Source organism: Klebsiella sp. JN_Kp127, from assembly GCF_040062505.1.
Taxonomy (GTDB): domain Bacteria; phylum Pseudomonadota; class Gammaproteobacteria; order Enterobacterales; family Enterobacteriaceae; genus Klebsiella; species Klebsiella quasipneumoniae.
This window is the reverse complement of record NZ_JBEAHS010000046.1, coordinates 1-56608: the sequence shown is the minus strand read 5'-3', so window position 1 is coordinate 56608 and position 56608 is coordinate 1. Positions and strand designations below refer to the sequence as shown.

The window sequence follows — 56608 nt, the reverse complement described above, 5'->3', positions numbered from 1 at the left end:
ACTGGTATAAGGCACGACGGTTTTCAGCATATCGTCATCACGCAGATGGATATGCCAGTCGTCTGGGCGGCGGATTTTCAATACCTGGGATTGTGCTGTCATGGAAGGCTCCGGCTATTAGGTTCAGTCATCAGGGCTGTTTTTTGCCGGGCACTAAGGATAAGCGTAAACGTTTTCCTTTGCACTCATTTCCGTAAAAAATTGAGGGCGCCGAGGCGCCCTGGAGATTAATTGGTAAAGGGGATGACAATCTCGCCCGGCTTCACCTCTATGCCTTTGGCGTATTTCTTCGCCAGCGCTTCACCGGTGCTGGCGTCCTCACGCAGGACATAGGCAGGCTGCTGGCTGAAGTAACTGCGCAGCGACTGATTCAGATAGGGGAGCAGGGCCTGAATGACCGACTGCAGTTTCTCGGGCGCCACTTTGGCATCCACCACCTCCATTTCCTGCAGGAAGATGGCGCCTTTCTCTCTGTCAAAGGTTGGCAGCGCTTTGAGCTTCAGATCGATCGTCGCTTTCTGCGTGCCGAACAGGGAGTTCAGGTCGACGTTAGCGATCCCGGTCAGCGTGACTTTGCCCGGCTCCTCGCGCCCGATGGCGCTGGTGAGGTTCTGCAGTTCGATATGGGCGTCGGCAACGCCTTTCAGACCAATATCTTTGGCAAAATGGTTTCGCTTCTGCAGGGCCTGGTTAATCTCCTGCTCGCTTACTGTGTATTGGGTCAGCTGATTACAGCCGCTCAGCAGGCCGCTGACAATCAGCGCGGCGGCGATCAAAATCTTTTTCATGGGGGTCCTCTGGCTCATATCTTCATTCATCCTGACACAAAGCATCATGACCTGTCAGCATCCTCGATACCAGCAGAATAGGCTGAAAGCAGGAGAAACCGCCGCCGCGCGCATCAGGTCCGCGGCTCCAGCATGCCGGAGGCAGAGCGTTTCGGACTAAACTGCCACCACAGCGCCAGGAAGGTGATAACCCCGATGGCCCCGAGCATCAGCCACGGCAGCTCGGGCTGACCCGCGGCCTTACCGGCATCGAACAGCCAGCCGCCGCCCGCATATCCCAGCGCGCCGCCAAAGGCGAGCCCCAGGCGGCTGAAGCCCATATAGCTGCCGCGCGCCCGGGCGTCCGCCAGCGAGGCGCCCAGCGTCTCCCGGGCGGGTTCGGCAATGATGGAGCCGATGTAAAACAGGCAGATCAGGGTAAACAGCTGTTGCAAACTGCTGGTCATGCCGATGGGGAGCATGGCCAGAGTCATCACCAGCAGACCGGCCATCAGCCGGTGCTCAAGGCGAAAACGTTTTTCGCTCCAGCGGGCAATGGGATAGAGCAGGGTCAGCGAAATGGTGGCTTCGATGGCGTACATCCACTTCACGGCGGCCGGCGAGCCGGCGATGTCATTCACCATGATCGGCAGCATCAGCATCACCTGCACCGCCAGCATGTAATAGCCCGTCAGCGTCAGGACATAGGTGACGAAGCGCTTGTCCCGCAGCACCCGGCCCAGCCCCTCGCGGATCGGCGTTTTCACCGTCGAGAGCTTCCATGCCGGCAGATACCAGGCGTTAAATGCCGCGCAGGCGATAAACAGCGCGGCGCCGGCGCTGCACACCAGGCGGAAATCATACTGCAGCAGCCAGCTGCCCAGCAGCGCGCCAATCACCGCGCCGGCGCTATCCTGCATCATCAGGATGGAGAAAAAGCGGCCACGCTGATGCGGGCGCACCAGCTTAACCACCAGCGCCGCCCGCGGCGGATCGAACAGCGTGCCGCCGAGCCCGGAAAGTATGCACGAGAACCACAGCACCCACGGCTCATGGGCGACGGCCATCGCCGCGAAGCCGCCGGCGCGCATCAGCATACCGGTGACGATCATCGGTTTGGCGCCGAAGCGGTCGGCGATAGCGCCGCCAAAGATACCTAATCCCTGCTGCACCAACTGGCGCAGGCCGAGCGCGATGCCGACCATCAGCGCCGCCCAGCCCATCTGATCGACAAAGCGGATGGAAATCAGCGGGAAGACGACAAAAAAGCCCAACACGACCAGCATGTTATCGACTAACAGGAAATATTTACCCAGGCTCCTTGCCTGCGAGACGCGGGACATTTCCCCTCCAGGGAAAAATAGAGATAAGCGTGGATATTCTGCGGGCAATCTGCTGCTTTTCCCAGCGCCCTTGCGACAATATTTTTTTATCAAAATGCAAGTTCGATTGAGGCTATTCATCGAAAAGAGGAGATGGCGCAGAAAATGGTATGTTGTTGTTTTCACACCGTCGCGCAGGACAGGTATAGTGAAGGCAGCAAGAATGAAGTCAGGGGGACTGAAAAGGAAATGTTTGGCTATCGCAGTAACGTGCCGAAGGTGCGTTTGACGACGGACCGGCTGGTGGTGCGCCTGGTTCACGATCGTGACGCCTGGCGTCTGGCCGATTATTACGCCGAGAATAAGGCGTTCTTAAAACCCTGGGAGCCGGTTCGTGACGACAGCCACTGCTATCCTTCCGGATGGCAGGCGCGTCTGTCGATGATCGGCGAGTTTCATAAACAGGGGTCTGCTTTTTATTTCGCGCTGCTCGATCCGGAGGAAAAGGAGATCGTCGGCGTGGCGAACTTTTCCAACGTGGTGCGTGGATCATTCCATGCCTGCTATCTCGGCTACTCTATTGGCGAGAAGTGGCAGGGGAAGGGGCTGATGTTTGAAGCGCTGACGTCGGCGATTCGCTATATGCAGCGTACGCAGCATATTCATCGCATTATGGCCAACTATATGCCGCATAATCAGCGCAGCGGCGCGCTGCTGGCGCGGTTGGGGTTTGAAAAAGAGGGTTACGCCAAAGATTACCTGCTGATCGACGGGCAGTGGCGTGACCATGTATTGACGGCGCTAACGACGCCGGACTGGTCAGCGGGACGTTAAGGAGAGAGGATGAAATATCAGTTAACCGCGCATGAAGCGCGCGTCATTGGCTGTCTGCTGGAAAAGCAGGTCACCACGCCCGAGCAGTATCCGCTGTCGGTGAACGCCGTCGTGACCGCCTGCAATCAGAAAACCAACCGCGAGCCGGTGATGTCGCTGAGCGAAGGCGAGGTCCAGACGCTGCTGGATACCCTGGTGAAACGCCACTATCTGCGCACGGTCAGCGGATTCGGCAATCGGGTAACCAAGTATGAGCAGCGCTTTTGCAACTCCGAATTTGGCGATCTGAAGCTCAGCGCCGGCGAGGTGGCGGTGGTGACGACGCTGCTGCTGCGCGGCGCCCAGACGCCGGGTGAATTACGCAGTCGGGCGCAGCGGATGCATGAGTTCAGCGATATGGCGGAAGTGGAAAGCGTGCTGGAAGGGCTGGCGACCCGTGAAGATGGTCCCTTCGTCGCCCGTCTGCCCCGGGAGCCGGGAAAACGGGAAAGCCGCTATATGCATCTGTTTTGCGACGAGATGGATACGCTGATCACGACGGTGGAAGCACTCGCGCCGCTGGAAGAGGATGACGATCTGCGAGCCAGGGTTGAAGCGCTGGAAGGCGAGGTGGCGGAGCTTAAAGCGCGCCTCGATTCGCTGTTACACCATCTGGGGGACTAAAACGTGGGGACAAGATTGCGCATCGGAGTGGTTGGCTTAGGCGGCATTGCGCAGAAAGCGTGGCTGCCGGTGCTGGGGGCGGCGGAAAGCTGGACGCTGCAGGCGGCCTGGTCGCCGGGAAAAGAGAAGGCGCTGCGGGTCTGCGAAACCTGGCGGATCCCCTACGCTGAATCACTGGATGCTCTGGCGGCGCAGTGCGATGCGGTTTTTGTCCATACGTCGACGGCTTCACATTATGAAGTGGTGAATCATTTGCTGAATGCCGGGGTTCATGTTTGCGTGGACAAACCGCTGGCGGACAAGCTGAGTGAGGCGGAGATGCTGGTCGAGCTGGCGGCGCGGCGGCGTCTGACGCTGATGGTCGGTTTCAATCGACGCTTCGCGCCGCTCTATCGGGAGCTGAAGGGACGGCTGGGCGAGGCGGCCTCGCTGCGGATGGATAAGCACCGCAGCGATAGCGTGGGCAACGATCTGCGCTTTACCCTGCTTGATGACTATCTGCACGTGGTGGATACCGCGCTATGGCTGGCCGACGGTCAGGCGCGTCTGCGCGGTGGCGCGCTACAGATCACTCCGCAGGGCGAGATGCTCTATGCCGAACACCAGTTCAGTTCGCCCCGACTGCAGGTCACCACCAGCATGCACCGCCGCGCAGGCAGCCAGCGCGAGTGGGTGCAGGCGGTGACGGATGGCGGGCTATATGCCGTCAGCGAGATGCGCGAATGGCAGGAGGAGTGCGGTCACGGCGTGGTCCAGCGCCCGGTCGCCGGCTGGCAATCCACCCTGGAGCAGCGCGGCTTTGTCGGCTGCGCGCGCCATTTTATCGAATGCGTGCAAAATCAGACCGTTCCTGAAACTGCAGGCGAACAGGCGCTGCTGGCTCAGCGGGTGGTCGACAAACTCTGGCGCGACGCCATCAGCGAATAATCCGTTGTAACAACTGACAGTAGTAATTCATGTTGAACCCGGTAGACTATCGCCACTTTCCAGCGCCCGCATTTGCGGGCGTTTTACTCCAGGGTTTGGAATAACAGCGTAATGAACCTTTTAAAATCACTGGCGGCCGTCAGTTCGATGACCATGTTTTCGCGCGTGCTGGGCTTTGCCCGCGATGCGATTGTGGCGCGCATTTTTGGCGCCGGGATGGCGACCGACGCCTTTTTCGTCGCCTTCAAACTGCCTAATCTGCTGCGGCGTATTTTTGCCGAAGGCGCCTTCTCGCAGGCGTTTGTGCCGATCCTTGCCGAATATAAAAGCAAGCAGGGCGAAGATGCCACCCGGGTGTTTGTCTCGTATGTCTCCGGATTGCTGACCCTGGCCCTGGCGATCGTCACCGTTATCGGGATGCTGGCGGCGCCGTGGGTGATCACCATCACCGCCCCCGGGTTTGCTGATACCGCCGATAAATTTGCGCTGACCACCCAATTGCTGCGCATTACCTTCCCCTATATTTTGCTGATCTCCCTGGCCTCGCTGGTGGGGGCGATCCTCAATACCTGGAACCGCTTCTCGGTGCCGGCCTTTGCGCCGACGTTCCTTAATGTCAGCATGATTGGCTTTGCGCTGTTTGCCGCGCCGTACTTCCATCCGCCGGTGCTGGCGCTGGCCTGGGCTGTCACGGTCGGCGGCGTGCTGCAGCTGGCCTACCAGCTGCCGCACCTGAAGAAGATTGGCATGCTGGTCCTGCCGCGCATCAATCTGAAAGATGCCGGCGCGATGCGGGTGGTGAAGCAGATGGGCCCGGCGATCCTCGGCGTGTCGGTAAGCCAGATCTCCCTTATCATCAATACCATCTTCGCTTCGTTTCTCGTGTCGGGATCGGTATCGTGGATGTACTATGCCGACCGCCTGATGGAGTTTCCGTCCGGTGTCCTGGGGGTGGCGCTCGGCACTATCCTGCTGCCCTCGCTGTCAAAAAGCTTCGCCAGCGGTAATCATGACGAGTATTGCCGGCTGATGGACTGGGGGCTGCGTCTCTGCTTCCTGCTGGCGCTGCCGAGCGCGGTGGCGCTGGGGATCCTCGCTAAACCGCTGACCGTGGCCCTGTTCCAGTACGGCAAATTTAGCGCCTTTGATGCGGCGATGACCCAGCGCGCGCTGGTGGCTTATTCCGTGGGGCTCATGGGGCTTATCGTGGTGAAGGTGCTGGCGCCGGGTTTCTATTCCCGTCAGGACATCAAGACCCCGGTCAAGATTGCCATTGTCACCCTGATTATGACCCAGGTGATGAACCTGGCGTTTATCGGCCCGCTGAAGCATGCGGGTCTGTCGCTGTCCATCGGTCTGGCGGCCTGCCTGAACGCTGCGCTGCTTTACTGGCAGTTACGTAAACAGAAAATTTTCACCCCCCAACCGGGCTGGCTGGCGTTCCTGCTGCGTCTGATTGCTGCGGTGCTGGTCATGGCCGCGGCGCTGCTGGGCGTCATGCATCTCATGCCGGAGTGGTCGCTGGGGACGATGCCGTTCCGTCTGATGCGTCTGCTGGTGGTGGTGATCGCCGGAGTGGTGGCCTATTTCGCCACACTGCTGCTGCTGGGCTTCCGCGTGAAAGAGTTTGCCCGTCGTACAGCGTAAGCGCTTGAATGGGAATAGATGAACCCGCTTCGCCTCAGGCGAAGCGGGTTTTTTTTATGATGCGCGGCGTTCGGCTGCAACGATACGGGCATTCTCCAGCAAGCGGATCGCCAGGGCGATCGCCCCGCTGACCACCGCCAGGGTAACCACCCCGTTCCAGCCGGCCAGTACGTAAAGCTTGCTGCCCAGCACCGACCCCAGCGACATCCCAATGAAGACCACGGTAAACAGCAGAGCGTTCAGGCGGCCGCGGGCCTGTGGCTCAAGGCCATACACCAGGTTCTGATGCGCCACCAGGCTTGACTGCAGGCCAAGGTCGAAGCCAATCGCCGACAGGGCAATCAGCGCCAGCTGGCCGTGCAGTGGCAGCAGCGGCAGTATAAACATCAGGGCGAAGGAGACGGTGACCAGCGCCGCCCCCATTTGCGTCACTTTACCGGCGCCAAATTTATCGGCCAGTCCGCCGGCCAGCGGCGCGGCCAGCGCCCCGGCGGCCCCGGCGATACCAAAGCCGCCCGCTACCGCGCTGCCCATGTGATAGTGTTCGGAGAGCATCACCGCCAGCGTCGACCAGAAGGCGCTGAAGGCGACAGAGAGCGCCCCCTGAGCCAGCGCAGCGCGGCGTAGCGCCGGGTAACGCTGCCACAGATGCGCCATCGAGGCCATCAACTGCGGATAGCTCAGCGTCGAGTGAATGGCGAAGCGCGGCAGCACCCGCCACATCACCAGGCCAATCAGCGCCACGCTGACCGCCGCCGCCTGATACATCACCCGCCAGCCGAACACTGCGCCCACCACGCCGCTGACCGTCCGGGAAAGCAGGATCCCCAGCAGCAGCCCGGTCATCACCGTGCCCACCATTTTTCCCTGCTTGCCCGCCGGGGCGAGGATCGCCGCCGCCGGGACGATATCCTGCGCCATGGTCGCCGCCATACCGATCAGCAGACTAACCACCAGCAGTGAGCTGAGCTGGCCGGTGAGGCTGCACAGCAGCAGCAGGAGCGCCAGCAGCGCGCTTTTCACCAGGATCAGCCGGCGGCGATCGTGGCGGTCGCCGAGCGGAAGCAGGAACAGAATGCCGAGCGCATAACCCGCCTGCGTCAGGGTAGGGACCAGACCCATACCTTCTACCGTCAGGTGGAGATTGGCGCCCATCAACGGCAGCAGCGGCTGCGCGTAGTAGATAGAGGCGACGCTAAAGCCAGCGCCGAGCGCGAGAATGAAGATAATCCAGCCTGCGTCGCGGGCGGAAAGAGAAGTCGGTGTCATGATCAGTGCCTCGTGTATGCGATGGGGCTATTTTTCCCTGAACGCGGCTGGCGCGGTAGCCGGGCTGGTGGTAAAACGGTTATACGTAGCACGTATAGGCAAAAGAAGAATGAAAAGACAGGAGCGTATAGACCGCATTGAGCTGATGCGCACTTATATCCGCATTGTGGAGACCGGGTCGCTCTCCGCCGCGGCGGGACAGATGGATACCACTCAGGCGACCGTCAGCCGCCGCCTGCAGTCCCTTGAAGGGCTGCTGGGGGTCAAGCTGATCCTGCGTACCACCCATGCGATGAAGCTCACTGACGATGGCGAACGCTGCTACCGTCACGCTCGCCAGCTGGTGGATGCCTGGCTGGCGCTGGAAGATGACCTGCGTATTGCCGACGATCGGCCGGTAGGGGTGCTGCGGGTGAGGGCACCGCACGCTTTTGGCCAGCAGCAGCTGCTGGGGCCGCTGGTCGCCTTTCTCCAGCGTCATCCGCAGCTGTCGGTGGAGTGGATGCTGAATGATAATACTGTCGACTTTCTCAGCGATAATATCGACTGCGCCATCCGCGTGGGGGCGGAGGTGGATCCGGCCACGGTCTCCGTGCTGCTGGCGGAAGTGCCGCGCTGCGTGGTGGCCTCTCCTGAACTGCTGGCGAAGTACCCGCCGTTAACCTCGCTGGAGGCGTTATCCGGCCTGCCGTGGATCGCCATTAACACCTTTTATCAGCATGAGGTACGGCTCCGACATCAGGTAAGCGGGCAGATCGTCTCCACGGCGATTACCCCCTGTCTGAGCACCGACAGCCTGTACGTCGCGCGCAATACCGCGCTGGCGGGTCTGGGGGTGGCGATGGTGTCCAGCTGGACGGTGGCGGAGGATCTTGCCGCCGGAAGGTTGACAGAGCTGTTCCCGCAGTGGCGTCCCGCCTCGCTGCCAGTCCATCTGGTCTATCCCTGGGCGCGCTATTATCCGACGCGGCTGCGTAAGTTCCTCGACCTGATGCGGGAGATCATGCCGGACCTCGCCGGCATGCAGCCTCCGCAAAGCGCATAAAAAAAACCGGCCAGGAGGCCGGTTTTTTTATTTAGCACGCTTACTCGACGGGCTGTGGGCGGGTCGGTTCAGCGGTGGCTTTATGGGTCGCGCTATGACCGCCGGCGGCGCCTTTACCTTCAAAGGCAAATGGCGGCCGCACCCAGGTGCTGTGGCGCGGTGCTTCCGGGACATAGTCCGGCGCTGGCGCACGGGTCATTGGCGCGGTGGCATGGCGATGACTCGCCACCACTACCGGCTTGCTCACCGGTGGCTCGGCTTTGACCGGCTCGACAGGCGCTGCTTCGACAACCGGTGCTTCAACCGCGGTTTCCGCCGCCGGGGCGATGGTTTCCACTGGCGCTTCAACGACAGGCGCCGTTTCCACCACTTCAGATTCTACCACCACCGGCTCGGCGTCGATCGTCACTGGCGCGATAGCCTGAGGCGCTTCGACAGCCGGCGCTTCGGTGACCAGCTCCTGCGGCGCAGGCTCGACGGCTGCTGGCGCGACAACTTCCGCAGCATCAACGACCACCGGCTCGGCGGCCGCGACCGGCTCGACGACCACAGGCTCAGCGGTAACCGGCTCCATGGTTGCCGGCTCGACGGTGACCGGCGCAGCGGTAACGGTTTCAACGACGGCAACCGGGGCCGCGACGGCCGCGACGGTTTCCACGACGTTGTCGTCCTGAACCTGAACCTCTTCCGGCTGCTGGTCCTGCGGACGAACCACCGGGTAGCGGATCCAGACTTTACCGGAAGCCATCTCCGGCGATGCGCAGGCCACGGTCAGCGGCATTGGCGACTGGGTCGGATAGCGTTCGTCACGATAGCGACGACGACGCTGACCGCTGACGCGCAGGTGACGCGGGGAACGACGTGAACGACGCGGCATACCGTTCGCTTCACGGAATTCGCCATTTTCGTCCTGGTCCGCCACGCTCTCCACGACTGCTGGCAGCTCGGCTTTCACCGGCTCGCTGCGCGGAGCGATAACTTCCGCCACTACGGCTTCTGGCTCGATCTCGGCAACCTGCTCAACGACAGCGGACTCGACGCGTACTTTCTGTGCCAGCTGGCGCGGTTTACGACGCGGCAGGGTCTGCACACGCTCTTCCTGTTCCGTCTCCTGCACTACCGGCTCTTCGCGTGTCTGCGCTTTGGCTTCCTGCTGCGCCTGACGTTTGTCGTCATTGCGGCGGCGGGTGCGTTCGCGGCGCGGCTGCTGCTCGTCACGTGATTTCGCTTTTTCCGCATCGTCACCTGAGGTCTGGCGAACATCGCGGGCTTCCACGTTTTGCGACGGCTTCTCGCGACGGTTGCGACGGTTCTCTTCACGCGATTCGCGCGGTTCACGGCCTTCGTTATTCTCGGCACGCGCGTCGCGGTTATCACGGTTGTCGCGGTTGTCGCGATTATCACGATTGTCGCGACGATCGTTGCGATCGCGGCGGTTGTTGGCGCGCGGTTTACGGCGCTCCTGCTGACGCTCCGGTTTTTCTTCCGCTTTCTTCTCGACCTGAACTTCAGCCGGTTTGGCCTCTTCGGCGCCAGAGAAGATATTCTTCAGCGCGCTGAAGAAGCGCGAGAGCAGGCCAGGCTGCGCCGGTGCGGCGGCCGCGACCGGGGTCGCTGCGGCGACAGGCGCGGCGGCTGGCTCTTCGAGCATCGGGGCCGGCGGCGCGTCAGGCATGACAAAAGCGGCGAGGGCCGGTTGTTCCGGACGTTTCCGTTCTGCCGGCTCATCGTCGCCCGGCAGCGCCATCTCTTCTTCATGCAGCTTCGGCAGCAGGTAGCTCAGCGTTGAGGTCTCTTCACCTTTGCGCACGCGCAGGACGGAGTAGTGCGGCGTCTGCATTTCGTCGTTTGGCACGATGATCACGCGCACATCGCCCTGACGGGATTCGATAGCGCTCACCGCGGCACGTTTTTCGTTCAGCAGATAGGAGGCGATCGGTACCGGAACGATGGCATGAACTTCTTTGGTGTTCTCTTTCAGCGCTTCTTCTTCAATCAGACGCAGAATAGAGAGCGACAGCGATTCGTTATCACGCACGGTGCCGGTGCCGGAGCAGCGCGGGCAGACGTGGTGGCTGGATTCGCCCAGCGACGGACTCAGGCGCTGGCGGGACATCTCCAGCAGGCCGAAGCGCGAGATATGGCTGATCTGAATGCGCGCCCGGTCCTGACGGACGGCTTCGCGCAGACGGTTCTCCACGGCGCGCTGGTGGCGAACCGGAGTCATATCGATAAAGTCGATAACGATCAGGCCGCCGAGGTCGCGCAGACGCAGCTGGCGGGCAATCTCGTCAGCCGCTTCGAGGTTGGTGTTGAATGCCGTCTCTTCGATATCGCCGCCGCGGGTAGCGCGGGCGGAGTTGATATCGATAGCGGTCAGCGCTTCAGTGCTGTCGATGACGATAGAACCACCGGACGGCAGACGGACTTCACGCTGGAAGGCGGATTCAATCTGGGATTCGATCTGGTAATGGCTGAACAGCGGGATTTCACCGGTGTACAGTTTGATTTTGCTGCTGAAATCCGGACGACCCAGCGCGGCGATATGCTGGCGCGCCAGCTCAAGCACTTTCGGGTTATCGATCAGGATTTCGCCGATATCCTGGCGCAGGTAGTCACGGAAGGCGCGGACAATAACGTTGCTTTCCTGGTGGATCAGGAACGGCGCCGGACGGCTTTCCGCGGCTTTCTGAATCGCTTCCCAGTGTTTCAGACGGAAGCTCAGGTCCCACTGCAGGGCTTCGGCGGATTTGCCGACGCCAGCGGTGCGAACGATAAGGCCCATGCCGTCCGGAAGCTCCAGGCTCGCCAGCGCTTCTTTCAGTTCGGTACGGTCGTCGCCCTCGATACGGCGGGAAATTCCCCCCGCGCGCGGGTTGTTCGGCATCAGTACCAGATAGCTGCCCGCCAGGCTGATAAAGGTGGTGAGCGCAGCGCCTTTGTTGCCGCGTTCTTCTTTATCAATCTGCACGATAACTTCCTGACCTTCACGCAGTACGTCTTTGATATTAGGACGACCATGCGCATTGTAGTTGGCGGGGAAGTATTCGCGGGCGATTTCTTTGAGGGGGAGGAAACCATGACGCTCGGCGCCGTAATCAACAAACGCGGCTTCAAGGCTGGGTTCAATGCGGGTGATCTTGCCTTTGTAGATGTTCGCTTTTTTCTGTTCGTGCCCGGGGCTTTCGATATCCAGGTCGTACAGGCGCTGCCCATCAACAAGGGCGACGCGCAACTCTTCCTGCTGAGTTGCGTTGATTAACATTCTTTTCATCGTAACTTACTCATTATTCTTACATTGACGACTAAGCTGCGGGCAGAGTAATGCCTTTCCGGGGGAAAACCGATGGCCTCGTGTCTGGTTCACGTCGCCAACCTCACGGTTGTCGCGCGCTTAAGAGGCGCAGAGTGTCGGTCGCCTGTGTTTCAAACGGAAACACAGCGCAATTATTCAGGGGAACAGCCTGGGATGTATCACCAGAGAATATTCCATTTATACTCGTCGTCTTTCGCGTTGCAGGCATGATGGCTTAACCTGCTCACCTCGATCGGCTGATCCAGATGAGCTCCCGGGAGTTCCGGAGTTGACGCCTTCCTGCGACTTGAAATCCATAGAGCCTGTACCGGTAAGGACTGCAACCCGCAGCCCGCTAACTGTCTGAAAGATCACAACGTCTTACGCCATTGCTGCGTGGGCGATCGGTCAGACAAAATTGGTCATTCCGCTAATGTCTTGTTCTAACAAGATGCAATACGGAAAACGGTCTCATTATTCCATTGCTAACCTTGTTATAGCAAGTTGACTTTCACCTTTTATCACCCGGTTACTCACAGTTTTATCACCTGCCCATACAGATTGTTCTAATAACAAACAATATGGCGGTCAGGCAAACCGTGAAAACAGGATAATGATAAATATAAGCATATAAAAATGAGTGGCGCTAATGCGTCCGGCTATTTAGAATCGCGCACCATGAAAACTGAGACCCCAACCGTAAAAATGGTTGCCATTGCTGCTGATGAAGCGGGGCAACGTATCGACAACTTTTTGCGTACGCAATTGAAAGGCGTACCGAAGAGCATGATTTATCGCATCCTGCGTAAAGGCGAGGTGCGGGTGAATAAAAAACGCGTGAAGCCGGAGTATAAGCTGGAAGCGGGCGATGAAGTCCGTATCCCGCCGGTGCGCGTGGCGGAGCGTGAAGAAGAGGCGGTATCGCCGCATCTACAGAAAGTCGCGGCGCTCTCTGAGGTGATCCTCTATGAAGACGATCATATTCTGGTCCTCAATAAGCCTTCCGGCACTGCGGTACATGGCGGCAGCGGCCTGAGCTTCGGGGTGATTGAAGGGTTGCGCGCCCTGCGCCCGGAGGCGCGCTTCCTTGAGCTGGTGCATCGACTCGACCGCGATACTTCAGGCGTGCTGCTGGTGGCGAAAAAGCGCTCGGCGCTGCGTTCGCTGCACGAGCAACTGCGCGATAAAGGCATGCAGAAAGACTATCTGGCGCTGGTGCGCGGCCAGTGGCAGTCGCATACCAAAGTAGTGCAGGCCCCGCTATTGAAGAACATTCTGCAGAGCGGGGAGCGAATTGTCCGCGTGAGTCAGGAAGGCAAGCCGTCAGAGACGCGCTTTAAAGTGGAAGAGCGTTATGAATTCGCCACGCTGGTGCGCTGCAGTCCGGTCACCGGGCGCACCCATCAGATTCGCGTTCATACCCAGTATGCCGGCCATCCTATCGCCTTTGACGACCGCTATGGCGACCGCGAATTTGATAAGCAACTCTCTGGTACCGGCTTAAACCGCCTGTTCCTCCACGCTGCTGCGCTGAAGTTTACCCACCCGGGGAGCGGGGAGGTGATGCGCGTTGAGGCGCCGCTGGATAACCAGCTGAAGCACTGTTTACAGGTGCTACGGAAGAGCAAATAAGCGCAACGGCGGAATCAGTTCCGCCGTTTTTTTTTGCCTTAGCCTAACAGCGGGTTGTCGTTTTCGCGGCGCAGCATCTGACACAGCGCGATTAAGGGTAACCCGACCAGCGTATTCGGGTCGCGGCCTTCCAGCCGTTCGAACAGCGTAATGCCTAACCCCTCGCTCTTGAAACTCCCGGCGCACTGCAGCGGGTTCTCTTTGCGCACATAGCCTTCGATCTCTTTATCGCTGAGATGGCGGAAGTGGACGTCAAAGGGCTCGCATTCGGTTTGCAGATGACCGCTGGCGGAGTTATACAGCGCCAGGCCGGTATAAAAGGTGACGATTGACCCGCTGGCCTTTCTCAACTGCCTGCGAGCATTTTCCTCGGTGTGCGGTTTACCGGTGATCTCACCGTCCAGTACGCAAACCTGATCGGAGCCTATAATAAGGTGATTGGGGTAGCGCGAGGCCAGGCTCTGCGCTTTGGCCTGCGCCAGCCGGGTGACAAGCTGACGCGCGGATTCTTCAGGACGGGGCGTTTCGTCGACGTCAGGCGCCGCGCATTCAAACGGTAATCCCAGTTTTTCCAGCAGCATGCGCCGCCAGGGAGAGGTTGACGCCAGGATAAGTTCAGACATATTTTTTCATCCACATATAGCGCTTCGCAGAGCATCATCTTAAACTATGCGCCGCAATGTGTGCGAATAAATGGCAAAAGGCAACCTGAGGCTGCCTTTTTCTTTGACTCTATGACATTACAAAGTTAATATGCGCGCCCTATGCAAAAGGTAAAATTACCCCTGACTCTTGATCCGGTACGCACGGCTCAAAAACGCCTTGATTACGAAGGCATCTATGCCCGCGATCAGGTTGAACGTGTAGCCGATTCTGTAGTCAGCGTGGACAGTGATGTGGAATGCAGCATGTCGTTCGCTATCGATAACCAGCGTCTCGCCGTCATTACAGGCGATGCGAAGGTAACGGTAACCCTCGAATGCCAGCGTTGCGGGAAACCGTTCTCCCATCACGTCCACACCACGTATTGTTTTAGCCCCGTCAGAAATGACGAACAGGCCGAAGCACTACCGGAAGCGTATGAGCCGATTGAGGTTAACGAATTCGGTGAAATCGACCTGCAGGCAATGGTCGAGGATGAAATTATCCTCTCCCTGCCCGTAGTTCCGGTGCATGATTCTGAACACTGTGAAGTGTCCGACGCGGACATGGTCTTTGGCGAACTGCCTGAAGAGGCACAAAAACCAAACCCATTTGCCGTATTAGCCAGCTTAAAGCGTAAGTAATTGAGGAGTAAGGTCCATGGCCGTACAACAGAATAAACCAACCCGTTCCAAACGTGGCATGCGTCGTTCCCATGACGCGCTGACCGCAGTCACCAGCCTGTCTGTAGACAAAACTTCTGGTGAGAAACACCTGCGTCACCACATCACTGCCGACGGTTTCTACCGCGGTCGCAAGGTTATCGCTAAGTAATCACGCGATACTCGCAGGATTTCCCGTTGCAGGCCATGGCGGGCGTGTGCGTACCTGGACACTCGGTTAACCCGGTAACCAGAAGCGTCAATGCCCGGATTGTTGCGTCTGCAGCGTGAAAATTCGCGGGTGCCAGCGTGATGAAGCTTAGTGAGGACTCCCCGGGCAACTGGGGAATCACCGAACCGGGCAGCGACGATACCTTGACACGTCTAACCCTGGCGTTAGATGTCATGGGGGGCGATTTCGGCCCATCCGTGACAGTGCCTGCAGCACTGCAGGCACTGAACTCTAATTCGCAACTCACACTTCTTTTAGTCGGCGATCCCGACGCCATCACGCCATTACTCGCCAAAGCTGACTTCGAACAACGTTCGCGTCTGCAGATTATTCCTGCGCAGTCAGTTATTGCCAGTGATGCGCGACCCGCACAGGCTATCCGCAGCAGTCGCGGAAGCTCAATGCGCGTGGCGCTGGAGCTTGTGAAAGAAGGGCGGGCGGAAGCCTGCGTTAGCGCCGGCAACACCGGCGCGCTGATGGGCCTGGCGAAACTGCTGCTCAAACCGATTGAAGGTATTGAGCGGCCGGCGCTGGTGACGGTTCTGCCACACCAGCAGAAGGGCAAAACCGTGGTGCTGGATCTCGGCGCCAACGTCGACTGCGACAGCACGATGCTGGTGCAGTTCGCGGTGATGGGCGCGGTGCTGGCGGAAGAGGTGGTCGGCATTGCCAATCCACGCGTCGCCTTGCTGAACATCGGCGAAGAAGAGATGAAAGGCCTCAGCAGCATCCGCGATGCTGCCGCAGTGCTCAAAACGCTGCCTTCCCTCAACTACATCGGCTATCTTGAAGCCAATGAACTGTTGACCGGAAAAACCGATGTGCTGGTTTGTGACGGATTCACGGGCAACGTCACATTAAAAACCATGGAAGGTGTTGTCAGAATGTTCCTTTCACTGCTGAAATCTCAGGGAGAGGGCAAAAAACGGTCGTGGTGGCTGCTGTTACTAAAACGTTGGTTACAAAAAAGCCTGGCGAGGCGATTCAGTCACCTCAACCCCGACCAGTATAATGGCGCCTGTCTGTTAGGATTGCGCGGTTCCGTGATCAAGAGTCATGGTGCTGCCAATCAGCGCGCCTTTAGCGTCGCGATAGAGCAGGCAGTGCAGGCGGTGCAGCGGCAAATTCCTCAACGGATCGCCGCGCGCCTGGAATCTTTATACCCAGCTGGTTTCGAGCTGCCGGAAAGCGACAGTGACGTGAACGCCCGACAGCAAAGCGGGACGAATGGACACCACTGACGCCGCGGCGGTTGAACGAGGCGGGTATATTACCCAAGAGTGACTGAGCGTACATGTATACGAAGATTATTGGTACCGGCAGCTATCTGCCCGAGCAAGTGCGTACAAACGCCGACCTGGAAAAAATGGTAGAGACCTCTGACGAGTGGATTGTCACCCGCACAGGTATCCGTGAGCGTCGTATTGCCGCAGCGCATGAAACAGTTGCTACGATGGGCTTTGAAGCCGCAAAGCAGGCGCTGGCGATGGCGGGCGTGTCCGCGGAGCAAATTGGTCTGATCATCGTTGCGACCACTTCCGGCACGCACGCGTTTCCGAGTTCGGCTTGCCAGATTCAGTCTATGCTGGGCGTCAAAGGCTGCCCGGCGTTTGACGTCGCGGCCGCCTGCGCCGGTTTCACCTATGCGCTGAGCGTCGCCGATCAGTATGTGAAAAACGGCGCGGTGGATTATGCGCTGGTCGTTGGCGCTGATGTGCTGGCGCGCACCTGCGATCCCGCCGATCGCGGGACGATTATTATTTTCGGCGATGGCGCCGGCGCGGTGGTGCTGGGCGCCTCCGAAGAGCCTGGCATTATCTCGACGCATCTGCATGCTGACGGTAGCTATGGCGAACTGCTGACCCTGCCGAACGCCGATCGCGTCGATCCGGAAAATCCGATCTATCTGACGATGGCCGGTAATGAAGTCTTCAAAGTGGCGGTCACCGAGTTAGCGCATATCGTTGATGAGACGCTGGCCGCGAATAATCTTGAACGTTCAGCGCTGGACTGGCTGGTGCCGCATCAGGCAAACCTGCGGATCATCAGCGCGACGGCGAAGAAACTGGGCATGTCGATGGATAACGTCGTAGTGACCCTCGACCGCCATGGCAACACCTCCGCGGCGTCAGTCCCTTGCGCGCTGGATGAGGCCGTCCGCGATGGCCGCATTCAACGTGGGCAGCTGATTTTGCTGGAAGCCTTTGGTGGCGGTTTCACCTGGGGTTCCGCGCTGGTTCGTTTTTAGTATAAGGATTTAAACATGACGCAATTTGCTTTTGTGTTCCCGGGACAGGGCTCTCAGGCCGTAGGCATGCTGGCCGATATGGCGGCGACCTGGCCGGTCATTGAAGAGACCTTCGGTGAAGCTTCCGCAGCGTTGGGTTACGATCTGTGGGCGCTGACGCAACAGGGCCCGGCAGAAGAACTGAATAAGACCTGGCAGACCCAGCCGGCGCTGCTGACCGCCTCCGTGGCGCTGTACCGCGTCTGGCAGCAGCAGGGCGGCAAAGCGCCGGCGCTGTTGGCAGGCCACAGCCTTGGCGAATACTCCGCGCTGGTTTGCGCGGGCGTTATCGCTTTCGCTGATGCCGTTCGCCTGGTTGAACTGCGCGGCAAATTCATGCAGGAAGCCGTACCGGAAGGTACCGGCGCCATGTCAGCGATTATCGGTCTGGACGACGCGGCTATCGCCAAAGCCTGTGAAGACTCGGCCGAAGGGCAGGTCGTCTCTCCGGTGAACTACAATTCCCCGGGACAGGTGGTTATCGCCGGTCACAAAGAGGCCGTCGAACGCGCAGGCGCCGCCTGTAAAGCCGCGGGCGCTAAACGCGCGCTGCCGCTGCCGGTGAGCGTGCCCTCCCACTGTGCGCTGATGAAGCCCGCTGCGGAAAAACTGGCGCTTGAGCTGCAGAACATCACCTTCAACGCGCCGACGATTCCGGTGGTAAATAACGTCGACGTGAAGTGCGAAACCGCGCCGGACGCCATTCGCGACGCGCTGGTACGCCAGCTGTATAGCCCGGTTCAGTGGACCAAAACCGTTGAGTTTATGGCTGCTCAGGGCGTCACGCATCTGTATGAGGTTGGCCCGGGTAAAGTCCTCACCGGCCTGACCAAACGTATTGTTGACACCCTGACCGCTTCCGCGCTTAACGAGCCGGCGGCGATGTCTGCGGCGCTTGAGCAATAAAAGAGGAAAACCATGAGTTTTGAAGGAAAAATCGCGCTGGTTACCGGTGCAAGCCGCGGTATTGGCCGCGCCATCGCTGAAACGCTCGTCGCCCGCGGCGCGAAAGTTATCGGTACTGCGACCAGCGAAAGCGGCGCGCAGGCGATCAGCGACTATTTAGGCGCCAACGGTAAAGGTCTGATGTTGAATGTGACCGACCCGGCATCTATTGAATCTGTTCTGGAAAATGTGCGCGCAGAGTTTGGCGAAGTGGATATCCTGGTGAATAATGCCGGGATCACTCGCGACAACCTGTTAATGCGCATGAAAGATGACGAGTGGAACGATATTATCGAAACCAACCTGTCATCGGTTTTCCGTCTGTCAAAAGCGGTAATGCGCGCTATGATGAAAAAGCGTCATGGACGTATTATCACTATCGGTTCTGTGGTTGGTACCATGGGAAATGCGGGTCAGGCCAACTACGCTGCGGCGAAAGCGGGTCTGATCGGCTTCAGTAAATCACTGGCGCGTGAAGTTGCGTCACGCGGTATTACTGTAAACGTTGTTGCTCCGGGCTTTATTGAAACGGACATGACGCGTGCGCTGACCGATGAGCAGCGTGCGGGTACGCTGGCGGCAGTTCCTGCGGGGCGCCTTGGCACCCCAAATGAAATCGCCAGCGCGGTGGCATTTTTAGCCTCTGACGAAGCAAGTTACATCACTGGTGAAACCCTGCACGTCAACGGCGGAATGTACATGGTCTGACCGAGATTTGTGCAAAACGTTCAGGAACCGCGCACTTCGCACGGTTCTGTGTGCGGTTTTGTGCGAAAAGATTTGCGTTCTTAGGGCAAACGGCCTCAAAATAGCGCAAAATCGTGGTAAGACCTGCCGGGATTTAGTTGCAAATTTTTCAACATTTTATACACTACGAAAACCATCGCGAAAGCGAGTTTTGATAGGAAATTTAAGAGTATGAGCACTATCGAAGAACGCGTTAAGAAAATTATCGGCGAGCAGCTGGGCGTTAAGCAGGAAGAAGTTACCAACAATGCTTCCTTCGTTGAAGACCTGGGCGCTGATTCTCTTGACACCGTTGAGCTGGTAATGGCTCTGGAAGAAGAGTTTGATACTGAGATTCCGGACGAAGAAGCTGAGAAAATCACCACCGTTCAGGCTGCCATTGATTACATCAACGGCCACCAGGCGTAAGTGAACATCTCCAGGCGGTCATTCGACCGCCTGAGTTTTATCTTTTTTTTGTCCCACAAGAATCTATTTTCCCTCCCTGGAGGACAAACGTGTCTAAGCGTCGTGTAGTTGTGACCGGACTGGGCATGTTGTCTCCTGTCGGCAATACCGTAGAGTCTACCTGGAAAGCTCTCCTTGCCGGTCAGAGTGGCATCAGCCTGATCGACCATTTCGATACTAGCGCCTATGCAACGAAATTTGCTGGCTTAGTAAAGGATTTTAACTGTGATGACATCATCTCGCGCAAAGAGCAGCGCAAGATGGATGCCTTCATTCAATATGGAATTGTCGCTGGCGTTCAGGCCATGCAGGATTCTGGCCTTGAAGTGACGGAAGAGAATGCTACCCGTATTGGCGCCGCGATCGGCTCCGGTATTGGCGGCCTCGGCTTGATCGAAGAAAACCACAGTTCGCTGGTCAACGGCGGACCGCGTAAGATCAGCCCATTCTTCGTTCCCTCCACAATTGTTAACATGGTGGCCGGGCATCTGACCATCATGTTTGGTCTGCGTGGACCAAGTATCTCCATCGCGACCGCCTGTACTTCAGGCGTGCACAACATCGGTCAGGCTGCGCGCATCATCGCCTATGGCGACGCCGATGCGATGGTGGCAGGCGGTGCGGAAAAAGCCAGTACCCCGCTTGGCGTGGGCGGCTTTGGCGCAGCGCGGGCGCTCTCCACGCGCAATGACAACCCGCAGGCGGCAAGCCGTCCGTGGGATAAAGATCGCGACGGCTTCGTGCTGGGCGACGGCGCGGGCATGGTGGTGCTGGAAGAGTACGAGCATGCGAAAAAACGCGGCGCGAAAATCTACGCCGAGATCGTCGGCTTCGGCATGAGCAGCGATGCTTACCACATGACGTCACCGCCGGAAGATGGCGCGGGCGCCGCGCTGGCGATGGTGAATGCCATTCGCGATGCGGGTATCGAACCGGGCCAGATCGGCTACGTCAATGCCCACGGCACCTCGACGCCGGCTGGCGATAAAGCGGAAGCGCAGGCGGTTAAGTCTGTCTTCGGCGATGCGGCGAGCCGCGTACTGGTGAGCTCCACCAAATCCATGACCGGGCATCTGCTGGGCGCGGCAGGGGCGGTAGAGTCGATTTACTCTATCCTGGCGCTGCGCGATCAGGCGGTTCCGCCGACGATCAACCTCGACAACCCGGATGAGGGCTGCGACCTCGACTTCGTTCCGCACGAAGCGCGTCAGGTTTCCGGTATGGAGTACACCCTGTGCAACTCCTTCGGCTTCGGCGGCACTAACGGTTCGCTGATCTTCAAAAAAGTGTGACAGGGCTTGCCCCGGTACTGCTTTAACAAAAGGCCCGTTCGTCGGGCCTTTTTTATTCGGCTTTCTCCGCTTGTCCTCTGCTCCGTGTCCTGAGACACTCACCGACCTGTGAAAAGGAGTCCTTTATGTTCTTGATAAATGGCGTTGAACAGGACACGCTGGCGGCGAACGATCGCGCCGTCCAGTTTGGCGACGGTTGTTTTACCACCGCCCGTATACAGCACGGGCAGGTTGCGTTACTGGACGCCCATCTGCAGCGTTTGCAGACGACCTGCGAAAAATTACGCATCCCATTTGACGACTGGCTGACGTTGAGCGACGAGATGCAGCGTCTGGCTCGGCCGCACGCCCAGGGCGTGCTTAAGGTGGTCCTCACCCGCGGCGTCGGGGGGAGGGGATACAGCACGGCGGGCTGCGCGTCGCCCACCCGCATTCTGAGCGTCTCTTCGCTTCCGGCGCACTACGCGCGCTGGCGGGAGGAGGGCATTACCCTGACCCGAAGCCCGGTGACCCTGGGGCGCAACCCCTGTCTGGCCGGTCTGAAGCATCTTAACCGTCTGGAGCAGGTGCTGATCCGCTCTCATCTTGAACAGACGGACGCCGATGAGGCGCTGGTCCTTGACAGTGACGGGTGGCTTACGGAATGCTGTGCCGCGAATTTATTCTGGCGTCAGGGACGGGATGTCTTTACTCCGCGACTCGATTATGCCGGGGTCAACGGCATAATGCGGCAGCGTTGTATCGCGCAGCTGGCACCATCGACGTTTCGCGTTGTCGAAGTGACAGCGCGTCCCGAGACGTTGCGGGAGGCCGATGAAGTGCTGATCTGCAATGCGCTTATGCCGCTGGTGCCGGTTCGTCGCTGGGAGGAGACCGTCTGGTCCTCTCGCGAGCTTTACCATTTTTTAGCCCCTTTGTGTGAGCTGTCTGGTTAGTATGAAGAAAATGTTACGTTTTATCCTGTTGCTGGTCGTGCTGTTGGGCATCGCCGCGGCGGCAGGAATGTGGAAGGTACGCCAGCTGGCGGACAGCAAGCTGCTGATTAAAGAAGAGACCATCTTTACCCTCGAAGCCGGCACCGGCCGGCTGGCGCTGGGGCAGGATCTCTATCGCGAGAAGGTGATCAATCGTCCGCGCGTGTTCCAGTGGCTGCTGCGGATGGAGCCTGAGCTGTCTCACTTCAAGGCCGGGACCTATCGCTTCACGCCGCAAATGACGGTACGCGAAATGCTGCAGCTGCTGGCCAGCGGCAAAGAGGCGCAGTTTCCGCTGCGCTTTGTCGAAGGCATGCGCGTCAGCGACTACCTTCGTCAGCTGCGCGATGCCCCCTACGTGAAGCACACGCTTGAAGACGATAGCTACGCGACGGTGGCTAAGGCTCTAGGTCTTGACCACGCCGACTGGGTGGAAGGTTGGTTCTGGCCGGATACCTGGATGTACACCGCCAATACCAGCGACATCGCCATCCTCAAGCGCGCGCATCAGAAAATGGTCACCGAAGTGGCGAAGGTCTGGGAAGGACGGATGGATAATCTGCCCTATGACGATCAGAATCAGCTGTTGACCATGGCCTCGATTATTGAGAAAGAGACCGCGGTGGCGGAAGAGCGCGATCGCGTCGCGTCGGTGTTTATCAACCGCCTGCGCATCGGCATGCGTTTACAGACTGATCCAACGGTGATCTACGGGATGGGAGAAGGGTATAATGGTAAGTTAACGCGTAAGGATCTGGAGACGCCGACCGCGTACAATACTTATACCATCAGCGGCCTGCCGCCAGGCCCTATTGCGGTGCCGGGCGAAGCGTCGCTGAAGGCGGCCGCCCATCCGGCGAAAACGCCATACCTCTATTTTGTCGCCGACGGGAAAGGGGGCCATACGTTTACCACAAACCTGGTCAGCCATAACCGCGCGGTGCAGGACTATCTGAAAGTACTTAAGGAAAAAAATGCGCAGTAACTATATCGTCATCGAGGGGCTGGAGGGCGCCGGGAAGACCACCGCACGTCAACTGGTGGTGGAGACGCTGCAGTCGGCAGGTATTCACGATATGGTGTTTACCCGTGAGCCGGGGGGCACAATCCTTGCCGAAAAACTGCGTAGCCTGGTGCTGGATATCCAGTCCACGGGCGATGAAGTGATTAACGATAAAGCGGAAGTGCTGATGTTTTACGCGGCGCGCGTCCAGCTGGTGGAGACCGTGATTAAGCCAGCTCTGGCTCGCGGCCAGTGGGTGATCGGCGATCGTCACGATCTCTCCACTCAGGCCTATCAGGGCGGCGGCAGGGGGATTGACCGCACGATGCTGGCGACGCTGCGTGACGCCGTTCTCGGCGATTTTCGACCTAATTTGACGCTGTACCTCGACGTCACGCCGGAAGTGGGCCTGCGGCGCGCCCGCGCCCGCGGAGAACTGGATCGCATTGAGCAGGAGTCCATGAACTTCTTCAATCGTACCCGCGCGCGCTACCTTGAGCTGGCCGCGGCGGATCCTTCTATCCGCACGGTGGACGCGACGCAGCCGTTGGATGCCGTCGCGCGCGATATTCGCGCCACGATCGTCCAGTGGATGGCGGAGCAACCGGCATGAAATGGTATCCGTGGCTGCGCCCCTCGTTCGAGCAACTGGTCGGTAGCTATCAGGCCGGACGAGGCCACCACGCCTTACTGTTACAATCCCTGAACGGGATGGGCGGCGAGGCGTTGATGTATGCGCTGTGCCGCTTCCTGATGTGCCGCCAGCCCGAAGGGCATAAAAGCTGCGGTCACTGCCACAGCTGCCAGCTGATGCAGGCCGGTACGCACCCTGATTACTACCCGCTGAGCCCCGAGAAAGGCAAGAGCGCGCTGGGTATTGACGCGGTGCGCGATGTCAACGACAAGCTCTATGAGCGCGCGCGCCTCGGTGGGGCGAAGGTGGTATGGATTAGCGATGCCGCCTTGCTGACCGATGCCGCCGCCAACGCGTTGCTGAAAACGCTGGAGGAGCCGCCGGAAAATACCTGGTTCTTTCTCGCCTGCGAGGAGCCGGCGCGTCTGCTGACCACTCTGCGCAGTCGCTGCCGCCTGCACCACCTGTCGCCGCCGACGGAATCTTATGCCCTGGCCTGGCTGGAGCGTGAGGTGAAACTGCCGCAGGAGGCGCTGCTGACCGCGTTACGTCTGTGCGCCAGCGCGCCGGCCGCCGCGCTTGAGCTGCTTAAGGAGCCGCAGTGGACGGCGCGACAGCAGCTGTGTCAGGCGCTGGCGACCACGCTGGCGAGCGGTGACTGGCTGGCGCTGCTGCCAATACTCAATCATGAACAGGCGGCGGTTCGCCTGCACTGGCTGGCATCGCTGCTGGTCGATGCGCAAAAACGACAGCAGGGAATTGCCCTGGTGAGTAATCCGGATGTCTGGCCGCTGCTGGAGCAGTTGGCGCATAGTCTGCCCGCCTCCCGGCTGCAGGCGATTGCCCATGACGTCTGTACCTGCCGCGAGCAATTGCTGAACGTCGTCGGCGTCAACCGCGAACTGCTGCTCACCGAGCGCCTGCTGCGCTGGGAACATTACCTGCAACCCGGGACGGTTTTACCCGTCTCCCACCTCTGAGTGAGACATTATGTTTTTAGTCGACTCCCACTGCCATCTTGATGGTCTGGATTATCAAACTCTGCACAAAAACGTCGATGACGTGCTGGCAAAAGCGGCCGCGCGCGATGTGAAATTTTGCCTGGCGGTCGCCACGACGCTGCCTGGCTACCGCAGTATGCGCGAGCTGGTAGGGAGGCGTGACAATGTCGTTTTCTCCTGTGGCGTGCACCCGTTAAACCAGGACGAGCCCTACGAGGTGGAGACGCTGCGCACGCTGGCGGCGGAAGAGGGCGTCGTCGCGATGGGAGAGACCGGGCTGGATTATTTTTATACCCCGGAAACCAAAGCCCAGCAGCAAACCTCATTCCGTGACCATATCCGCATCGGCCGGGAGCTGAATAAGCCCGTGATCGTGCATACCCGTGACGCTCGCGCCGATACCCTGGCCATTTTACGTGAAGAAAAGGTGACGGATTGCGGAGGCGTACTACACTGTTTCACTGAGGACAGGGAGACGGCGGGTAAGCTGCTCGACATGGGGTTCTATATCTCGTTTTCCGGTATCGTCACTTTCCGTAACGCCGAGCAACTGCGCGATGCGGCGCGCTATGTTCCGCTGGATCGTCTGCTGGTGGAGACCGATTCGCCGTACCTGGCGCCGGTACCCCATCGCGGCAAAGAGAACCAGCCGGCGATGGTTCGTGACGTTGCTGAATACATGGCGGTACTGAAGGGTGTGTCGCTGGAGCAACTGGCTCAGCAGACCACCGACAATTTTGCCACGCTGTTCCACATTGACCCCGCCCGCTTGCAACCTGCTTGATCTGCTTATTATTTTAAGGCTCGTAATTAATAGCCAAAGCGAGTAAAGTTCACCGCCACAAAAGTGGCGGTGAAGGTTTTTTGGCAACATCTGGATACAACTTATGTAAGCTGATGTAAATTTTTACCGGAAGGCTGATTGAAACGTGATAGCCGTCAAACAATCATCCCGTTAATTATTTTACTCTGTGTAATAAATAAAGGGCGCTTAGATGTCCTGTCCACGGCGCGGTTCTCCCCCCGGGCCAATGCGTGAAAACGTAAAAAAGTACCAAATACTCAGGAGCACTCTCAATTATGTTTAAGAATGCATTTGCTAACCTGCAGAAGGTCGGTAAATCGCTGATGCTGCCGGTATCCGTACTGCCTATCGCAGGTATCCTGCTGGGCGTCGGTTCCGCAAACTTCAGCTGGCTGCCAGCCGTGGTCTCCCACGTCATGGCAGAAGCAGGCGGTTCTGTTTTCGCCAACATGCCGCTGATCTTCGCTATCGGTGTGGCCCTCGGCTTCACCAATAACGACGGTGTATCCGCACTGGCTGCAGTCGTAGCTTACGGCATCATGGTGAAAACCATGGCGGTGGTTGCGCCGCTGGTGCTGCATTTACCTGCTGACGAGATTGCGGCAAAACACCTGGCTGATACCGGCGTGCTTGGCGGTATTATCTCCGGTGCTATCGCCGCGTACATGTTCAACCGCTTCTATCGCATCAAGCTGCCAGAATATCTCGGCTTCTTTGCGGGCAAGCGCTTTGTACCGATTATCTCTGGTCTGGCCGCTATCTTCACCGGCGTGATCCTCTCCTTCATTTGGCCGCCGATCGGTTCCGCGATCCAGACCTTCTCCCAGTGGGCTGCTTATCAGAACCCGGTGGTGGCGTTTGGTATCTACGGTTTCATCGAGCGTTGCCTGGTGCCGTTTGGTCTGCACCATATCTGGAACGTTCCTTTCCAGATGCAGATCGGCGAATACACCAACGCGGCGGGTCAGGTATTCCACGGCGATATCCCGCGCTACATGGCAGGCGACCCGACTGCGGGCAAACTGTCTGGCGGCTTCCTGTTCAAAATGTACGGTCTGCCGGCAGCGGCTATCGCGATTTGGCACTCTGCTAAACCGGAAAACCGCGCCAAAGTAGGCGGTATCATGATCTCCGCCGCGCTGACCTCGTTCCTGACCGGTATCACCGAGCCGATCGAGTTCTCGTTCATGTTCGTGGCGCCGATCCTGTACGTTATCCATGCCATCCTGGCGGGTCTGGCGTTCCCGATCTGTATCCTGCTGGGTATGCGTGACGGTACCTCGTTCTCTCACGGCCTGATCGACTTTATCGTGCTGTCCGGTAACAGCAGCAAGCTGTGGCTGTTCCCGATCGTCGGTATCTGCTATGCGATCGTGTACTACGTCATTTTCCGCGTGCTGATTAAAGCCCTGGATCTGAAAACCCCGGGTCGTGAAGACACCACCGAAGAGAGCAAAGCTGGCGCAACCAGCGAGATGGCTCCGGCTCTGGTCGCCGCTTTCGGCGGTAAAGAGAACATCACCAACCTCGACGCATGTATTACTCGTCTGCGTGTTAGCGTGGCGGATGTAGCGAAAGTTGACCAGGCTGGCCTGAAAAAACTGGGCGCCGCTGGCGTGGTAGTGGCAGGTTCTGGCGTACAGGCCATCTTCGGTACCAAGTCCGATAACCTGAAAACTGAAATGGATGAGTACATCCGTAACAGTTAAGACGTAGTATCGGGGAGACTAAGGCAGCCAACTGGCTGCCTTTTTTACGTCACCAGATCGGCCTTCCAGAGGCGATAACCCCGCAAACTGTCCGCCAAATGCTTATTCCCTCAGCAGCTAAGTCTATAGTTGAATAAGAAAAAGAGCTTTCAGGTTGAAAGAGAGGGAGGATGTCGCTCATACTCTTACCGTAACCTGTGCGTCCGCGTTTATCTGCAGAAGCAGGCCAGCGTACGGGATAAAACTAATAAGGAATCAGTCATGGCAGAAGAAACGATTTTCAGCAAAATCATTCGCCGGGAGATCCCGTCGGATATGGTTTATCAGGATGAGCTTGTGACCGCTTTTCGCGACATCTCCCCGCAGGCGCCCACCCACATTCTGATTGTCCCGAACGTTCTGATTCCTACCGTAAATGACGTTACCACTGAACATGAACTGGCCCTGGGCCGGATGATGACCGTCGCGGCGAAGATTGCCCGCGATGAAGGCCTCGCCGACGATGGCTACCGGTTGATCGTCAACTGCAACCGTCACGGCGGCCAGGAAGTTTACCATATCCATATGCATCTGCTGGGCGGTCGTCCGCTGGGTCCGATGCTGGCGCACAAAGGCTAACGTCATGCTCAGGACCCTTTTGGGCGCGTGTCTGGCGGCGGGGCTGCTAGCCGGATGTAGTTCACATCCGGAGATCCCGGTTTCTGACCAGCAGGCGCTGGTGATGGAGTCGAGCGTGCTGGCCGCCGGGATCAGCGCCAGCGAGCCTGTCGTCGTGGCGACGGAGATCCAGGCCACCGCCTCCTCTACGCTGTATAACGAGCGCCAACAGCCGGTCACCGTGCATTATCGTTTTTTCTGGTATGACGCCCGAGGGCTGGAGATGCACCCTCTGGAGGCGCCGCGCACCATCGTGGTTCCGGCTCGCTCCTCGGTGACGTTGTATGGCAGCGCCAATATCCTGGGGGCGCATAAGGCCCGCCTTTATCTTTATCTGTAAGGGGTAATTATAATGATGAAAATGTGTCGCTATGCGTTAATCACAGCACTGGCGATATTCCTCGCAGGCTGTGCGGGGCTGCGTGAGCAGCCCGCGCCGGTAGAAGAGGCCAAACCGCAGCCGCAGCAGCCTGCGCAGCCGCAGCCCACGGTGCCGACGGTACCGGCGGTGCCATCCGTCCCGTCGCAGCCAGGACCGATTGAGCATCAGGATCAGCAGTCGGGTCAGCCGGCGCCGCGCGTGCGTCATTATGACTGGAACGGCGCGGTGCAGCCGATGGTGGGACAGATGCTGCAGGCGGGCGGGGTCAATGCCGGCAGTATTCTGCTGGTTGACAGCGTGAACAACCGCACCAACGGTTCGCTGAATGCCGGAGAAGCTACCACCGCGTTACGCAACGCGCTGGCGGGCAACGGCAAATTTACCCTTGTTTCACCGCAGCAGCTGGCGGTCGCCAAGCAGCAGCTGGGCCTGTCGCCGCAGGACAGCCTCGGCAGCCGCAGCAAAGCCATGGGCATCGCCCGCAATGTGGGCGCGCAGTATGTGCTTTACTCCAATGCCACCGGCAACGTCAACGCGCCTGAGCTGAAGATGCAGTTGATGCTGGTGCAAACCGGCGAGATTATCTGGTCAGGTAAAGGTGCTGTTCAGCAACAATAAGCTAACGCGCGACGAGCTCTTGTCGCGCTTCTTTCCCCACTATCATCCTGTCGCCTCGCTGAGCCAGACCGGCCTCAGCGGCGGCAGTGTGATTATCAGCGACGGCGACCGGCGACGAGTGCTGCGTCAGCCGCACGACCCGTCTGCCGCTGCCTGTTATTTTCGCCGTCAGTATCGCGCGCTGCGCCGGCTGCCTGCCAGGCTGGCGCCCAACCCCCTGTTTTACTCGCCCTGCTGGATGGTGGTGGAGTATTGCGCGGGTGAGGTGAAAAGCGAGTTACCTGACTGCCCGCAGCTGTCTGCCTTATTGTATGATTTGCATCAGCAACCGCGGTTTGGCTGGCGTGTGAGTCTCGGGCCGCTGCTGGCGCAGTACTGGCAGAGGAGCGATCCGGCCCGGCGCACGCCGCGCTGGCTACGCTGGCATCAGCGGCTGTGCCGCCGGGGCGAGCCTCGTCCTCTGCGCCTGGCGCCGCTGCATATGGACGTCCATGCCGGCAATATTATCCACAGCGACGCCGGTCTGAAGCTGATCGACTGGGAATATGCCGGCGATGGCGATATCGCGCTGGAGCTGGCCGCCGTATGGATCGCCCCGGGCGAGCGCCGCCAGCTGGTGACGGCGTATGCCCGGCGGGCGGCCATCGACCCGCAGCAGCTATGGCGGCAGGTGGCGCGCTGGCGTCCGTGGGTACTGCTGCTGATGGCGGGCTGGTATGAAATGCGCTGGCGGCAGAGCGGGGATCGGCAATTTATCACGCTGGCAGATGAAACATGGTGTCAGTTAGACAACGAACGCAAAGGATAAGAGAGGTCAGTGTGGGCCCAGTGATGTTGGATGTTGAAGGGTATGAACTGGATGCGGAAGAGCGAGAGATTCTGGCGCATCCGCTGGTGGGAGGGTTGATCCTCTTCACCCGAAATTATCACGATCCGGCGCAGCTGCGGGAGCTGGTGCGCCAGATCCGCGAAGCCTCCCGTAACCATCTGGTGGTGGCGGTCGATCAGGAAGGGGGACGCGTTCAGCGTTTCCGCGAAGGCTTTACCCGTTTACCGGCGGCCCAGTCTTTCGCCGCGCTGCTGGGGATGGAAGAGGGCGGCAAACTGGCCGCCGAGGCTGGCTGGCTGATGGCCAGCGAAATGATCGCCATGGACATCGATATTAGCTTTGCGCCGGTGCTGGACGTCGGCCATATCAGCGCCGCGATCGGCGAACGTTCTTATCATGAAGATCCGCAGAAAGCGCTGACGATGGCGCGTCACTTCATTGACGGCATGCACGCTGCGGGCATGAAAACCACCGGCAAACACTTCCCGGGACACGGGGCGGTGACTGCCGATTCGCACAAAGAAACCCCGTTCGATCCGCGTCCGGCATCGGTTATCCGCGACCACGATATGGCGATATTCAAAAGCCTTATCGCCGAGCAGCGTCTGGATGCCATTATGCCGGCGCATGTGATTTATCCGGAGCTCGATCCGCGCCCGGCCAGCGGTTCAGCGTACTGGTTGAAGACGGTGCTGCGCGGAGAGCTGGGCTTCGACGGGGTGATTTTCTCCGACGATCTGTCGATGGAAGGGGCGGCGATCATGGGCAGCTATGCCGAACGCGGCCAGGCATCGCTCGACGCCGGTTGCGATATGATACTGGTCTGCAATAATCGTAAGGGCGCGGTCAGTGTGCTGGATAACCTGTCGCCGATCAAAGCAGAGCGTGTTACGAAATTGTATCATAAAGGTTCCTTTTCCCGTCAGGAGTTAAGGGATTCAGCCCGTTGGAAAACGGTGAGTGCCCAGCTGGAGCAGCTTCATGCGCGCTGGCAAGAGGCGAAGTCCGCGTAACGCTCTGCGGGGCGTTGTTGTCTGGTGAGGATGCGATGATTATCTATTTACACGGTTTTGACTCGAACAGCCCCGGTAACCACGAGAAGGTGATGCAGTTGCAGTTTATTGACCCTGACGTGCGGTTGATAAGCTACAGCACGCGCCACCCCAAGCACGACATGCAGCATTTGCTGAAAGAGGTCGATAAAATGCTGCAGCTTACCGCCGATGACCGGCCGCTGATCTGCGGCGTTGGACTCGGCGGTTACTGGGCTGAGCGGATTGGTTTCCTGTGCGATATTCGTCAGGCGGTGTTCAATCCGAACCTGTTTCCGCATGAGAATATGGAAGGCAAAATCGACCGACCGGAAGAGTATGCTGACATCGCCACCAAGTGCGTGACCAACTTTCGCGAGAAGAACCGCGATCGCTGCCTGGTGGTGCTTTCCCGGCAGGACGAAGCGCTGGACAGCCAGCGTTCCGCCGACCTTCTGCACCACTATTATGAAATTATCTGGGATGAAGAGCAGACCCATAAGTTTAAAAACATCTCGCCGCACCTGCAGCGGCTGAAAGCGTTTAAAACCCTCGGTTAAGCCTTTTTCCCCTGTCTCCAAACCCGCGCCGGGTTCACCGCGCGGGTTTTTTCATGTCTACACTTATTGGTTTCGCTGAAAAAATACGCGACAAAACTTGATGCACATCAATTTTGGTATGACCAATGCACCGTTCATGGTATTCTCGACAGTGCTGAATGGTTTCATTGACGTAACTTGTTGTTAAATAAAGGCTATTTTAATAACTTTTATTTAACAATTGGTTAATAATTTTAGGGGTGCACATGACTACGCCATTGAAAAAAATCGTAATTGTGGGTGGCGGCGCAGGCGGACTGGAACTGGCAACTCAGCTGGGGAAAAAGTTAGGGCGCCATAAGAAAGCGAAAATCACCCTGGTGGACCGTAACCACAGCCATCTGTGGAAGCCGCTGCTGCACGAAGTGGCCACCGGTTCTCTGGATGAAGGCGTTGATGCGCTGAGCTATCTGGCCCATGCCCGCAACCACGGCTTCCAGTTCCAGCTGGGGTCGGTGGTCGATATCAATCGCGAAGGGAAGACCATCACCCTCGGCGAACTGCGCAATGAAAAAGGCGAGCTGCTGGTGGCTGAGCGTAAACTGCCGTACGACACGCTGGTGATGGCGCTGGGCAGTACCTCGAATGACTTCAACACCCCTGGGGTGAAAGAGAACTGCATTTTCCTCGACAACCCGCATCAGGCGCGTCGTTTCCATCAGGAGATGCTCAACCTGTTCCTTAAGTACTCCGCGAACCTTGGCGCTAACGGTAAAGTGAACATTGCCATCGTCGGCGGCGGCGCCACCGGCGTGGAACTCTCCGCTGAGTTGCATAATGCCGTGAAACAGCTGCACAGCTACGGTTACAAAGGGCTGACCAACGAAGCGCTGAACGTCACGCTGGTCGAAGCGGGCGAACGCATTCTGCCTGCGCTGCCGCCGCGCATTTCCGGCGCGGCGCATAATGAGCTGACCAAGCTGGGCGTACGGGTGCTGACGCAGACCATGGTCACCAGCGCCGATGCGGGCGGCCTGCACACTAAAGATGGCGAATATATTGAAGCGGATCTGATGGTCTGGGCGGCCGGGATCAAAGCGCCAGATTTCATGAAAGAGATCGGCGGCCTGGAAACCAACCGTATCAATCAGCTGGTAGTTGAGCCGACGCTGCAGACCACCCGCGACGCGGATATTTTCGCCATCGGCGACTGCGCCTCCTGCGCCCGTCCGGAAGGCGGGTTTGTGCCACCGCGTGCTCAGGCGGCGCACCAGATGGCCACCTGCGCGCTGAATAACATCCTCGCGCAGATGAAAGGCAAACCGCTGAAGGCGTATACCTATAAAGACCATGGCTCGCTGGTGTCGCTGTCCAATTACTCCACCGTCGGCAGCCTGATGGGCAACCTGATGCGCGGCTCGATGATGGTGGAAGGGCGCATTGCGCGCTTCGTGTACATCTCCCTGTACCGTATGCACCAGATCGCCCTGCACGGCTATTTCAAAACCGGCCTGATGATGCTGGTTGGTCGCATCAACCGCATCATTCGCCCGCGTCTCAAGCTGCACTAATCGCTATCGCGACCCGGAGCGCGCCCTGGCGGCGCCTCCGGGCTCTTCTGCTGAACCGGCGGGGATCCCGCTCGGAATCCTCTGAATCCCTTTGATTTGCAGCGAATTCTCGCACTTTTCATCCGCTATCTGATTTGCGCCTTCCCGGGTCCGGTTGCAAAATTGTATCAACAGCAACAAAGGAGGATCTCCCGTGAATAAATCTATGTTGGCGGGTATAGGGATAGGCGTGGCTGCCGCGCTGGGCGTTGCAGCTGTCGCTGGTCTCAACGTGTTAGATCGCGGCCCGCAGTATGCGCAAGTGGTCTCCAGTACACCGATTAAAGAAACCGTGAAAACGCCGCGCCAGGAATGCCGTAATGTCACCGTGACCCATCGTCGTCCGGTACAGGATGAAAACCGCATCGCCGGTTCCGTGCTGGGCGCGGTGGCGGGCGGGGTGATTGGCCACCAGTTCGGCGGCGGTCACGGACGCAGCGTGGCGACGGTGGTGGGCGCGCTGGGCGGCGGCTATGCCGGTAACCAGATCCAGGGCGCGATGCAGGATAACGACACCTACACCACCACGCAGCAGCGCTGCAAAACGGTGTATGACAAATCCGACAAAATGCTGGGCTACGATGTGACCTATAAGATAGGCGATCAGCAGGGGAAAATCCGTATGGATCACGATCCTGGCAGCCAGATCCCGCTGGACAACAACGGCCAGCTGGTCCTGAACAACAAAATCTAAAAACAGATTTGTGTAATGATTAGCCCCTCAATCGCTCAGGCTGAGGGGCTTTTTTTGTCAGAAAGTTAACGCGTAATTCAGACCGAAGGTACGGCCACGGCCTTTGTATTCATACAGCGACGAGCTGCCGTAGGTTGGGCTGTAGAGCAGCGGCGCGCGCTGGCCCCAGATGGTGACATAATCTTCGTTAAGCAGGTTTTCGATACTGAAGGTCAGTTTCCCCACCGGCAGCGCGTAACTGCCGATAAAATCGACGGTATTATAACCTTCCAGCTTGTTGCCGGCGGCGTCGCTGAGGTCAAACACCTGCTGGCTCTGCACGCGCAGGCTCCACGGATCCGGCGCCCAGCCTACCCAGGCGGTGGCTTTGGACGGCGAGGCGAGGGTGACGTCCCATTTTTGCCAGCGGCCATCGGTCTGCACCTGTGATTTCAGCACGTTGAAGTTGCCGCCGACGCTCCAGTCGCTGTCCGGAATAAAGTAATCGACCGCTCCCTCAACGCCGTAAATACGCCGCTTGTCGGACTGAACATCGATGGTCATGTCGGTACGGTTGACCACGATGGTCTTATCCGAAGTCGAGTAATACGCCGCCAGCTGGGTGCGCAGGTTATCGCCGGTGTAGCGCCAGCCCAGCTCATACGAGTTAACTTTGATCCCCTGCAGCGGCGAGTCATCGACGTTGACGCTGGAGAGCAGCGGCAGATGACCATTGACCGCGGCGCCGTATTTCCCGATGCCATAGTATTTACCCGGATCCGGCAGCTCAACGCCCTGCGAGAAGTTAAACCAGGTCTGTTGACGCTCGGTCAGATGGGCGACGATCCCGGCGTTAAACAGGAAGTTGTCATAATCGGTTTTGCCGCCTTTGATGGCGTCGGCGGAGCGCGCTTTGCCGTTGGCGATATCCTGTTGCTGGGCGTAGCCGACAAAGTCGTCAACCCGGTTTTCGGTCCACTGGTAGCGAACCCCGCCGCTAATGGTAAAGATATCGTTCAGATCGTAGCTTGACTGCAGGAACGGCGCGACGTTGGAGATGCTGTATCCCGGGTAGCGGCCGGTGGTGTAGATCGATTCGTTGTGCAGCCCACCGGAAGCCAGCGATTGTTGCAGATCGAAGAACATCTGATTGGCATTGAAGGTCTCATGATCGGCGTCGAGACCCCAGGTGAGATCCCAGCCCGCCAGCGGCTGACTGTTCAGGGTCAGCTTTGCCCCATACTGATCGGTATCCTGCTGCGACGAGGAGAAACTGCTGACCTGGCCTTTGCTGAGCGTCGGGAACGGATAGAAGGTGAGGGATTCATCGCGATAGTACACCTGGCTCACCAGATTCTGACCGAAGAAGTCGGCATCGGAGTACTGGAGGCTGATCAGATGGCGCTCGGTGCCGGGGATACGATCGGAATTGAGCCCATCGGTGGTGTACGCTTTGCCGCCGCTGGTCACCGCGGACATATTCTTCCCGAGCCACAGGCCATAGTCATCATCGCCCTGGCTTTTATAATACTGGGTGACCAGCTGCAGCTGGCGGTTGTCGTCGATCTCGATCGTCCCCGTTCCCATGACGTCCAGACGGTCGGAGTGCTGGAGCCCCGTTTGGGTGTTATCGAGGAGCAGCGCATCGTTGTTGCCGTCGTACCAGCCGCCGAAACGCTGATAGGCTACCGATAAACGCCCGGACGCGTGGTCTGTCCCGCCGCTGACGGCCGCCGCGACGCGCTCATCATGATCGTTGCTGTTGGCAAACCCGCTCTTGCTGCCCACCTCAAGATCGACCTGCCGATCCTGCTGCCCTTTTTTGGTGACGATGTTGATAAGTCCGCCGGTACTGCCGCCGCCGTACAGTGAGGTCGCCCCGGAGATCACTTCGATATGTTCGATGTTGAACGGATCGATGGCGTCGAGCTGGCGACTGTCGGTGCGTGAGGAGTTGAGCCGGACGCCGTCGATCAGCACGACGATGGCGCGCCCGCGCATGTTCATCCCGTAATTGGTGCGCCCCTGGCTGCTGACATCGATGCCCGGGATCAGCTGAGCCAGCACGTCTTTGAACTCTTTCCCGCCCTGGACCTGCTGCTCAATCTCCTGGCCCTCAATGACCCAGGTGGTTTGGGCCATCTCGGCCACGGTGCGGTGGGTGCGGTTCGCGCTAACGATGATGCTGTCTTCATCAGATTGAGCCGCCAGCGCAGGCAGCGCGCTGGCCAGCAGCAGAGGGTGGAGCACCCAGAGGCGCTTTTTCATATCCATTCCTTTTATTAGCAAGTTGCTTTGTCGTTGTTATGGGCCGGCGTCGGCCGGTATTCGTTACAATGGGAAACATCTGGAAAAACTCAAAAAAGGATTTTGCACATAATGAATATCGCAATCAATATCATTTGCGTTTATCTTGCGCGAGAAAAGGTAATAAAAATCAATCTATTTTGTGGGGGTAAAGCGAAACGGCGGGCGGTTCCGGCGGCAGAATACCGCCGGAAGCGGGGCGCATCAGGACTCGAGGACCAGCGGCCAGAGACGGAGAGTGGTGTCAGTGATTTGCATCAGTTTGTCGAAATCGGCGCCTTCCCGTGCGCTGATGGACATCCCCTGCAGGACACAGTTGAGAAACTGCGCGAGCTGCGCCACGTCGCGGCCCGCGGGCAGTTCGCCCTGCGCTTGCCGCTGCTGCAGAAACTGGGTTAGCGCCTGCTCCTGCATCGCATGGCGGGATTTGATGGTGTTGGCGATATCCGTCGAGGAGGCAGCCAGCGCGGCGGAGGTATTGATGATAAAGCAGCCGGCCGGCGTCTCTTTGCTGGTAAAGCAGGTGGCGACCGCGGTGAAGTAGTCGCGCAACGCCCGATCGACGGTTTTTCCCTCAGCAAACAGCACGGCTTCGTGCTTCGCGGCAAAGCGCGAAATGTAACGATCCAATACTGCGCGGAACAGTCCTTCTTTATTCACAAATTCCGCATACAGGGTGGGGGCTTTTGCTCCTGTCGCCTCGACCAGATCGGCGAGCGAGGTCGCCTCATAGCCGTGCTGCCAGAAGAGTGTCATGGCTTTGTCCAGCGCCGCATCCCTGTCGAACACCTTCGGTCGGCCACGGCTTTTTTTGGCGCAACTTTGAACGTCAGTTGTCATGATGCCGTTGTACCTATGTTGGTTTGGTGAATGGCCATTATAAAAATAAACGATCGCCGGGGCCAGCGCTGTTGGTTCAAAAATAAATAATTCATATGCGTATGAAAATTAAGCATTTTATAAATAGTTAAACGATCGTTATAAAAATGCGTTGACGTGTGACTTAGATCACATTATTATTTACCTATCGATCGTTAAGTTAATGCTTACGACCCTACTATAAAATTCATCTGCATAGGTATAATAATCATGAAAACCGTTAATACTCTGGCTATTGCCGCCGTGCTTAGCTCCCTCTCTTTCGCCAGCTTTGCCGCTGTTGAGGTGCAGTCCACCCCAGCCGGCCAGCATAAAGTGGGCACCATCTCTGCGTCCGCAGGGACTAACCTGGGGTCGCTGGAAGACCAGCTGGCGCAGAAAGCGGATGAAATGGGCGCCACCTCATACCGTATTACTTCGGTAACCGGTCCGAATACTCTTCACGGTACCGCGGTTATCTACAAGTAAACCCGATGCGTCGCTGCCCGGCCCCCTTCACCGGTCAGCGATGAGTAAGACCCTGTTGTACCCCTGTTTGACCCTTGCCAACAAAAAACCCGCCGTCAGGCGGGTTTTTTGTTTTCTGCAGCGTGAGGTTACAGCGACTGCGGACCAGGGTCGGCATGACGGGTAACGTCAATGGGCATGCCCGAGCGGTAATTCATCGCGCGCTCCATTACCGTGCCGTCGGTCTGCGGCGCCTGTTTGAACGCCTTCATGGCCGCGTTAAGCGTAATAGGCAGGGTCTGCGGGTCGTCATCGATATGCTCAGACAGCGGCTGGTGGATTTCGACCAGACGGCGGCCGTCCGGCTCCACCGACGCCTTAATCGGCGTGTTGATAATATTCACCTTCGTGCCCGGCGAGATCGCGTTGTACAGCGCCTTGATATCGTTGTCGCGCAGACGAATACAGCCGGAGCTGACGCGCATGCCGATGCCGAAATCGGCATTGGTGCCGTGCAGGAGATAGACTCCGCCATAGGCGGCAAGGCGGATAGCGTGATGGCCCATCGGGTTGTCAGGACCGGCAGGCACCACCGCCGGCAGCTCAATCCCCATCGCTTTGTAGCGCGCGCGAATGTTAGCGGTTGGCGTCCAGGTCGGATTAGCCCGCTTGTCGGACACGGTGGTGACCATCGTCGGTGTGATGGTGGTTCCGCCCAGTTGGCCGATGCCGATCGGGTAGACGGTCACTTCATTCTTGCCCGGCGGGTAATAGTAGAGGCGCAGTTCGGCAAGGTTGATCACCAGCCCTTCGCGCGGCGCATCGGGCAGCAGCGTCTGCAGGGGGATAGTCAGCACGCTGCCGGCGCGCGGAACATAGGGGTCTACCCCGGGATTGGCCTGCAGCAGGGCCAGAAAGCCGACATTGTACTTTTTGGCAATCGCCTCCAGCGAACCGCCGTTATCCTGCACCACATGGAACTGATTCTGCCCCACCAGCCGGCTGCCCGGCGGGGGAAGGGGCCAGGTGTTAGCGCGCGCAGGCAGCGCCAGAGCGGCAACCAGCGCGACCAGCGCCAGCGCCAGGGGGAAACGGTTTCTCATTACCATAACTCCAAAATATATAACTGGTTATTTTTATATGAAAAAGGAGATGAGATTATGGCGTGAGTCTGTGTGGGGAAATCCAGGCGGATTGCAAAATGTTTGTAAAGATTGCCAGATATGTGAAAAGGGAGATACGGCGTACCGGCCGTATCTCCCTGCGATCAGGCGACGGCGTTCTCTTCCAGCTGGCGCATGAACTGGCGAACCCAATCCATCCGCGTCTTACGCTCCTCGAGATCCTGCATGAACTTCAGGCGCGTCGGCCCGTCCAGGCGGAAGTGCTGCGGCTGCTTCTGCAGCAGGCCGATCAACCACACCGGATTGACGTTGTTTTTCTCGTTAAATTCGATCACGCCGCCTTTTTCATTGCTCTCCAGCTTACGGATCCCCAGCTTCTGCGCCTGCTGACGCAGACGGGCGATATCCAGCAGATTGCGCGCGGCGTCGGGCAGGCGGCCAAAACGATCGATCAGCTCGACTTTGATCTCCTCCAGATCCTGTTCGTTTTTGGCGCTGGCAATGCGCTTATAGAACGACAGACGAGTATTGACGTCGGGGATGAAATCATCAGGCAGCAGGGAAGGCATGCGCAGTTCGACTTCTGTCTGCTGGCTGGTGAGATCTTCCAGCGACGGCTCGCGCCCGGCTTTCAGGGCATCTACCGCATTCTCCAGCAGCTCCATATACAGGGAGAAGCCGATGGTCTCCATCTGACCGCTCTGATCTTCGCCCAGCAGCTCCCCGGCGCCGCGGATCTCCAGATCGTGGGTCGCCAGCGCAAAGCCGGCGCCAAGATCTTCCAGCGAGGCAATGGCTTCGAGGCGCTTTTGCGCATCGGTGGTCATCGCCTTCGGATGCGGCGTCAGCAGCCAGGCATAGGCCTGGTGATGGGAGCGGCCAACGCGGCCGCGCAGCTGGTGCAGCTGGGCGAGGCCAAAGTGGTCGGCGCGTTCGATAATGATGGTGTTGGCGGTGGGAATGTCGATCCCGGTTTCGATGATGGTGGTGCACACCAGCACATTGAAGCGCTGGTGATGGAAGTCATTCATCACCCGCTCCAGCTCGCGCTCCCGCATCTGACCGTGGCCGATGGCGATCCGCGCCTCAGGCACCAGCTCCGCCAGCTTGTCGGCGGCTTTCTGGATGTTCTCGACGTCATTAAACAGGTAGTAAACCTGGCCGCCGCGCAGCGTTTCACGCAGGATCGCCTCGCGCACGACCAGCGCATCGTATTCGCGAACGAAGGTCTTTACCGCCAGGCGGCGCGCCGGCGGCGTGGCGATGATCGACAGATCCCGCATCCCGCTCATCGCCATGTTCAGCGTTCGCGGGATCGGCGTGGCGGTGAGGGTCAGGATATCGACATCGGCGCGCATCGCTTTGATGCGCTCTTTATGCCGCACGCCAAACCGGTGCTCTTCGTCGACGATCAGCAGCCCCAGATCGCGCAGCTTCACCTCGCTCTGCAGCAGCTTATGGGTGCCGATCAAGATATCGATTTTGCCTTCCGCGGCCTGCTCGAGGATCTGCGCCTGCTCTTTAGCGCTGCGGAAGCGGGAGAGCATTTCGATGCGTACCGGCCAGTTGGCGAAACGATCGCGGAAGTTGTCATAGTGCTGCTGAGCCAGCAGGGTGGTCGGTACCAGTACCGCCACCTGTTTGTGGTTCTCCACGGCGAGGAAGGCGGCGCGCATGGCCACTTCGGTCTTGCCGAAGCCCACATCGCCACACACCAGGCGGTCCATGGCTAGCGGCTGGCACATATCGCTGAGGACGGCGTTGATCGCCTGCGCCTGATCCGGCGTGGTTTCAAACGGGAAACCGTCGCAGAACAGCTGATACTGTTCGCGGTCGTGTTTAAAGGCAAACCCGGCTTTCGCCGCGCGCTGGGCGTAGATATCCAGCAGTTCGGCCGCTACGTCGCGTACCTTCTCGGCCGCTTTTTGCCGCGCCCGGGTCCAGGCATCGCCGCCCAGCTTGTGCAGGGGCGCGTTCTCTTCCGCTCCGCCGGCGTAGCGACTGATAAGATGCAGCGAGGAGACCGGAACGTATAATTTGGCATCGTTGGCGTAGGTCAGCATCAGGTATTCGCCGGTGATGCCGCCCGCCTCCAGGGTGGTCATCCCCGCATAGCGGCCCACGCCGTGTTCCAGGTGAACGACCGGCTGGCCGATATGCAGTTCGGCAAGGTTGCGAATTAGCGTGTCAGGGTTAATGGTGCGACGGGAATCCTGACGACGGCGCGCTACGCGCTCGCCGAGCAGGTCGCTCTCGCAAATCAGCGCCAGGCCGCGCTGACTGTCGATAAACCCGTGCTCGGCGGCGCCAATCATCAGATAGCGCCCGTTGCCGGTGGCTTCCTCCAGGCGCAGCAGGTGTTTCGGCGCAATTTTGATCCGCGCCAGCATTTCGCTCAGCGCTTCCCGGCGACCCTCGCTTTCAACGGAGAAAATCACCGGACCGGCAAACGCGTCGAGGAAGCGGCGCAGATTATCCAGCGGCGCTTTGTTTTGCGCCTGGACGGCGAGGTCCGGCAGCGTCTGGTAGCCCAGGTTGGTATTCGCTGCTTTTTCGGCCAGGCGCTCGGTTTTCAGCTGAACGCGCGGCCATTTTTTCAGTTCGCTGAACAGCTCATCGCTGCGCAGCCACAGCAGTTCCGGCGGCAGGAGCGGGCGCATCGGATCGACGCCGCGGTTTTCAAAGCGGGCGCGGGCTTCATTCTGGAAACGCTCCGCGCTGGCCTCGAGATCGCCGGTGTTGACGATCAGCGTGCTGGCCGGGAAATAGCTAAATAACGGCGGCAGCGGCTCGCTGAAGAACAGCGGCTGCCAGTATTCGATACCGGCAGGCAGCGTCCCTTTACTGACCTGCTGATAGATATGCTCGGCGTCGCGCTTCACCTCAAAGCGGTCGCGCCACTGACTGCGGAACAGCTCGATGGCGGTCTGGTCGGTGGGGAATTCGTGCGCCGGCAGCAGGTTAATGGCCGCCACTTCCTCCAGCGTGCGCTGGCTGTCGACGTCGAACAGGCGCAGGCTGTCGATTTCATCGTCAAAGAAATCGAGGCGGTAGGGCTGGTCGCTGCCCATCGGGAACAGGTCGAGCAGCGCGCCGCGGGTGGCGTATTCGCCATGCTCCATCACCTGATCGACATGGCGGTAGCCGGCCCCCTCGAGCTGATCGCGCAGCGCATCGCGCGACAGGCGCTGACCCTTTTTCATCACCAGCGCGTGGCCGTGAAGGAAGCTGTGCGGACAGACGCGCTGCATCAGCGTGCTGACCGGGACGATCAGCACGCCGCGCTGCATAGTGGGTAACTGGTAAAGGGTGGCAAGACGGGAGGAGATGATGTCCTGATGCGGCGAGAAGCTGTCGTAAGGGAGCGTTTCCCAGTCCGCCAGCCCCATCACCAGGCTGTCGGTGAACTGCCTGATCTCGTCGTTCAGACGCAGCGCGTTTTGCATGTCAGGCGCCACCAGCACCACCGGGCCCTTGTGGCGTTCGGCCATCTCCGCCACCAGGGTGGCGCAGGCTGCGCCGGTCAACTCGCCAAGCTGGCGCTGGTCACCGGCTTTCACCGGCAATGAGTATCGATATTGTTCAGGCATAGACGGTTTCATGGTCTCTTAGGGATTCGCTCTGCCGATATGGAGGGCAACTCGCTGATATTCAATAGTGAGATTATCCGCGATTGGTCTGGATTCGCCAACCCGAATTGCCATCGCGTGTTGAGTGAAGAAAGGTCAGCGCTGTCGATAAGCGTAAAGATTAATAAGTAAGTACTTATCTATCCGTTTGTATTTGCTTGATTTTTAGGATTATTGCTAATAAAGTCGTCAGGTATCAGTCATTTACGCTGCCCCTAATCGCTTATATACTCGGGAATCGGCTATCAGCAACCAGATGGATGACATGTACCAACCTGCCGCACTCTTTATCGGCCTGCGCTATATGCGCGGGCGCGCAGCCGACCGCTTCGGTCGTTTCGTCTCCTGGCTTTCCACCATCGGTATTACCCTCGGCGTCATGGCGCTGGTGACGGTCCTGTCGGTGATGAACGGCTTTGAACGCGAACTGCAAAACAACATCCTGGGGCTGATGCCCCAGGCCATTCTTAGCGCCAAACAGGGTTCGGTGAATCCCCAACAGCTGCCGGAGCGCGAGGCGAAACTCCAGGGCGTCACCCGCGTGGCGCCGATCACCACCGGCGACGTGGTGCTGCAGAGCGCGCGCAGCGTGGCGGTTGGCGTGATGCTGGGCATCGACCCGGCGCAGAACGATCCCCTGACACCGTACCTGGTGAACGTCAAACAGAGCGATCTGCAGGCGGGCAAATATAACGTGATTCTCGGCGAGCAGCTGGCGGGCCAGCTGGGGGTGAATCGCGGCGATAAAATTCGCGTGATGGTCCCCTCCGCCAGCCAGTTTACGCCGATGGGGCGCGTGCCGAGCCAGCGTCTGTTTACAGTCATCGGCACCTTCGCCGCCAACAGCGAAGTCGATGGTTATCAGATGCTGACCAACATCGACGATGCTTCCCGTTTAATGCGCTACCCGCTGGGGAATATCACCGGCTGGCGCCTGTGGCTGGATAAACCACTGCAAGTAGATACCCTCAGCCAGCAGACGCTGCCGTCGGGCACCCAGTGGCAGGACTGGCGCGAGCGCAAGGGCGAACTGTTCCAGGCAGTGCGTATGGAGAAAAATATGATGGGCCTGCTGCTCAGCCTGATCGTCGCCGTCGCGGCCTTCAATATTATTACCTCGCTGGGGATGATGGTGATGGAGAAGCAGGGCGAAGTGGCGATCCTGCAGACCCAGGGGCTGACGCCGCGACAGATTATGGCCGTCTTTATGGTGCAGGGCGCCAGCGCCGGGATCGTCGGCGCGCTGCTGGGAGCCGTGCTTGGCGCGCTGCTGGCCAGCCAGTTGAATAATTTAATGCCGATCATCGGCGCCTTCCTTGACGGCGCGGCGCTGCCGGTGGCGATTGAGCCGCTGCAGGTCGTCGTGATCGCCCTGGTGGCGATGGCGCTGGCATTGTTGTCTACGTTGTACCCTTCCTGGCGCGCTGCCGCCACTCAACCCGCTGAGGCTTTACGTTATGAATAAAATCCTGCTGCAATGCGACAACCTGTGCAAACGCTATCAGGAAGGCAATGTGCAAACCGATGTCCTGCACAATGTCAGCTTCAGCATTGATGAAGGCGAGATGATGGCCATCGTCGGCACCTCCGGCTCCGGCAAAAGTACCCTGCTGCATCTGCTGGGCGGCCTCGATACGCCCACCTCTGGCGACGTGATTTTCTCCGGCCAGCCGATGAGCAAGCTCTCTACCGCCGCGCGCGCCGACCTGCGCAACCGCGAGCTGGGCTTTATCTATCAGTTCCACCATCTGCTGCCGGACTTTAGCGCGCTGGAAAACGTGGCGATGCCGCTGCTGATTGGCAAAAAGAAGCCGGCGGACATTGAACGTCAGGCGAAAGCGATGCTGCATGCGGTCGGGCTTGAACACCGCAGCCATCACCGTCCGTCGGAGCTCTCCGGCGGCGAACGCCAGCGGGTGGCGATTGCCCGCGCGCTGGTGAACAAACCGCGGCTGGTATTGGCGGATGAGCCGACCGGTAACCTCGACGCCCGCAACGCGGACAGCATCTTCCAGCTGCTGGGCGAACTGAACCTCGCGCAGCGCACCGCGTTTCTGGTGGTGACCCACGACCTGCAGCTGGCGAAGCGGATGAGCCGCCAGCTGGAGATGCGCGATGGCCGCCTGACCGCCGACCTGACCCTGATGGGGGCCGAGTAATGGCCTCTCCGTTATCGTTATTAATTGCATTGCGTTTCAGCCGCGGCCGGCGGCGCGGCGGCATGGTGTCGCTGATCTCGGTGATCTCCACCATCGGTATTGCGCTGGGGGTGGCGGTGCTGATCGTCGGTCTCAGCGCGATGAACGGCTTTGAGCGCGAGCTGAACCACCGCGTGCTGGCGGTGGTGCCGCACGGTGAAATCGAACCCGTGAACCAGCCGTGGAATAACTGGCAGGAGGCGCTGGCGAAGGTGCAGAAGGTGAAGGGGATTGTCGCGGCGGCGCCCTATATTAACTTCACCGGCCTGGTGGAGAGCGGCAGCAATATGCGCGCCATCCAGGTGAAAGGGGTCGACCCGCAGCAGGAAACCCGGCTCAGCGCGCTGCCCACCTTTGTGCAGAATAACGCGTGGGCCGGCTTCAAGGCCGGCGAACAGCAGGTGATTCTGGGTAAAGGCGTCGCCGATGCCCTGCACGTGAAGCAGGGGGACTGGGTGTCGATCATGATCCCTAACGCCGACGCCGACCATCAACTGCTGCAGCCGAAACGCGTCAGGCTGCATGTGACCGGTATTTTACAGCTGAGCGGCCAGCTCGATCATAGTTTTGCCATGATCCCGATGCAGGATGCGCAGCAGTACCTGGAGATGGGCGGCAGCGTGACCGGCATCGCCATCAAGGTCACCGACGTTTTCCATGCTAACAAGCTGGTGCGCGACGCCGGCGAGGTGACCAACAGCTACGTCTACATCAAGAGCTGGATTGGCACCTACGGCTATATGTATCGCGATATCCAGATGATCCGCGCCATTATGTACCTGGCGATGGTGCTGGTGATCGGCGTGGCCTGCTTCAACATCGTCTCGACGCTGGTGATGGCGGTCAAAGACAAAAGCGGCGATATTGCGGTGCTGCGCACGCTTGGCGCAAAAGACGGCTTAATTCGCGCGATTTTCGTGTGGTATGGTTTATTAGCCGGATCGGTAGGCAGCCTGTTCGGGGTGGTGATCGGCGTGATCTGCGCGTTGAATCTGACGTCAATCATCAACGGCATCGAATACCTGATTGGGCATAAATTCCTCTCCGGCGACATCTATTTTATTGACTTCCTGCCGTCTGAACTGCACTGGCTGGACGTCTTTTATGTGCTGGTGACAGCACTGTTGCTGAGTTTGCTGGCCAGCTGGTATCCCGCCCGCCGCGCCAGCCGTATCGACCCGGCGAGGGTGCTGAGTGGCCAGTAATTTATCGTCATCGTCGGCCTGGCTGACGACACAAGAGGAATTGCTGAAATGTACTATGGATTTGACATTGGCGGCAGCAAGATAGCGCTGGGCGTATTTAATCAGGAGCGGCGGCTGCAGTGGGAAAAACGCGTCGCCACGCCGAAAAGCAGTTATGAGGATTTTCTCCAGGCGGTGGAGGCGCTGGTCCGCGAGGCCGATGCGCGCTTCGACCGGCAGGGGACGGTTGGGATCGGTATCCCGGGAATGCCGGAAACGGCGGACGGCACGCTGTATGCCGCTAACGTGCCTGCCGCCAGCGGCCGGCCGCTGCGCGCCGACCTCAGCGCGCGGCTGGGGCGCGATGTGCGCCTCGATAATGACGCCAATTGCTTCGCGCTGTCGGAAGCGTGGGACGATGAGTTTACGCAATACCCGCTGGTGATGGGGCTGATCCTCGGCACCGGCGTGGGCGGCGGCCTGGTGTTGAACGGTAAATCGATTACCGGACATAGCTATATCACCGGCGAGTTTGGTCATATTCGTCTGCCGGTGGATGCCCTGGAGGTGGTCGGGCGTGATTTTCCGCTGCTTCGCTGCGGCTGCGGCCAGCTGGGCTGCATTGAAAATTATCTCTCCGGCCGCGGTTTCGCCTGGCTGTATGAACATTTTTATCAGCAACCGCTTACCTCGCCGGAGATTGTGGCGCAGTGGCAGCAGCACGATCCGCGCGCCCTGGCGCATGTAGATCGCTATCTCGATCTGCTGGCGGTGTGTCTGGGAAATATACTGACCATTGTCGACCCGGATTTGCTGGTGCTCGGCGGTGGATTATCTAACTTTACGGCCATTAGCGAAGGGCTGGCGCAGCGATTGCCGCGCCATCTTCTGCCGGTCGCCAGTGTGCCGCGCATTGAGCGCGCGCGCCACGGCGATGCCGGGGGAATGCGCGGTGCGGCCTTCCTTCATCTGAGCCATTAACCACAGAGGTAGCTATGCAGTCGCGCCGTTTACATCGATTGAGCCGTTTTCGTCGCAATAAACGTCAGTTGCGTGACCGTCTGCGTCAGCGGATTTTCTTTAGGGAGGACAGGATGAAGCCTGAAGCGATGGCCAAACCGAGAGTGGTGGTGTTAACCGGCGCGGGCATATCGGCGGAGTCGGGGATCAAAACTTTCCGCGCGGCCGATGGCCTGTGGGAAGAGCATCGGGTGGAAGATGTGGCGACGCCGGAAGGCTTCGCCCGCGACCCGGCGCTGGTGCAGGCGTTCTACAACGCCCGCCGTCGTCAGCTGCAGAGTCCGGAGATCGCGCCGAACGCGGCGCATCTGGCGCTGGCGCGTCTGGAGGATCTGCTGGGCGACCATTTTCTGCTGGTCACCCAGAATATCGATAATCTGCATGAACGCGCCGGCAACCGCCGGGTGATCCATATGCACGGCGAGCTGCTGAAGGTGCGCTGTTCGTGGAGCGGCCAGGTGCTGGAGTGGTCCGGGGACGTCACCGCAGAGGACAAATGCCACTGCTGCCAGTTCCCGGCGGCGCTGCGTCCGCACGTGGTCTGGTTTGGCGAAATGCCGCTGGGGATGGACGAAATCTACAGCGCGCTGGCCGAAGCGGATATCTTTATCGCCATCGGCACCTCCGGCCACGTCTATCCGGCGGCCGGCTTTGTGCACGAGGCGCGACTGCACGGCGCCCATACCGTTGAACTGAACCTCGAGCCCAGCCAGGTGGGCAGCGAGTTTGCCGAAAAGCACTACGGGCTGGCAAGCGAAGTGGTACCCGCCTTTATCGATAAGCTGCTGCAGGAAAACGCGCTGTAAACTGAATCAGCCTGCCGGGGGCCAGGGCGACGCCCACCGCTTCCGGCAGCGCTGTTGACAAGGATGTCACGTCATGACAGGAGTCAGACCATGCATCATCCCCTGGTCATTGCATCGATCGCCTTGATCGCGGCCATTATCATTGGCGTCTGGAGCCAGCGTGCGCTACCTGAATACGCCGATAGCCGACCGATCCTCTTCCTGCTGTGCCTGTTGATCGGCACCGGCAGCGCGTTGTGCCTGCTGCTGGATGGCTTAGCCCTGCTGTTTACCGGTCAGGTCGCGACGGGCGGTGTGCGGGTATACGGCCCCATGCTGCTGCTGGTGGTGCTGTGGAAACCCCTCAACGGGATCTTCGGCATCATTGAAGATTTTGTGCAACGGCGAGCCGAAAAAGGGAAGGACAAAGGCCAGCGCGACGGCGGGCGACGCTGATCCGCTTTCCTCTGAGGCGCGCATCACTTACTCCAGGCTATCGTCAGTCCCCCGGCGGTCGCTCTGGCGATATCGCCCGGACCGGCGCCGGGCAATGCCCTTCATCATATCATTCTCGGCTTCTCCTTTCTGAGCGATTACCCGCGATAATTTTGTGCGTGACCGCTGATTTCCGTGCGTTTTTTTGTGCAGACCGGCAAATGTAGACCAGATTCAATAGGCGTCCGCACGTTCGCGCCGCGACCCTGTTCCCCCGCCCGGAAGTCTGTAAAGGAGACCCCGCCATGCCGTCACCGATGATTTATCAGGATCTCACTACCACCGCGCTGCTCAGCCATGCGGCGCAATACCACAGCGAGACGGAGATCGTCTCGGTGGGCGCCGGCGGTGAGAAGGAGCACAGCAGCTGGGGGGAAGTGGCCAGCCGCGCTCAGCGGCTGGCATCGGCGCTGGCGTCGCTGGGGCTGCCGCCGGGCGCCCGCTGCGCCACCCTCGCATGGAACAATCGCCGCCACCTGGAGATCTATTTTGCCGTCGCCTCCGGCGGCTGGGTGACGCACACCGTCAATCCGCGGCTGTCGGTTGACCATCTGCGGTATATCCTCAACGACGCTGCCGACGAGGTGCTGTTCTTTGACCAGACCTTTTTGCCGCTGGTGGCGCAGCTCCTGCCGCAGCTGCCGACGGTGAAACACGTCGTGCTGATGGCGCCCCGCAGCGAAGCGGCGCTCAGCCAGCTGCCCTCATTGCTGTTTTTTGACGAACTGTTGCAGCAGGGGATGGCAGACTATCGCTGGCCGCCGCTCAATGAACTGACGCCGGCCTCGCTCTGCTACACCTCGGGGACCACCGGCCGACCGAAAGGGGTGTTGAATACCCATCGTTCGCTGGTCCTGCATGCCCTGAGCGGCAATCAGCCGGACGCCGCCGGGATCTCGGCCAGGGATAGCCTGTTGCCGGTGGTGCCGATGTTCCATGTCAACGCGTGGGGGACGCCGTTTATCGCCGCCATGGTCGGCGCGCGGCTGGTGCTACCGGGGCCGCACCTCGATGGCGACAGCCTGCTGCAGCTGCTGGCCGCCGAGAAGGTGACGGTGGCGTTCGGCGTGCCGGTGATCTGGGCCGGTCTGTTGGCGGCGATGCGACGGTCGGACATGCGGCTGCCTGATTTTAAACGCGCGTTTGTCGGGGGCTCCGCGCTGCCGCCGTCGATGATGGAGGCCTTTCAGCACGATTACGGCATTACGCTGATCCACGCCTGGGGAATGACCGAAACATCGCCCATCGGCACCATTAACACGCTGTTGAGCAAACATGACGCACTCCCGGCGCCGAAGCAGCAAAAACAGCGTACCGGTCAGGGGCGGCCTATTTTTGGCATCGAGCTACAGGTGGTGGATGTCGAGGGGGACCCACTGCCGATGGACGGCCAAAGTCAGGGATATCTGCAGGTCAGAGGGCACTGGGTGGTGGAGCAGTACTATGGTCAGGACGAAAGCGCCCTGACCGCGGCAGGCTGGTTTGATACCGGCGATATCGGTACGCTCGACGCCAATGGTTATCTGGTGATCAGCGATCGGGCAAAGGATATCATCAAGTCCGGCGGCGAGTGGATCTCCACCGTTGAGCTGGAGAATATCGCCATCGCGCATCAGGCGGTGCGCAGCGCGGCGGCCATCGCCGCCCGCCACCCGCGCTGGGACGAGCGGCCGGTGCTGCTGTGCGTTCGCGTGGAAGGGGGCGAAGTGGAAGAGAGCGATCTGCTGGCCTGGTTTGAGAAACGGGTGCCCAAATGGCAGATCCCGGACCGGGTGATATTTGTCGATGCGCTACCGGTCAGCGCCACGGGCAAGGTGCTCAAGAATCAGCTGCGCCAGGCCTATGGAGAGATTTTAATGAGTGAGGGAAAATGAGCCACGCGCGACCCGGTCTGACGACCTGCTCTCAGTATGACGCAGCGCTGCACGCCTTGTCGGCGGCGCGCCAGCGCTGGGCGGAGACCTCAGTGAATCGTCGTCTGGCGCTCCTGCGCCAGATCAAGGATGCCCTGGCTTCAATTGCTCCTGCGTGGGTGGAGGCGGCGGCGAGGGCCAAAGGACTACCGCCAGGCGATCCGCTGACGGGCGAAGAGTGGCTGGCAGGCCCCTGCGCGCTGATGGTCGGCTGCAACGGGCTTATCGCCACCCTGGAGCAGCTGGAGGAGAAAACCTTCCTCCGGCGGATCCCGCTGCGGACGCTGGCGGACGGCCGCCTGGCGCTGCGGGTGGTGCCCGGCACGCTCTGGGATCGACTGTTGCTGTCTGGTGTTCGCGCTGAAATTTGGATGCAGCCGGGGGTCACCCGGGCCAATCTCGATCGCTGCGCGGCAGCCGCATACGATATCCCGCCGGCCGCGCGACAGGGCAAGCTGGCGCTGGTGCTCGGCGCCGGGAATGTGGCCGCTATCGCGCCGCTGGACGTATTACACAAACTATTTATTGAAAATCAGGTCTGCCTGCTGAAGCTCAACCCGGTGAATGATTATCTGCACGATCTGCTGGCTCAGGCTCTGGCGCCGCTGATCGCCATGGATGCGCTCCGCATCGTCACCGGCGACGCCCCGGCGGGGGCGTGGCTGACCACCCATCCCGCTGTCGATGAGATCCATATCACCGGCTCGCGGGAGAGCCATGACGCTATCGTCTGGGGCGATGGTGAGGCGGCTCGCCAGCGTCGGGCCGCCGGGACGCCGCTGAACCCGCGACGGGTGACCTCGGAGCTGGGCGGCGTCAGCCCTACCATTATCGTCCCCGGTCCGTGGAGCGAGGCGGATATCGCTTTTCAGGCGCAGCAGCTGGCGACGCAGAAGATGAACAATGGCGGGTTTAACTGCGTGGCCAGCCAGGTGCTGATCCTGCAGCAAGGCTGGGAGCCGGCGTCGGCCCTGCTTAGTCAGCTGTACCGGCTGATCGCCGCCAATACCCGTCCGGACTATTACCCCGGCGCGGAAAACCGGCTGACTGACTTTCGCCTGCGCGCCCGTCAGCCGCTGGAGATAGCCCGCGGCGACGCGCTGCCGTTGATTGTGGCGAACACCGAGGATGATCCGGACTTCTGCCAGCAGGAGGTCTTTGGCCCGGGGCTGTCGATCACCCGCCTTGAGGCCGACAGCGCGGAAAGCTTTTTGCGCCAGGCGATCGGCTATGCCAATCAGCGGCTGCAGGGCACGCTGGGGGCCAATATTGTGATCCACCCGCGCACCCGCAAGGCGATTGGGCGTAAGCGTTTTAACGCGCTGATCGCCGAGCTGCGCTATGGCACGGTGGCGATCAACTGCTGGAGCGGGGTGGCCTTCCTGTTAGCTCCCTGCCCGTGGGGGGCGTTTCCCGGCCACAGGCTCGACGATATTCAGAGCGGGCAGGGCAAGGTGCATAACAGCTTTATGCTGGAGAAAACCGAGCGCACGGTGATTGAGGCGCCGTTTCGGCCGTTTCCGCGCAGTCTGTGGCATGGCGAACTGACGCTGATGCCCCTGCCGCCCTGGTTTATTACTCACCGGGGGCAGGAAGCGGTGGCGCAGCGGCTGGTGGATTTTTACCATCGGCCGCGCTGGCGCAAGCTGCCGGCGATCCTCTGGCGCGCCCTGAGGGGCTAAAGTGAGAGCAAAAAAAGGGCGGAACCGCGGTTCCGCCCGGCGGGATTAGCGGCCCGCTTTCAGCTTCTGGTAATACTCTTCATAAATAGCGCTGGCGCTGCCGACGTCATTTTGCCATTCGCCTTTCTCGATGGTGGCGGCGTCCGGATAGAGCGATTTATCGTTGGCCACGGCCGGGCTGAGCATTTTGCGCGCCGCCAGGTTTGGCGTGGGGTAGCCGATGGTTTCCGCGACCTGTTTGGCGACATCCGGGCGTAGCAGGAAGTTAATCAGCTTCAGCGCGCCGTCGACATTTTTCGCATTTGCCGGGATCGACAGGCTGTCCATCCAGAAGATGCCGCCTTCTTTCGGCCAGATCACTTCCAGCGGCGTACCGGCCTGGCGGGCGACGTAAGCCGAACCGTTCCATACCATGCCGAGGTTCACTTCGCCTTCCATATACGGGTTCGCCGGGTTATCGGAGTTAAACGCCGCGACGTTGGGCATCAGTTTTTTCAGCTCGTTATAGGCGGCTTCAATCTCTTTCGGGTCGGTCGTGTTGCCGGAATAGCCCAGCTTACGCAGCGCTATCTGGAACACTTCGCGCGCGTCGTCGGTCAGCAGCAGGCTGCTTTTGTATTCCGGCTTCCACAGGTCGGCCCAGCTGGTGACGGTTTTCGGATCGATAGCGTCGCTGTTGACGCCGATGGCCGTCGCCCCCCAGATGTAGGGGATGGAGTAGTCGTTATTCGGGTCGAACGGTTTGTTCAGCATCTGCGGATCGAGGTTGCTGAAGTTAGTCAGCTTGCTTTTATCGATCTTCTGCAGCATGCCTTCTTTACGCATCTTGTCGACGAAGTAGGTCGACGGGACGACCAGGTCGTACGCCCCGTCTTTATAGGTCTTGAGCTTGGCGTACATGGTTTCGTTCGACTCGTAGGTCGAGTAGATAACCTTGATGCCGGTCTCTTTGGTGAACTGCTCCAGCAGGCCCGGCGGCACATATTCGGTCCAGTTGTAGAAGTAGAGCGTTTTGCTGTCGTCCGCGTGGGCGGCGCTCATGCCGATTGCCAGAGCGCCCGCCGCGAGCAGGTGGCGTGACCATTTTTTCATTTTAACGTCCCCTGAGTTTTATCACGTGCAATTAACTGACTGGCGATGACCATCACCAGCGACAGAACCAACAGTATCGTTGCCAGAGCGTTCACCTCTGGCGAAACGCCGACCTTGACCATCGAATAGATCTTCAGCGGCAGGATTTCATACCCCGGACCGGTGACGAACGAGGAGACCACCACGTCATCCATCGACAGCGTGAAGCTCAGCAGCCACCCGGCCGCCACCGCCGGCAGGGCCAGCGGCAGGATAATTTTGCGCAGGATGGTCATCTCGCTGGCGCCCAGATCTTTCGCCGCCTCCAGCATCCGCACATCGAAGCCTTTCAGCCGGGAGTAAACGGTGACCACCACAAACGGCAGGCAAAAGGTGATATGCGAAAACAGCAGCGACCAGAAGCCAAGCTGGACGCCAATCAGCATAAACAGCACCAGCAGGGAGATGGCCATGACAATATCGGGCGACATCATCACCACAAACAGCATGCCGCTAACGAACGGTTTGCCGCGAAAACGGTAGCGGTACAGCGCCACGGCGGTTAGCGAGCCGATAAGGGTGGCGAAGGTCGCCGACAGCACCGCCATGGTCAGCGAGTGCTGGGCGGCCTGCAGCAGGCTATCGTTGTTCATCAGAAGACTATACCAGTCGGTGGTGAACCCCTGCCAGTTGATGCCGAAACGCGACCGGTTAAACGAGTTAACGATCAGAATAATAATAGGGATGTAGAGATACGCGTAGATGGCGGTCATAAAGCCGCCGCGCAGCAGTCGACCGATCATTCCAGCTCCACCTTTTTATTCAGCAGGCGCGCCGCGCGCCAGTAAATCAACAGCATCAGGCCCATCACCAGGGTTAAGGTAATGCTGGTTGCCGCGCCGAACGGCCAGTCGCGAATATTGAGGAACTGGCTCTTGATCACATTGCCGATCAGCAGGTTCTTGGCGCCGCCCATCAGGTCGGAAACGTAGAACAGCCCCATCGCCGGCAACATGACCAGCAGGCAGCCGGCGATGATCCCCGGCATGGTCAGCGGAATGATGATGCGGATAAACGTCTGCAGCTTGCTGGCGCCGAGATCTTTCGCCGCTTCCAGCAGCGGGCGGTCCAGTTTCTCAATGCTGGAGTAGAGCGGCATCACCATAAACGGCAGCAGGATGTACACCAGGCCGATAATCACCGCCGACGGGGTGAACATAATGCGTATCGGCGTGTCGATCACTCCCAGCCACAGGAGAAACTCGTTCAGGTAGCCTTTGGTGCTGAGGAAAATCTTCAGCCCGTAGATGCGGATCAACGAGTTGGTCCAGAAGGGAACGATCAGCAGGAACAGCAGAAGGGGCCGCACCTTCTGCGGCAGCCGGGCAAGGAACCACGCAAACGGGTAGCCCAGCGCCAGGCAGGCGAGGGTCGCCAGCAGCGCCATGTTCAGCGAATGCAGCAGCACGTCGTAATAGAGCGGATCCAGCAGCCGCGAGTAGTTGTCCAGCGTGAAGACCAGCTTGACGAAGTTAGCGTCGTCGCGGGTCAGGAAGCTGGTGGCGATGATCATCAGGTTGGGCAGAAAGACAAACAGCACCAGCCAACCGACGATGGTGGCGATCACCACATTCTGGAATTTACTGGTGTTCTTCATCGGCCAGCACCACCTCCCAGCTCTCCACCCAATTGATAGACATTTTCTGGTCAAGAGAGTGGTCGAAATCCGGGTCGTCTTCGTTAAAGAATTCGCTGACCATCACCATTTTGCCGTTTTCCAGCTCCACCACCGACTCGAGGGTCATGCCCTTATAGTTGCGCTCGCGCACATAGCCGATCAGGCCGTCGGCGTCGCTGTTGTGGTGGATCTCATCGACGCGCAGATCTTCCGGGCGCAGCAGGACATGCAGACGCTGGCCGGCCTCCACCGCAAAATTGACGGTGATGTTGCATTCACGCCCTTCCACGCTGGCCCGCACGCGCTGTTCGTCGAGGCGTTCAATGACCGTGGCGTCGAAGATATTGATCTCGCCGATAAAGCTGGCGACGAACAGGTTTTTTGGCTCTTCGTAGATCTCGCGCGGGGTGCCGTCCTGTTCGATTTTGCCATCACGCATCACCACGATGCGATCGGACATGGTCAGGGCCTCTTCCTGGTCGTGAGTGACGAAGACGAAGGTGATGCCGAGCTTACGCTGCAGCGCTTTCAGTTCGTTCTGCATCTGCTTGCGCAGCTTGTAATCCAGCGCCGAAAGGGACTCATCGAGCAGCAGCAGGCGCGGTTTGTTGACCACCGCGCGGGCGATGGCCACGCGCTGCTGCTGGCCGCCGGAGAGCTGGTGCGGTTTGCGCTGGGCAAACGTCTCCAGCTGCACCATCTTTAAGGCATCCATCACCCGCGGAGTGATTTCCGCCGCCGGGGTTTTCTGCATGCGCAGGCCGAAGGCGACGTTCTCGAACACCGTCATATGCGGAAACAGGGCGTAGCTTTGGAATACGGTATTAACGTGGCGGTTTTCCGCCGGAACATGAGTGATATCGTGATCTTCGAGATGGATCCGTCCGCTGTCGACGTTTTCCAGGCCGGCGATAAGGCGCAGAACGGTGGTTTTACCGCAGCCAGAGGGGCCAAGCAGGGTGAGAAACTCACCATTGTTGATGGTCAGGTTAAGGTTATCGATGACCGTTTTACCATCAAAGCTTTTGCGAATTCCCGCCAGTTGCACCAGCGGCGAACGCGAACGCGGTTGTATATTCAATTTTTGACTCTGTCCCATGTAGACGCAACGGAAACTTCCGACCGCTGCGGGGTTTGTGATTAACCACCTTTGGGGTTGCACGTTTTTAATAAGGGCCAGCATTCTACGGCAAACGAGGGTAATCGCCAATCCTTGATACGCCTGCATAGTCTACCTTTACACCATAACGTCGGTTCCGTTATTAAATTTCGCTTTACGGGCTAAGAATGACCTGACGCAATATTTGTCTTTTCTGGCTTATCAATAATGTTGTCACAAAAGAAGAGGGTGGCTACATGGATAAATTGCTTGAGCGTTTTTTGCAGTACGTTTCTTTGGACACGCAGTCGAAGCCTGGCGTTCGTCAGGTCCCCAGCACGGAAGGGCAGTGGAAGCTGTTACGCCTGTTGCAGGCGCAGCTGGAAGAAATGGGACTGGTCAAGGTAACGCTGAGTGAAAAAGGGACGGTAATGGGAACCCTGCCCGCCAACGTCGAGGGCGATATCCCGGCCATCGGCTTTATCTCTCACGTCGACACCTCCCCGGATTTCAGCGGCAAAAACGTTAACCCGCAGATTGTCGAAAACTATCGCGGCGGCGATATTGCGCTGGGTATCGGCGATGAGGTGCTCTCCCCGGTGATGTTCCCGGTTCTGCATCAGCTTTTGGGGCAGACGCTGATCACCACCGACGGAAAAACGCTGCTGGGGGCGGACGACAAGGCCGGCATCGCCGAGATCATGACCGCGCTGGCGACCCTGCAGGCGAAAAATATCCCCCACGGCGATATCCGCGTGGCCTTCACCCCCGATGAAGAGGTCGGAAAAGGGGCGAAACATTTCGACGTCGAGGCCTTTGACGCCCGCTGGGCCTATACCGTTGACGGCGGCGGGGTCGGCGAACTGGAGTTTGAAAACTTCAATGCCGCCTCGGTGACCATTAAGATCGTCGGCAACAACGTGCACCCCGGCACCGCGAAAGGGGTGATGGTCAACGCGCTGTCGCTGGCCGCGCGGATTCATGCCGAAGTGCCGGCCGACGAGGCGCCGGAGACCACCGAAGGCTATGAAGGCTTTTATCATCTCACCAGCATCAAAGGCAGCGTCGATCGGGCCGAGATGCACTACATCATCCGCGATTTTGACCGTAAGCACTTCGAGGCGCGCAAGCGCAAGATGATGGAGATCGCCAAAAAGGTGGGCAAGGGGCTGCACCCGGACTGCTATATCGAGCTGGTGATCGAGGACAGTTATTACAACATGCATGAGCAGGTGATCGCCCATCCGCATGTGGTCGATATTGCCCGCCAGGCCATGGTGGACTGCGATATCGAACCGCAGATGAAGCCGATCCGCGGCGGTACCGACGGGGCGCAGCTCTCGTTTATGGGACTGCCATGCCCGAACCTGTTTACCGGCGGCTACAACTATCATGGCAAACATGAGTTTGTCACCCTGGAAGGGATGGAGAAAGCGGTGCAGGTGATCGTGCGTATCGCCGAGCTGACGGCGGCACGAAAAGGGCATTAATCTTCTCAGGCAGCCCGGTAGGGCCGCGTGTCGGACAAGACGCCGGATGGCGGCTAACGCCTTATCCGGCCTACGGTCCAACCGGTGACTGCGGAACCCGTAGGCCCGGCAAGCGCAGCGCCGCCGGGCAGCCAACAGCAGAGCGGATACTCGTTTTTATGCCGGATGGCGGCTAACGCCTTATCCGGCCTACGGTCCAACCGGTGGCCGCGGAACCCGTAGGCCCGGCAAGCGCAGCGCCGCCGGGCGGTCAACAGCAGAGCGGGTACTCGTCTTTATGCCGGATGGCGGCTAACGCCTTATCCGGCCTACGGTCCAACCGGTGGCCGCGGAACCCGTAGGCCCGGCAAGCGCAGCGCCGCCGGGCGGTCAACAGCAAAGCGGGTACTCGTCTTTATGCCGGATGGCGGCTAACGCCTTATCCGGCCTACAGTCCAACCGGTGGCCGCGGAACCCGTAGGCCCGGCAAGCGCAGCGCCGCCGGGCG

55 protein-coding genes (1 of these 55 cut by a window edge) are annotated in these 56608 nt (G+C 59.2%); 40 read left to right on the top strand and 15 right to left on the bottom strand.

The genetic code is table 11. From position 1 onward, the window contains the following. From pyrC to mdtH, 3 genes are all read right to left on the bottom strand, one after another. A protein-coding gene (gene pyrC, locus ABLV04_RS17765; RefSeq protein WP_180265727.1) for a dihydroorotase crosses the window boundary here: on the bottom strand, positions 1–102 show its start. It extends 945 nt beyond the left edge of the window; 102 of the gene's 1047 nt are visible here — the first part of the coding sequence; the start codon lies at positions 100–102; its stop codon lies beyond the left edge, outside the window. Between the two features lie 125 nt (positions 103–227). Further along, positions 228–788 carry a lipoprotein gene (locus tag ABLV04_RS17760; protein WP_004204546.1) on the bottom strand — a complete coding sequence of 187 codons (561 nt, stop codon included), beginning with the start codon at positions 786–788 and terminating at the stop codon, positions 228–230. A gap of 113 nt (positions 789–901) precedes the next feature. Further along, on the bottom strand, positions 902–2110 hold the full coding sequence (gene mdtH, locus ABLV04_RS17755; RefSeq protein ID WP_023289127.1) for a multidrug efflux MFS transporter MdtH: 1209 nt from the start codon (positions 2108–2110) through the stop codon (positions 902–904). Positions 2111–2338: 228 nt separating this feature from the next. On the opposite strand from mdtH, the gene rimJ reads away from it, so the two are divergent. The 4 genes from rimJ to murJ all read left to right on the top strand — a co-directional run bounded on the left by rimJ (position 2339) and on the right by murJ (position 6160). Next, entirely contained in the window at positions 2339–2923 is a 585-nt protein-coding gene (gene rimJ / locus ABLV04_RS17750; RefSeq protein WP_048334669.1) for a ribosomal protein S5-alanine N-acetyltransferase, read from the top strand. Positions 2924–2932: 9 nt separating this feature from the next. Continuing rightward, positions 2933–3586 carry a YceH family protein gene (locus ABLV04_RS17745; RefSeq protein ID WP_023289129.1) on the top strand — a complete coding sequence of 218 codons (654 nt, stop codon included), beginning with the start codon at positions 2933–2935 and terminating at the stop codon, positions 3584–3586. Between the two features lie 15 nt (positions 3587–3601). After that, positions 3602–4513 (top strand): Gfo/Idh/MocA family oxidoreductase, encoded by a 912-nt coding sequence (locus ABLV04_RS17740; protein ID WP_180263800.1) that lies wholly within the window; start codon positions 3602–3604, stop codon positions 4511–4513. Positions 4514–4624: 111 nt separating this feature from the next. Further along, positions 4625–6160 carry a murein biosynthesis integral membrane protein MurJ gene (gene murJ / locus ABLV04_RS17735; RefSeq protein ID WP_023289131.1) on the top strand — a complete coding sequence of 512 codons (1536 nt, stop codon included), beginning with the start codon at positions 4625–4627 and terminating at the stop codon, positions 6158–6160. 54 nt (positions 6161–6214) lie between these two features. Here murJ and ABLV04_RS17730 read toward each other — a convergent pair whose 3' ends face one another. Then, positions 6215–7429, bottom strand: a complete 1215-nt coding sequence (locus ABLV04_RS17730; RefSeq protein WP_023289132.1) for an MFS transporter — start codon at positions 7427–7429, stop codon at positions 6215–6217. Positions 7430–7445: 16 nt separating this feature from the next. Between ABLV04_RS17730 and ABLV04_RS17725 the strand changes: the two genes are divergently transcribed. Next, positions 7446–8474, top strand: a complete 1029-nt coding sequence (locus ABLV04_RS17725) for a LysR family transcriptional regulator (RefSeq protein ID WP_072096710.1) — start codon at positions 7446–7448, stop codon at positions 8472–8474. 40 nt (positions 8475–8514) lie between these two features. Here ABLV04_RS17725 and rne read toward each other — a convergent pair whose 3' ends face one another. Then, entirely contained in the window at positions 8515–11748 is a 3234-nt protein-coding gene (rne, locus tag ABLV04_RS17720) for a ribonuclease E (RefSeq protein WP_257394950.1), read from the bottom strand. 699 nt (positions 11749–12447) lie between these two features. Between rne and rluC the strand changes: the two genes are divergently transcribed. Next, on the top strand, positions 12448–13401 hold the full coding sequence (gene rluC, locus ABLV04_RS17715; RefSeq protein ID WP_012542245.1) for a 23S rRNA pseudouridine(955/2504/2580) synthase RluC: 954 nt from the start codon (positions 12448–12450) through the stop codon (positions 13399–13401). Positions 13402–13439: 38 nt separating this feature from the next. Here the strand turns inward: rluC and ABLV04_RS17710 are convergent, their stop codons facing one another. Continuing rightward, positions 13440–14024 (bottom strand): nucleoside triphosphate pyrophosphatase, encoded by a 585-nt coding sequence (locus ABLV04_RS17710; RefSeq protein ID WP_023289135.1) that lies wholly within the window; start codon positions 14022–14024, stop codon positions 13440–13442. Positions 14025–14165: 141 nt separating this feature from the next. Between ABLV04_RS17710 and yceD the strand changes: the two genes are divergently transcribed. From yceD to ABLV04_RS17600, 22 genes are all read left to right on the top strand, one after another. After that, positions 14166–14687, top strand: coding sequence for a 23S rRNA accumulation protein YceD (gene yceD, locus ABLV04_RS17705; protein WP_017900733.1), 522 nt, complete (start codon positions 14166–14168; stop codon positions 14685–14687). 16 nt (positions 14688–14703) lie between these two features. Further along, positions 14704–14877, top strand: coding sequence for a 50S ribosomal protein L32 (rpmF, locus tag ABLV04_RS17700; protein WP_000290724.1), 174 nt, complete (start codon positions 14704–14706; stop codon positions 14875–14877). A 203-nt stretch (positions 14878–15080) separates the two neighbouring features. After that, positions 15081–16178 carry a phosphate acyltransferase PlsX gene (plsX, locus tag ABLV04_RS17695; RefSeq protein WP_201785712.1) on the top strand — a complete coding sequence of 366 codons (1098 nt, stop codon included), beginning with the start codon at positions 15081–15083 and terminating at the stop codon, positions 16176–16178. 53 nt (positions 16179–16231) lie between these two features. Next, the gene (locus ABLV04_RS17690) at positions 16232–17185 is read left to right on the top strand and encodes a beta-ketoacyl-ACP synthase III (protein ID WP_002899288.1); all 954 of its coding nucleotides are present in this window, start codon (positions 16232–16234) and stop codon (positions 17183–17185) included. A gap of 15 nt (positions 17186–17200) precedes the next feature. After that, complete coding sequence (fabD, locus tag ABLV04_RS17685; protein ID WP_048334680.1) at positions 17201–18130, top strand: ACP S-malonyltransferase; 930 nt, start codon at positions 17201–17203, stop codon at positions 18128–18130. 12 nt (positions 18131–18142) lie between these two features. Next, positions 18143–18877 (top strand): 3-oxoacyl-ACP reductase FabG, encoded by a 735-nt coding sequence (fabG, locus tag ABLV04_RS17680; RefSeq protein WP_002899294.1) that lies wholly within the window; start codon positions 18143–18145, stop codon positions 18875–18877. Between the two features lie 210 nt (positions 18878–19087). Next, positions 19088–19324 carry an acyl carrier protein gene (acpP, locus tag ABLV04_RS17675; RefSeq protein ID WP_000103754.1) on the top strand — a complete coding sequence of 79 codons (237 nt, stop codon included), beginning with the start codon at positions 19088–19090 and terminating at the stop codon, positions 19322–19324. 89 nt (positions 19325–19413) lie between these two features. Then, positions 19414–20655, top strand: a complete 1242-nt coding sequence (gene fabF, locus ABLV04_RS17670) for a beta-ketoacyl-ACP synthase II (protein ID WP_002900666.1) — start codon at positions 19414–19416, stop codon at positions 20653–20655. Positions 20656–20780: 125 nt separating this feature from the next. Further along, entirely contained in the window at positions 20781–21590 is an 810-nt protein-coding gene (pabC, locus tag ABLV04_RS17665; protein ID WP_044522082.1) for an aminodeoxychorismate lyase, read from the top strand. Between the two features lies 1 nt (position 21591). Further along, positions 21592–22614, top strand: a complete 1023-nt coding sequence (yceG, locus tag ABLV04_RS17660; protein WP_023289140.1) for a cell division protein YceG — start codon at positions 21592–21594, stop codon at positions 22612–22614. Continuing rightward, the gene (tmk, locus tag ABLV04_RS17655; RefSeq protein WP_023289141.1) at positions 22604–23245 is read left to right on the top strand and encodes a dTMP kinase; all 642 of its coding nucleotides are present in this window, start codon (positions 22604–22606) and stop codon (positions 23243–23245) included. The genes yceG and tmk overlap by 11 nt, the downstream gene beginning before the upstream one ends. Continuing rightward, a complete protein-coding gene (holB, locus tag ABLV04_RS17650) occupies positions 23242–24246 on the top strand; it encodes a DNA polymerase III subunit delta' (RefSeq protein ID WP_180265725.1) in 1005 nt (334 codons plus the stop codon). Before tmk ends, holB begins: the two co-directional genes overlap by 4 nt. Positions 24247–24256: 10 nt before the next feature. Next, on the top strand, positions 24257–25051 hold the full coding sequence (locus ABLV04_RS17645) for a metal-dependent hydrolase (protein WP_032452441.1): 795 nt from the start codon (positions 24257–24259) through the stop codon (positions 25049–25051). Positions 25052–25347: 296 nt separating this feature from the next. Continuing rightward, a complete protein-coding gene (gene ptsG, locus ABLV04_RS17640; RefSeq protein WP_002900680.1) occupies positions 25348–26781 on the top strand; it encodes a PTS glucose transporter subunit IIBC in 1434 nt (477 codons plus the stop codon). A gap of 261 nt (positions 26782–27042) precedes the next feature. After that, positions 27043–27399: a purine nucleoside phosphoramidase gene (gene hinT / locus ABLV04_RS17635; RefSeq protein WP_032452442.1), complete on the top strand. Its 357-nt coding sequence runs from the start codon at positions 27043–27045 to the stop codon at positions 27397–27399. Positions 27400–27403: 4 nt separating this feature from the next. Continuing rightward, complete coding sequence (locus ABLV04_RS17630; RefSeq protein ID WP_004204572.1) at positions 27404–27778, top strand: YcfL family protein; 375 nt, start codon at positions 27404–27406, stop codon at positions 27776–27778. 21 nt (positions 27779–27799) lie between these two features. Beyond that, entirely contained in the window at positions 27800–28438 is a 639-nt protein-coding gene (gene lpoB, locus ABLV04_RS17625; protein WP_072096711.1) for a penicillin-binding protein activator LpoB, read from the top strand. Further along, positions 28419–29246: a thiamine kinase gene (thiK, locus tag ABLV04_RS17620; RefSeq protein WP_050534256.1), complete on the top strand. Its 828-nt coding sequence runs from the start codon at positions 28419–28421 to the stop codon at positions 29244–29246. Before lpoB ends, thiK begins: the two co-directional genes overlap by 20 nt. 23 nt (positions 29247–29269) lie before the next feature. Next, positions 29270–30280: a beta-N-acetylhexosaminidase gene (nagZ, locus tag ABLV04_RS17615; protein WP_072199202.1), complete on the top strand. Its 1011-nt coding sequence runs from the start codon at positions 29270–29272 to the stop codon at positions 30278–30280. Between the two features lie 35 nt (positions 30281–30315). Continuing rightward, positions 30316–30858 (top strand): alpha/beta hydrolase YcfP, encoded by a 543-nt coding sequence (gene ycfP / locus ABLV04_RS17610; protein ID WP_002900775.1) that lies wholly within the window; start codon positions 30316–30318, stop codon positions 30856–30858. Positions 30859–31103: 245 nt separating this feature from the next. Beyond that, the gene (locus tag ABLV04_RS17605; RefSeq protein WP_008805997.1) at positions 31104–32408 is read left to right on the top strand and encodes an NAD(P)/FAD-dependent oxidoreductase; all 1305 of its coding nucleotides are present in this window, start codon (positions 31104–31106) and stop codon (positions 32406–32408) included. A 193-nt stretch (positions 32409–32601) separates the two neighbouring features. Beyond that, positions 32602–33141 carry a glycine zipper 2TM domain-containing protein gene (locus ABLV04_RS17600; RefSeq protein ID WP_002900781.1) on the top strand — a complete coding sequence of 180 codons (540 nt, stop codon included), beginning with the start codon at positions 32602–32604 and terminating at the stop codon, positions 33139–33141. 57 nt (positions 33142–33198) lie between these two features. On the opposite strand, the gene ABLV04_RS17595 is transcribed toward ABLV04_RS17600, so the two are convergent. Then, on the bottom strand, positions 33199–35388 hold the full coding sequence (locus ABLV04_RS17595) for a TonB-dependent siderophore receptor (protein WP_048297236.1): 2190 nt from the start codon (positions 35386–35388) through the stop codon (positions 33199–33201). A 68-nt stretch (positions 35389–35456) separates the two neighbouring features. Between ABLV04_RS17595 and ABLV04_RS17590 the strand changes: the two genes are divergently transcribed. Further along, positions 35457–35579 carry a hypothetical protein gene (locus ABLV04_RS17590; protein ID WP_180265724.1) on the top strand — a complete coding sequence of 41 codons (123 nt, stop codon included), beginning with the start codon at positions 35457–35459 and terminating at the stop codon, positions 35577–35579. 52 nt (positions 35580–35631) lie between these two features. Here the strand turns inward: ABLV04_RS17590 and ABLV04_RS17585 are convergent, their stop codons facing one another. Both ABLV04_RS17585 and ABLV04_RS17580 read right to left on the bottom strand, forming a co-directional pair. Then, positions 35632–36267, bottom strand: coding sequence for a TetR/AcrR family transcriptional regulator (locus tag ABLV04_RS17585; protein WP_023289148.1), 636 nt, complete (start codon positions 36265–36267; stop codon positions 35632–35634). Next, positions 36264–36383 carry a hypothetical protein gene (locus ABLV04_RS17580; RefSeq protein WP_044522093.1) on the bottom strand — a complete coding sequence of 40 codons (120 nt, stop codon included), beginning with the start codon at positions 36381–36383 and terminating at the stop codon, positions 36264–36266. Before ABLV04_RS17580 ends, ABLV04_RS17585 begins: the two co-directional genes overlap by 4 nt. Positions 36384–36516: 133 nt before the next feature. On the opposite strand from ABLV04_RS17580, the gene bhsA reads away from it, so the two are divergent. Next, positions 36517–36774 (top strand): multiple stress resistance protein BhsA, encoded by a 258-nt coding sequence (gene bhsA, locus ABLV04_RS17575; protein ID WP_002900788.1) that lies wholly within the window; start codon positions 36517–36519, stop codon positions 36772–36774. A 128-nt stretch (positions 36775–36902) separates the two neighbouring features. Here bhsA and ABLV04_RS17570 read toward each other — a convergent pair whose 3' ends face one another. Together ABLV04_RS17570 and mfd are read right to left on the bottom strand one after the other, a co-directional pair. Beyond that, a complete protein-coding gene (locus ABLV04_RS17570; RefSeq protein ID WP_023289149.1) occupies positions 36903–37856 on the bottom strand; it encodes a L,D-transpeptidase family protein in 954 nt (317 codons plus the stop codon). 164 nt (positions 37857–38020) lie between these two features. Beyond that, positions 38021–41467 carry a transcription-repair coupling factor gene (gene mfd, locus ABLV04_RS17565; protein ID WP_032452446.1) on the bottom strand — a complete coding sequence of 1149 codons (3447 nt, stop codon included), beginning with the start codon at positions 41465–41467 and terminating at the stop codon, positions 38021–38023. Between the two features lie 39 nt (positions 41468–41506). Here mfd and ABLV04_RS17560 point away from each other — a divergent pair, with 39 nt between their 5' ends. The 9 genes from ABLV04_RS17560 to ABLV04_RS17520 all read left to right on the top strand — a co-directional run bounded on the left by ABLV04_RS17560 (position 41507) and on the right by ABLV04_RS17520 (position 50783). Further along, complete coding sequence (locus ABLV04_RS17560) at positions 41507–41638, top strand: hypothetical protein (protein ID WP_032428740.1); 132 nt, start codon at positions 41507–41509, stop codon at positions 41636–41638. Positions 41639–41771: 133 nt separating this feature from the next. Then, positions 41772–42971 carry a lipoprotein-releasing ABC transporter permease subunit LolC gene (gene lolC, locus ABLV04_RS17555; RefSeq protein ID WP_023289151.1) on the top strand — a complete coding sequence of 400 codons (1200 nt, stop codon included), beginning with the start codon at positions 41772–41774 and terminating at the stop codon, positions 42969–42971. Next, entirely contained in the window at positions 42964–43665 is a 702-nt protein-coding gene (lolD, locus tag ABLV04_RS17550; protein WP_032452447.1) for a lipoprotein-releasing ABC transporter ATP-binding protein LolD, read from the top strand. The genes lolC and lolD overlap by 8 nt, the downstream gene beginning before the upstream one ends. Then, positions 43665–44909, top strand: coding sequence for a lipoprotein-releasing ABC transporter permease subunit LolE (gene lolE / locus ABLV04_RS17545; RefSeq protein ID WP_023289152.1), 1245 nt, complete (start codon positions 43665–43667; stop codon positions 44907–44909). Before lolD ends, lolE begins: the two co-directional genes overlap by 1 nt. 48 nt (positions 44910–44957) lie before the next feature. Then, entirely contained in the window at positions 44958–45869 is a 912-nt protein-coding gene (gene nagK, locus ABLV04_RS17540; protein WP_130953049.1) for an N-acetylglucosamine kinase, read from the top strand. A 14-nt stretch (positions 45870–45883) separates the two neighbouring features. After that, the gene (cobB, locus tag ABLV04_RS17535; protein ID WP_130953050.1) at positions 45884–46714 is read left to right on the top strand and encodes a Sir2 family NAD+-dependent deacetylase; all 831 of its coding nucleotides are present in this window, start codon (positions 45884–45886) and stop codon (positions 46712–46714) included. 90 nt (positions 46715–46804) lie between these two features. Next, positions 46805–47149, top strand: a complete 345-nt coding sequence (locus tag ABLV04_RS17530) for a hypothetical protein (protein ID WP_064154815.1) — start codon at positions 46805–46807, stop codon at positions 47147–47149. 284 nt (positions 47150–47433) lie between these two features. Then, entirely contained in the window at positions 47434–49062 is a 1629-nt protein-coding gene (locus ABLV04_RS17525; protein ID WP_130953051.1) for a long-chain fatty acid--CoA ligase, read from the top strand. Further along, positions 49059–50783: an aldehyde dehydrogenase family protein gene (locus ABLV04_RS17520; protein WP_152842606.1), complete on the top strand. Its 1725-nt coding sequence runs from the start codon at positions 49059–49061 to the stop codon at positions 50781–50783. The genes ABLV04_RS17525 and ABLV04_RS17520 overlap by 4 nt, the downstream gene beginning before the upstream one ends. Positions 50784–50828: 45 nt before the next feature. Here ABLV04_RS17520 and potD read toward each other — a convergent pair whose 3' ends face one another. From potD to potA, 4 genes are read right to left on the bottom strand one after another with little or no spacing between them, the layout of a single operon-like run. Further along, positions 50829–51875, bottom strand: a complete 1047-nt coding sequence (gene potD, locus ABLV04_RS17515; protein WP_023289157.1) for a spermidine/putrescine ABC transporter substrate-binding protein PotD — start codon at positions 51873–51875, stop codon at positions 50829–50831. Further along, on the bottom strand, positions 51872–52657 hold the full coding sequence (potC, locus tag ABLV04_RS17510; RefSeq protein ID WP_004150813.1) for a spermidine/putrescine ABC transporter permease PotC: 786 nt from the start codon (positions 52655–52657) through the stop codon (positions 51872–51874). The genes potD and potC overlap by 4 nt, the downstream gene beginning before the upstream one ends. Continuing rightward, positions 52654–53511 carry a spermidine/putrescine ABC transporter permease PotB gene (potB, locus tag ABLV04_RS17505; RefSeq protein ID WP_004150812.1) on the bottom strand — a complete coding sequence of 286 codons (858 nt, stop codon included), beginning with the start codon at positions 53509–53511 and terminating at the stop codon, positions 52654–52656. Before potB ends, potC begins: the two co-directional genes overlap by 4 nt. After that, a complete protein-coding gene (gene potA, locus ABLV04_RS17500; RefSeq protein WP_032452454.1) occupies positions 53495–54631 on the bottom strand; it encodes a spermidine/putrescine ABC transporter ATP-binding protein PotA in 1137 nt (378 codons plus the stop codon). The genes potB and potA overlap by 17 nt, the downstream gene beginning before the upstream one ends. Positions 54632–54888: 257 nt before the next feature. Between potA and pepT the strand changes: the two genes are divergently transcribed. After that, complete coding sequence (gene pepT / locus ABLV04_RS17495) at positions 54889–56121, top strand: peptidase T (protein WP_023289160.1); 1233 nt, start codon at positions 54889–54891, stop codon at positions 56119–56121. Positions 56122–56608: the final 487 nt, after the last annotated feature.

Excerpts from the sequence above, each read along its gene's own strand:
- lolE (WP_023289152.1), top strand. The coding sequence starts at position 43,665 with ATGGCCTCTCCGTTATCGTTATTAATTGCATTGCGTTTCAGCCGCGGC.
- holB (WP_180265725.1), top strand. The coding sequence starts at position 23,242 with ATGAAATGGTATCCGTGGCTGCGCCCCTCGTTCGAGCAACTGGTCGGT.
- ABLV04_RS17560 (WP_032428740.1), top strand. The coding sequence starts at position 41,507 with ATGGAGGGCAACTCGCTGATATTCAATAGTGAGATTATCCGCGATTGG.
- ABLV04_RS17730 (WP_023289132.1), bottom strand. The coding sequence starts at position 7,429 with ATGACACCGACTTCTCTTTCCGCCCGCGACGCAGGCTGGATTATCTTC.
- ABLV04_RS17760 (WP_004204546.1), bottom strand. The coding sequence starts at position 788 with ATGAAAAAGATTTTGATCGCCGCCGCGCTGATTGTCAGCGGCCTGCTG.
- ABLV04_RS17630 (WP_004204572.1), top strand. The coding sequence starts at position 27,404 with ATGCTCAGGACCCTTTTGGGCGCGTGTCTGGCGGCGGGGCTGCTAGCC.
- acpP (WP_000103754.1), top strand. The coding sequence starts at position 19,088 with ATGAGCACTATCGAAGAACGCGTTAAGAAAATTATCGGCGAGCAGCTG.
- fabD (WP_048334680.1), top strand. The coding sequence starts at position 17,201 with ATGACGCAATTTGCTTTTGTGTTCCCGGGACAGGGCTCTCAGGCCGTA.
- nagZ (WP_072199202.1), top strand. The coding sequence starts at position 29,270 with ATGTTGGATGTTGAAGGGTATGAACTGGATGCGGAAGAGCGAGAGATT.
- ABLV04_RS17525 (WP_130953051.1), top strand. The coding sequence starts at position 47,434 with ATGCCGTCACCGATGATTTATCAGGATCTCACTACCACCGCGCTGCTC.
- rpmF (WP_000290724.1), top strand. The coding sequence starts at position 14,704 with ATGGCCGTACAACAGAATAAACCAACCCGTTCCAAACGTGGCATGCGT.
- potB (WP_004150812.1), bottom strand. The coding sequence starts at position 53,511 with ATGAAGAACACCAGTAAATTCCAGAATGTGGTGATCGCCACCATCGTC.
- ABLV04_RS17645 (WP_032452441.1), top strand. The coding sequence starts at position 24,257 with ATGTTTTTAGTCGACTCCCACTGCCATCTTGATGGTCTGGATTATCAA.
- ABLV04_RS17710 (WP_023289135.1), bottom strand. The coding sequence starts at position 14,024 with ATGTCTGAACTTATCCTGGCGTCAACCTCTCCCTGGCGGCGCATGCTG.
- potC (WP_004150813.1), bottom strand. The coding sequence starts at position 52,657 with ATGATCGGTCGACTGCTGCGCGGCGGCTTTATGACCGCCATCTACGCG.
- ABLV04_RS17725 (WP_072096710.1), top strand. The coding sequence starts at position 7,446 with ATGCGATGGGGCTATTTTTCCCTGAACGCGGCTGGCGCGGTAGCCGGG.
- cobB (WP_130953050.1), top strand. The coding sequence starts at position 45,884 with ATGCAGTCGCGCCGTTTACATCGATTGAGCCGTTTTCGTCGCAATAAA.
- lpoB (WP_072096711.1), top strand. The coding sequence starts at position 27,800 with ATGTGTCGCTATGCGTTAATCACAGCACTGGCGATATTCCTCGCAGGC.
- ABLV04_RS17570 (WP_023289149.1), bottom strand. The coding sequence starts at position 37,856 with ATGAGAAACCGTTTCCCCCTGGCGCTGGCGCTGGTCGCGCTGGTTGCC.
- potD (WP_023289157.1), bottom strand. The coding sequence starts at position 51,875 with ATGAAAAAATGGTCACGCCACCTGCTCGCGGCGGGCGCTCTGGCAATC.
- ABLV04_RS17690 (WP_002899288.1), top strand. The coding sequence starts at position 16,232 with ATGTATACGAAGATTATTGGTACCGGCAGCTATCTGCCCGAGCAAGTG.
- ABLV04_RS17595 (WP_048297236.1), bottom strand. The coding sequence starts at position 35,388 with ATGAAAAAGCGCCTCTGGGTGCTCCACCCTCTGCTGCTGGCCAGCGCG.
- fabG (WP_002899294.1), top strand. The coding sequence starts at position 18,143 with ATGAGTTTTGAAGGAAAAATCGCGCTGGTTACCGGTGCAAGCCGCGGT.
- yceD (WP_017900733.1), top strand. The coding sequence starts at position 14,166 with ATGCAAAAGGTAAAATTACCCCTGACTCTTGATCCGGTACGCACGGCT.
- nagK (WP_130953049.1), top strand. The coding sequence starts at position 44,958 with ATGTACTATGGATTTGACATTGGCGGCAGCAAGATAGCGCTGGGCGTA.
- tmk (WP_023289141.1), top strand. The coding sequence starts at position 22,604 with ATGCGCAGTAACTATATCGTCATCGAGGGGCTGGAGGGCGCCGGGAAG.
- mdtH (WP_023289127.1), bottom strand. The coding sequence starts at position 2,110 with ATGTCCCGCGTCTCGCAGGCAAGGAGCCTGGGTAAATATTTCCTGTTA.
- bhsA (WP_002900788.1), top strand. The coding sequence starts at position 36,517 with ATGAAAACCGTTAATACTCTGGCTATTGCCGCCGTGCTTAGCTCCCTC.
- yceG (WP_023289140.1), top strand. The coding sequence starts at position 21,592 with ATGAAGAAAATGTTACGTTTTATCCTGTTGCTGGTCGTGCTGTTGGGC.
- ycfP (WP_002900775.1), top strand. The coding sequence starts at position 30,316 with ATGATTATCTATTTACACGGTTTTGACTCGAACAGCCCCGGTAACCAC.
- hinT (WP_032452442.1), top strand. The coding sequence starts at position 27,043 with ATGGCAGAAGAAACGATTTTCAGCAAAATCATTCGCCGGGAGATCCCG.
- murJ (WP_023289131.1), top strand. The coding sequence starts at position 4,625 with ATGAACCTTTTAAAATCACTGGCGGCCGTCAGTTCGATGACCATGTTT.
- ABLV04_RS17520 (WP_152842606.1), top strand. The coding sequence starts at position 49,059 with ATGAGCCACGCGCGACCCGGTCTGACGACCTGCTCTCAGTATGACGCA.
- rimJ (WP_048334669.1), top strand. The coding sequence starts at position 2,339 with ATGTTTGGCTATCGCAGTAACGTGCCGAAGGTGCGTTTGACGACGGAC.
- rne (WP_257394950.1), bottom strand. The coding sequence starts at position 11,748 with ATGAAAAGAATGTTAATCAACGCAACTCAGCAGGAAGAGTTGCGCGTC.
- ABLV04_RS17745 (WP_023289129.1), top strand. The coding sequence starts at position 2,933 with ATGAAATATCAGTTAACCGCGCATGAAGCGCGCGTCATTGGCTGTCTG.
- lolC (WP_023289151.1), top strand. The coding sequence starts at position 41,772 with ATGTACCAACCTGCCGCACTCTTTATCGGCCTGCGCTATATGCGCGGG.
- ABLV04_RS17530 (WP_064154815.1), top strand. The coding sequence starts at position 46,805 with ATGCATCATCCCCTGGTCATTGCATCGATCGCCTTGATCGCGGCCATT.
- lolD (WP_032452447.1), top strand. The coding sequence starts at position 42,964 with ATGAATAAAATCCTGCTGCAATGCGACAACCTGTGCAAACGCTATCAG.
- pabC (WP_044522082.1), top strand. The coding sequence starts at position 20,781 with ATGTTCTTGATAAATGGCGTTGAACAGGACACGCTGGCGGCGAACGAT.
- potA (WP_032452454.1), bottom strand. The coding sequence starts at position 54,631 with ATGGGACAGAGTCAAAAATTGAATATACAACCGCGTTCGCGTTCGCCG.
- ABLV04_RS17605 (WP_008805997.1), top strand. The coding sequence starts at position 31,104 with ATGACTACGCCATTGAAAAAAATCGTAATTGTGGGTGGCGGCGCAGGC.
- mfd (WP_032452446.1), bottom strand. The coding sequence starts at position 41,467 with ATGCCTGAACAATATCGATACTCATTGCCGGTGAAAGCCGGTGACCAG.
- ABLV04_RS17585 (WP_023289148.1), bottom strand. The coding sequence starts at position 36,267 with ATGACAACTGACGTTCAAAGTTGCGCCAAAAAAAGCCGTGGCCGACCG.
- pepT (WP_023289160.1), top strand. The coding sequence starts at position 54,889 with ATGGATAAATTGCTTGAGCGTTTTTTGCAGTACGTTTCTTTGGACACG.
- ABLV04_RS17590 (WP_180265724.1), top strand. The coding sequence starts at position 35,457 with ATGGGAAACATCTGGAAAAACTCAAAAAAGGATTTTGCACATAATGAA.
- rluC (WP_012542245.1), top strand. The coding sequence starts at position 12,448 with ATGAAAACTGAGACCCCAACCGTAAAAATGGTTGCCATTGCTGCTGAT.
- ptsG (WP_002900680.1), top strand. The coding sequence starts at position 25,348 with ATGTTTAAGAATGCATTTGCTAACCTGCAGAAGGTCGGTAAATCGCTG.
- ABLV04_RS17580 (WP_044522093.1), bottom strand. The coding sequence starts at position 36,383 with ATGCTTAATTTTCATACGCATATGAATTATTTATTTTTGAACCAACAG.